This is a genomic window from Kitasatospora sp. NPDC001159 (assembly GCF_053598235.1).
This window is the reverse complement of the sequence record NZ_JBSFJV010000009.1, coordinates 60,400-115,768: the sequence shown is the minus strand read 5'-3', so window position 1 is coordinate 115,768 and position 55,369 is coordinate 60,400. Positions and strand designations below refer to the sequence as shown.

52 protein-coding genes and 1 tRNA gene are annotated in these 55,369 nt (G+C 72.2%); 30 read left to right on the top strand and 23 right to left on the bottom strand.

The window, feature by feature from the left end:
* Window positions 1-129: 129 nt before the first annotated feature.
* On the top strand, window positions 130-1,023 hold the full coding sequence (locus ACWC9T_RS07585; RefSeq protein ID WP_449820126.1) for a rhomboid family intramembrane serine protease: 894 nt from the start codon (window positions 130-132) through the stop codon (window positions 1,021-1,023).
* 352 nt (window positions 1,024-1,375) lie between these two features.
* Here the strand turns inward: ACWC9T_RS07585 and crgA are convergent, their stop codons facing one another.
* Window positions 1,376-1,624: a cell division protein CrgA gene (gene crgA / locus ACWC9T_RS07580; protein WP_270145659.1), complete on the bottom strand. Its 249-nt coding sequence runs from the start codon at window positions 1,622-1,624 to the stop codon at window positions 1,376-1,378.
* Between the two features lie 168 nt (window positions 1,625-1,792).
* Here crgA and ACWC9T_RS07575 point away from each other — a divergent pair, with 168 nt between their 5' ends.
* The 5 genes from ACWC9T_RS07575 (at window position 1,793) to ACWC9T_RS07555 (ending at window position 5,540) form a co-directional block, all read left to right on the top strand.
* A complete protein-coding gene (locus ACWC9T_RS07575; RefSeq protein WP_449820125.1) occupies window positions 1,793-2,554 on the top strand; it encodes a DUF881 domain-containing protein in 762 nt (253 codons plus the stop codon).
* An 80-nt stretch (window positions 2,555-2,634) separates the two neighbouring features.
* Window positions 2,635-2,814: a hypothetical protein gene (locus ACWC9T_RS07570; protein WP_355668934.1), complete on the top strand. Its 180-nt coding sequence runs from the start codon at window positions 2,635-2,637 to the stop codon at window positions 2,812-2,814.
* A gap of 55 nt (window positions 2,815-2,869) precedes the next feature.
* The gene (locus tag ACWC9T_RS07565; protein ID WP_449820124.1) at window positions 2,870-3,532 is read left to right on the top strand and encodes an aminodeoxychorismate/anthranilate synthase component II; all 663 of its coding nucleotides are present in this window, start codon (window positions 2,870-2,872) and stop codon (window positions 3,530-3,532) included.
* A gap of 5 nt (window positions 3,533-3,537) precedes the next feature.
* Window positions 3,538-4,623, top strand: a complete 1,086-nt coding sequence (locus ACWC9T_RS07560; RefSeq protein WP_449820123.1) for a class E sortase — start codon at window positions 3,538-3,540, stop codon at window positions 4,621-4,623.
* 35 nt (window positions 4,624-4,658) lie between these two features.
* Window positions 4,659-5,540: a class E sortase gene (locus ACWC9T_RS07555; RefSeq protein ID WP_449820122.1), complete on the top strand. Its 882-nt coding sequence runs from the start codon at window positions 4,659-4,661 to the stop codon at window positions 5,538-5,540.
* Between the two features lie 134 nt (window positions 5,541-5,674).
* On the opposite strand, the gene pknB is transcribed toward ACWC9T_RS07555, so the two are convergent.
* From pknB to ACWC9T_RS07525, 6 genes are all read right to left on the bottom strand, one after another.
* Window positions 5,675-7,765 carry a Stk1 family PASTA domain-containing Ser/Thr kinase gene (pknB, locus tag ACWC9T_RS07550; RefSeq protein ID WP_449820121.1) on the bottom strand — a complete coding sequence of 697 codons (2,091 nt, stop codon included), beginning with the start codon at window positions 7,763-7,765 and terminating at the stop codon, window positions 5,675-5,677.
* A 261-nt stretch (window positions 7,766-8,026) separates the two neighbouring features.
* Complete coding sequence (locus tag ACWC9T_RS07545) at window positions 8,027-9,484, bottom strand: peptidoglycan D,D-transpeptidase FtsI family protein (protein WP_449820120.1); 1,458 nt, start codon at window positions 9,482-9,484, stop codon at window positions 8,027-8,029.
* The gene (locus ACWC9T_RS07540) at window positions 9,481-10,899 is read right to left on the bottom strand and encodes an FtsW/RodA/SpoVE family cell cycle protein (RefSeq protein WP_449820145.1); all 1,419 of its coding nucleotides are present in this window, start codon (window positions 10,897-10,899) and stop codon (window positions 9,481-9,483) included. Before ACWC9T_RS07540 ends, ACWC9T_RS07545 begins: the two co-directional genes overlap by 4 nt.
* Window positions 10,900-11,020: 121 nt before the next feature.
* Window positions 11,021-12,688, bottom strand: a complete 1,668-nt coding sequence (locus ACWC9T_RS07535) for a PP2C family protein-serine/threonine phosphatase (RefSeq protein WP_449820119.1) — start codon at window positions 12,686-12,688, stop codon at window positions 11,021-11,023.
* A gap of 53 nt (window positions 12,689-12,741) precedes the next feature.
* The gene (locus ACWC9T_RS07530) at window positions 12,742-13,278 is read right to left on the bottom strand and encodes an FHA domain-containing protein FhaB/FipA (RefSeq protein ID WP_449820118.1); all 537 of its coding nucleotides are present in this window, start codon (window positions 13,276-13,278) and stop codon (window positions 12,742-12,744) included.
* A 46-nt stretch (window positions 13,279-13,324) separates the two neighbouring features.
* Entirely contained in the window at window positions 13,325-14,176 is an 852-nt protein-coding gene (locus ACWC9T_RS07525; RefSeq protein ID WP_449820117.1) for an FhaA domain-containing protein, read from the bottom strand.
* A gap of 435 nt (window positions 14,177-14,611) precedes the next feature.
* Here ACWC9T_RS07525 and ACWC9T_RS07520 point away from each other — a divergent pair.
* Window positions 14,612-14,695: transfer RNA gene (locus ACWC9T_RS07520), tRNA-Leu, on the top strand.
* Window positions 14,696-14,781: 86 nt separating this feature from the next.
* Here ACWC9T_RS07520 and ACWC9T_RS07515 read toward each other — a convergent pair.
* Entirely contained in the window at window positions 14,782-15,930 is a 1,149-nt protein-coding gene (locus tag ACWC9T_RS07515) for a sensor histidine kinase (RefSeq protein ID WP_449820116.1), read from the bottom strand.
* The gene (locus ACWC9T_RS07510; protein ID WP_449820144.1) at window positions 15,927-16,577 is read right to left on the bottom strand and encodes a response regulator; all 651 of its coding nucleotides are present in this window, start codon (window positions 16,575-16,577) and stop codon (window positions 15,927-15,929) included. Before ACWC9T_RS07510 ends, ACWC9T_RS07515 begins: the two co-directional genes overlap by 4 nt.
* 341 nt (window positions 16,578-16,918) lie before the next feature.
* Between ACWC9T_RS07510 and ACWC9T_RS07505 the strand changes: the two genes are divergently transcribed.
* Both ACWC9T_RS07505 and ACWC9T_RS07500 read left to right on the top strand, forming a co-directional pair.
* On the top strand, window positions 16,919-18,748 hold the full coding sequence (locus ACWC9T_RS07505; protein WP_449820115.1) for a phosphatidylglycerol lysyltransferase domain-containing protein: 1,830 nt from the start codon (window positions 16,919-16,921) through the stop codon (window positions 18,746-18,748).
* A gap of 256 nt (window positions 18,749-19,004) precedes the next feature.
* Window positions 19,005-19,718 (top strand): hypothetical protein, encoded by a 714-nt coding sequence (locus ACWC9T_RS07500; RefSeq protein WP_449820114.1) that lies wholly within the window; start codon window positions 19,005-19,007, stop codon window positions 19,716-19,718.
* Window positions 19,719-19,803: 85 nt separating this feature from the next.
* Here ACWC9T_RS07500 and ACWC9T_RS07495 read toward each other — a convergent pair whose 3' ends face one another.
* A complete protein-coding gene (locus tag ACWC9T_RS07495; protein WP_449820113.1) occupies window positions 19,804-22,557 on the bottom strand; it encodes a SpoIIE family protein phosphatase in 2,754 nt (917 codons plus the stop codon).
* Between the two features lie 279 nt (window positions 22,558-22,836).
* Here ACWC9T_RS07495 and ACWC9T_RS07490 point away from each other — a divergent pair, with 279 nt between their 5' ends.
* From ACWC9T_RS07490 to ACWC9T_RS07475, 4 genes are all read left to right on the top strand, one after another.
* A complete protein-coding gene (locus tag ACWC9T_RS07490; RefSeq protein WP_449820112.1) occupies window positions 22,837-24,024 on the top strand; it encodes a rhodanese-like domain-containing protein in 1,188 nt (395 codons plus the stop codon).
* A 94-nt stretch (window positions 24,025-24,118) separates the two neighbouring features.
* Window positions 24,119-24,775, top strand: coding sequence for a DUF5819 family protein (locus tag ACWC9T_RS07485; protein WP_449820111.1), 657 nt, complete (start codon window positions 24,119-24,121; stop codon window positions 24,773-24,775).
* Complete coding sequence (locus tag ACWC9T_RS07480; RefSeq protein WP_449820110.1) at window positions 24,772-26,055, top strand: HTTM domain-containing protein; 1,284 nt, start codon at window positions 24,772-24,774, stop codon at window positions 26,053-26,055. Before ACWC9T_RS07485 ends, ACWC9T_RS07480 begins: the two co-directional genes overlap by 4 nt.
* A 75-nt stretch (window positions 26,056-26,130) precedes the next feature.
* Complete coding sequence (locus ACWC9T_RS07475; protein WP_449820143.1) at window positions 26,131-26,883, top strand: TrmH family RNA methyltransferase; 753 nt, start codon at window positions 26,131-26,133, stop codon at window positions 26,881-26,883.
* 112 nt (window positions 26,884-26,995) lie between these two features.
* Here the strand turns inward: ACWC9T_RS07475 and ACWC9T_RS07470 are convergent, their stop codons facing one another.
* The 4 genes from ACWC9T_RS07470 to ACWC9T_RS07455 all read right to left on the bottom strand — a co-directional run bounded on the left by ACWC9T_RS07470 (window position 26,996) and on the right by ACWC9T_RS07455 (window position 32,141).
* Window positions 26,996-27,907 (bottom strand): pyridoxamine 5'-phosphate oxidase family protein, encoded by a 912-nt coding sequence (locus ACWC9T_RS07470; protein WP_449820109.1) that lies wholly within the window; start codon window positions 27,905-27,907, stop codon window positions 26,996-26,998.
* 84 nt (window positions 27,908-27,991) lie between these two features.
* Window positions 27,992-28,462 (bottom strand): VOC family protein, encoded by a 471-nt coding sequence (locus tag ACWC9T_RS07465; protein ID WP_449820108.1) that lies wholly within the window; start codon window positions 28,460-28,462, stop codon window positions 27,992-27,994.
* Between the two features lie 188 nt (window positions 28,463-28,650).
* The gene (locus ACWC9T_RS07460) at window positions 28,651-29,661 is read right to left on the bottom strand and encodes an XRE family transcriptional regulator (RefSeq protein WP_449820107.1); all 1,011 of its coding nucleotides are present in this window, start codon (window positions 29,659-29,661) and stop codon (window positions 28,651-28,653) included.
* 314 nt (window positions 29,662-29,975) lie between these two features.
* On the bottom strand, window positions 29,976-32,141 hold the full coding sequence (locus ACWC9T_RS07455) for a protease pro-enzyme activation domain-containing protein (RefSeq protein ID WP_449820106.1): 2,166 nt from the start codon (window positions 32,139-32,141) through the stop codon (window positions 29,976-29,978).
* A gap of 265 nt (window positions 32,142-32,406) precedes the next feature.
* On the opposite strand from ACWC9T_RS07455, the gene ACWC9T_RS07450 reads away from it, so the two are divergent.
* On the top strand, window positions 32,407-32,964 hold the full coding sequence (locus ACWC9T_RS07450) for a CGNR zinc finger domain-containing protein (RefSeq protein ID WP_449820105.1): 558 nt from the start codon (window positions 32,407-32,409) through the stop codon (window positions 32,962-32,964).
* A gap of 59 nt (window positions 32,965-33,023) precedes the next feature.
* Here ACWC9T_RS07450 and ACWC9T_RS07445 read toward each other — a convergent pair whose 3' ends face one another.
* From ACWC9T_RS07445 to ACWC9T_RS07435, 3 genes are all read right to left on the bottom strand, one after another.
* Complete coding sequence (locus ACWC9T_RS07445; RefSeq protein ID WP_449820104.1) at window positions 33,024-34,511, bottom strand: FAD-dependent monooxygenase; 1,488 nt, start codon at window positions 34,509-34,511, stop codon at window positions 33,024-33,026.
* A 147-nt stretch (window positions 34,512-34,658) separates the two neighbouring features.
* Window positions 34,659-36,359 (bottom strand): phenylacetic acid degradation protein PaaN, encoded by a 1,701-nt coding sequence (gene paaN, locus ACWC9T_RS07440; protein WP_449820103.1) that lies wholly within the window; start codon window positions 36,357-36,359, stop codon window positions 34,659-34,661.
* A 149-nt stretch (window positions 36,360-36,508) separates the two neighbouring features.
* Window positions 36,509-37,774: a hypothetical protein gene (locus ACWC9T_RS07435; protein WP_449820102.1), complete on the bottom strand. Its 1,266-nt coding sequence runs from the start codon at window positions 37,772-37,774 to the stop codon at window positions 36,509-36,511.
* A gap of 169 nt (window positions 37,775-37,943) precedes the next feature.
* Between ACWC9T_RS07435 and ACWC9T_RS07430 the strand changes: the two genes are divergently transcribed.
* On the top strand, window positions 37,944-38,528 hold the full coding sequence (locus ACWC9T_RS07430; protein WP_449820101.1) for a TetR/AcrR family transcriptional regulator: 585 nt from the start codon (window positions 37,944-37,946) through the stop codon (window positions 38,526-38,528).
* 35 nt (window positions 38,529-38,563) lie between these two features.
* Here ACWC9T_RS07430 and ACWC9T_RS07425 read toward each other — a convergent pair whose 3' ends face one another.
* A complete protein-coding gene (locus ACWC9T_RS07425) occupies window positions 38,564-39,025 on the bottom strand; it encodes an Lrp/AsnC family transcriptional regulator (RefSeq protein ID WP_449820100.1) in 462 nt (153 codons plus the stop codon).
* 149 nt (window positions 39,026-39,174) lie between these two features.
* On the opposite strand from ACWC9T_RS07425, the gene pdhA reads away from it, so the two are divergent.
* The 4 genes from pdhA (at window position 39,175) to ACWC9T_RS07405 (ending at window position 44,644) form a co-directional block, all read left to right on the top strand.
* Window positions 39,175-40,314 (top strand): pyruvate dehydrogenase (acetyl-transferring) E1 component subunit alpha, encoded by a 1,140-nt coding sequence (gene pdhA / locus ACWC9T_RS07420; protein ID WP_449820099.1) that lies wholly within the window; start codon window positions 39,175-39,177, stop codon window positions 40,312-40,314.
* Window positions 40,315-40,394: 80 nt separating this feature from the next.
* Window positions 40,395-41,357: an alpha-ketoacid dehydrogenase subunit beta gene (locus ACWC9T_RS07415; protein ID WP_449820142.1), complete on the top strand. Its 963-nt coding sequence runs from the start codon at window positions 40,395-40,397 to the stop codon at window positions 41,355-41,357.
* Between the two features lie 5 nt (window positions 41,358-41,362).
* Window positions 41,363-42,682 carry a dihydrolipoamide acetyltransferase family protein gene (locus tag ACWC9T_RS07410; RefSeq protein ID WP_449820141.1) on the top strand — a complete coding sequence of 440 codons (1,320 nt, stop codon included), beginning with the start codon at window positions 41,363-41,365 and terminating at the stop codon, window positions 42,680-42,682.
* A gap of 261 nt (window positions 42,683-42,943) precedes the next feature.
* Window positions 42,944-44,644 carry a globin domain-containing protein gene (locus tag ACWC9T_RS07405; protein WP_449820098.1) on the top strand — a complete coding sequence of 567 codons (1,701 nt, stop codon included), beginning with the start codon at window positions 42,944-42,946 and terminating at the stop codon, window positions 44,642-44,644.
* A 3-nt stretch (window positions 44,645-44,647) separates the two neighbouring features.
* Here ACWC9T_RS07405 and ACWC9T_RS07400 read toward each other — a convergent pair whose 3' ends face one another.
* A complete protein-coding gene (locus ACWC9T_RS07400) occupies window positions 44,648-45,187 on the bottom strand; it encodes an NUDIX domain-containing protein (RefSeq protein ID WP_449820097.1) in 540 nt (179 codons plus the stop codon).
* A gap of 264 nt (window positions 45,188-45,451) precedes the next feature.
* Between ACWC9T_RS07400 and ACWC9T_RS07395 the strand changes: the two genes are divergently transcribed.
* A complete protein-coding gene (locus tag ACWC9T_RS07395; protein WP_449820096.1) occupies window positions 45,452-45,877 on the top strand; it encodes an SsgA family sporulation/cell division regulator in 426 nt (141 codons plus the stop codon).
* Window positions 45,878-45,994: 117 nt separating this feature from the next.
* Here ACWC9T_RS07395 and ACWC9T_RS07390 read toward each other — a convergent pair whose 3' ends face one another.
* Window positions 45,995-46,375 (bottom strand): phage holin family protein, encoded by a 381-nt coding sequence (locus ACWC9T_RS07390; RefSeq protein WP_449820095.1) that lies wholly within the window; start codon window positions 46,373-46,375, stop codon window positions 45,995-45,997.
* A 108-nt stretch (window positions 46,376-46,483) separates the two neighbouring features.
* Between ACWC9T_RS07390 and ACWC9T_RS07385 the strand changes: the two genes are divergently transcribed.
* The 6 genes from ACWC9T_RS07385 to ACWC9T_RS07360 all read left to right on the top strand — a co-directional run bounded on the left by ACWC9T_RS07385 (window position 46,484) and on the right by ACWC9T_RS07360 (window position 51,027).
* Window positions 46,484-46,801: a cupin domain-containing protein gene (locus ACWC9T_RS07385; protein WP_449820140.1), complete on the top strand. Its 318-nt coding sequence runs from the start codon at window positions 46,484-46,486 to the stop codon at window positions 46,799-46,801.
* 24 nt (window positions 46,802-46,825) lie between these two features.
* Window positions 46,826-47,494, top strand: coding sequence for a thiaminase II (gene tenA, locus ACWC9T_RS07380; RefSeq protein ID WP_449820094.1), 669 nt, complete (start codon window positions 46,826-46,828; stop codon window positions 47,492-47,494).
* A gap of 191 nt (window positions 47,495-47,685) precedes the next feature.
* Window positions 47,686-47,886 carry a DUF5326 family protein gene (locus tag ACWC9T_RS07375; RefSeq protein WP_355668965.1) on the top strand — a complete coding sequence of 67 codons (201 nt, stop codon included), beginning with the start codon at window positions 47,686-47,688 and terminating at the stop codon, window positions 47,884-47,886.
* 328 nt (window positions 47,887-48,214) lie between these two features.
* The gene (gene thiC, locus ACWC9T_RS07370; RefSeq protein ID WP_449820093.1) at window positions 48,215-50,023 is read left to right on the top strand and encodes a phosphomethylpyrimidine synthase ThiC; all 1,809 of its coding nucleotides are present in this window, start codon (window positions 48,215-48,217) and stop codon (window positions 50,021-50,023) included.
* A 237-nt stretch (window positions 50,024-50,260) separates the two neighbouring features.
* On the top strand, window positions 50,261-50,839 hold the full coding sequence (locus ACWC9T_RS07365) for a hypothetical protein (RefSeq protein WP_449820092.1): 579 nt from the start codon (window positions 50,261-50,263) through the stop codon (window positions 50,837-50,839).
* Between the two features lie 38 nt (window positions 50,840-50,877).
* On the top strand, window positions 50,878-51,027 hold the full coding sequence (locus ACWC9T_RS07360) for a hypothetical protein (protein WP_449820091.1): 150 nt from the start codon (window positions 50,878-50,880) through the stop codon (window positions 51,025-51,027).
* Between the two features lie 59 nt (window positions 51,028-51,086).
* On the opposite strand, the gene ACWC9T_RS07355 is transcribed toward ACWC9T_RS07360, so the two are convergent.
* Together ACWC9T_RS07355 and ACWC9T_RS07350 are read right to left on the bottom strand one after the other, a co-directional pair.
* A complete protein-coding gene (locus tag ACWC9T_RS07355) occupies window positions 51,087-51,533 on the bottom strand; it encodes an SRPBCC family protein (protein WP_449820090.1) in 447 nt (148 codons plus the stop codon).
* Between the two features lie 16 nt (window positions 51,534-51,549).
* Entirely contained in the window at window positions 51,550-51,906 is a 357-nt protein-coding gene (locus ACWC9T_RS07350) for a VOC family protein (RefSeq protein WP_449820089.1), read from the bottom strand.
* 224 nt (window positions 51,907-52,130) lie between these two features.
* On the opposite strand from ACWC9T_RS07350, the gene ACWC9T_RS07345 reads away from it, so the two are divergent.
* Window positions 52,131-52,283, top strand: a complete 153-nt coding sequence (locus tag ACWC9T_RS07345; RefSeq protein ID WP_449820088.1) for a thiamine biosynthesis protein ThiC — start codon at window positions 52,131-52,133, stop codon at window positions 52,281-52,283.
* 230 nt (window positions 52,284-52,513) lie between these two features.
* On the opposite strand, the gene ACWC9T_RS07340 is transcribed toward ACWC9T_RS07345, so the two are convergent.
* Window positions 52,514-53,503 (bottom strand): LuxR C-terminal-related transcriptional regulator, encoded by a 990-nt coding sequence (locus ACWC9T_RS07340; protein WP_449820087.1) that lies wholly within the window; start codon window positions 53,501-53,503, stop codon window positions 52,514-52,516.
* Between the two features lie 156 nt (window positions 53,504-53,659).
* Between ACWC9T_RS07340 and ACWC9T_RS07335 the strand changes: the two genes are divergently transcribed.
* The 3 genes from ACWC9T_RS07335 to ACWC9T_RS07325 form a co-directional block, all read left to right on the top strand.
* Complete coding sequence (locus tag ACWC9T_RS07335) at window positions 53,660-53,998, top strand: hypothetical protein (RefSeq protein ID WP_449820086.1); 339 nt, start codon at window positions 53,660-53,662, stop codon at window positions 53,996-53,998.
* A gap of 177 nt (window positions 53,999-54,175) precedes the next feature.
* Window positions 54,176-54,352 (top strand): hypothetical protein, encoded by a 177-nt coding sequence (locus ACWC9T_RS07330; protein WP_449820085.1) that lies wholly within the window; start codon window positions 54,176-54,178, stop codon window positions 54,350-54,352.
* 333 nt (window positions 54,353-54,685) lie between these two features.
* Window positions 54,686-55,369: CHAP domain-containing protein (locus ACWC9T_RS07325; RefSeq protein WP_449820084.1), on the top strand; the 684-nt coding region annotated here is incomplete at its 3' end.

Sequence of the window (55,369 nt, the reverse complement as noted above, 5' to 3'; positions counted from 1 at the left end):
GGCACTCCGGGGTGGGCCGGGCGAGGGCATCGCCGGGGGCGGGGCCGTGCGTGGGAAGGCGCCGGGGGCGAGGGTCGCCGCAGTAGGCTGGCGGCTCCGGTGGTCGGGTACGGGAAGGGGAGAGCGCTGATGCTCCCGGACGAGCCGCGGCAGTCGACGGAGCGGTCCCCGGAAGGCGGGCTGCCCGGCTGCTACCGGCATCCGCAGACGGCCACCGGGATCTCCTGCACCCGCTGCGAGCGCCCGATCTGCCCGCAGTGCATGGTGGCCGCAGCGGTGGGCTTCCAGTGCCCGGAGTGCGTCGGCAACGGGCACGCCGGGGCGCGGCGGGCGACCACCCGATTCGGCGGAGCGCTGACCGTCGACGGCGGGCTGGTCACCCGGGTGCTGGTCGGGGTCAACCTGGTGGTCTGGCTGCTGGCCGCCTACGTGCTCAGGCCGCAGCTGGGCGAGGTCTGGTCGCTGGCCAGCGCCGGGCGGGACAGGCCCGGCGGTCCGTTCGGCGTCGCCGACGGCCCGGACCAGTGGTACCGGCTGCTGACCGCCACCTTCCTCCACCTGGAGTGGTGGCACATCGGGATGAACATGCTGGTGCTGCTCTGGCTCGGCCCGCCGCTGGAGGAGGCGCTCGGCCGACTGCGCTTCCTGGGCCTCTACCTGCTCGCCGGGCTGGGCGGCAGCACCTTCGCCTTCCTGGTGGCCGGCGACTGGATGAACTCGCTGGGGGCCTCCGGGGCGGTCTTCGGCCTGATCGGCGCCACCATCGTGATGCAGCTGCGGAACAAGGGTCCGCTCGCCCCGGCGATGGCCTTCCTGGTCTTCAACCTGGTGGTCACCTTCTCCCGCCCGGGCATCGACTGGCGCGCGCACCTCGGCGGTCTGGCCTTGGGCGCACTGACGGCCTTCGGCCTGATGTACGCCCCGCGCGAGCGCCGCGCCCTGGTCCAGGGGCTGACGGTGGCCGGGGCGGTGGCCGTGGAGGCGGCGATGCTGTGGATCGGGATGGCCCTCTACGGCGCGTGACGCCCAGGGCGTTTGTCCACAGCAGGTGCGGGGTTGTGCACAGGCCGTGTGCCGGTCCGCCTGTGGACTGCTGTTCTACGCGTGTCCTCCTGTGCGGTTTCCCGGTTTCCGCGGAGTTGTGCACAGCTGTGGACAGCCGCGACCGGAAGAGTTATCCACAGCCCCTGGGGACTTTTCCCCAGTGTGGATAACCATGTGGATAAGTGCGACTGTGTGATGGTGGGACCGTGCGATGGTGGGGCGGGCCGACCGGATTCCGGCCCGCGCCCGGGCACGCCGAACCGCCGCCCCGGGACCCGCGATCCGAAGCGGCGGAAACGGCTCGAATGCGAGCCTCAGGACGAGCGGAGCGCTACTTCCACTGAGTGGAGACGCCGAACCCCGCCGCGATGAAGCCGAAGCCGACCAGGATGTTCCAGTTCCGCCAGCTCTCGACCGGGTAGCTGCCGCTCGTCACGTAGTACGTGACGATCCACACCAGGCCGATCAGGAACAGTGCCAGCATCAGCGGCGCGACCCAACCGCGTCCCGAGCTGATCTTCACCGCGGCCGTGGTGGGCGGGGTGTAGTCGGACTTCTTGCGGAGTCGAGACTTCGGCACGAGGAGCTCTCCTGTCGATGCGCTGTGAGACCGCGCAGGGGGTGCAGCGGGTGAGACGCCGACGTCGGGTTGTGTAGAGCGCTCTGGGACCGCTCCCCGACCTGCCACCGGCGTCCGTTAGCGTAGTGGCTCGGCGGGTCTCAAGGAGATAAGGGTACGGTGACTAATTTGTCGATTCCCCCCGGGAAGGCCGGTACCCGCCGCTCCGGCATCCGAATTGTCGGACGTGCCCTGACCTGCGCGGTGTTCGCACTCGCCGGTCTGCTCTTCTACATCAGCGCGCAGACCGCCCGCGGCACCGACCTGCGGACCGACAACTCGCTGCTGAGCCTCGGCGACGTGATCCGCCAGCGCAGCTCGCAGAACCAGCAGGCGCAGGCCCAGCTGGCCGACCTCCAGGCCCGGGCGCAGCAGCTCACGGAGCAGCAGGGCCACGACCCCGCCGACGCGGCGCAGCTGGGCGGCCTGCGGCGCGGTGCGGCCCTGGAGCCGCTGCAGGGCGGCGGCCTGACCGTCACCCTCAACGACGCCCCGCCGAACGCCACCGCGCGCATCCCCGGCGTCCCCGAGCCCGGCGTCAACGACCTGGTCATCCACCAGCAGGACATCCAGGCCGTGGTCAACGCGCTGTGGCGGGGCGGCGCCGAGGGCGTGCAGGTGATGGACCAGCGGCTGATCTCCACCAGCGCGGTGCGCTGCGTGGGCAACACCCTGCTGCTCCAGGGTCGGGTCTACTCCCCTCCGTACGTCGTCAAGGCGGTGGGCAGGACCGACGCCCTGCGGGCGGCCGTCGACGCCGACCCGACGATCCGCAACTACCTGCAGTACGTCCAGGCGTACGGCCTGGGCTGGAAGGTCCAGGAGAGCGGCGACCTGGCCCTGCCCGGCTACTCCGGCACCACCGAACTCCGGTCGGCGGGCGGGCAGTAGCGGCTGAGTGGCGGACCGGCCTCACGGCTGTGGATCCCGGGTCTACTCTTGACCCCAGTCTGCTACCTCGAGGGAGCACCATGTACGGCTTCATCTGGCGTCACCTCCCGGGGAACACCCTGGTCAAGGCCGTCATTTCGCTGCTCCTGATCCTGGGGATCGTCTACCTTCTCTTCACCTACGTCTTCCCGTGGGCGGAACCGCTGCTCCCCTTCGGTGACGTCACAGTGGACGGCGGCGACGGAGCCGCGGCCGGCTGACCCTGCGGGCCCGGCAGTTCCCCAAAGCACCGCATCCCACGGAGACCACGCGCGAATGACCACCCAGCCGACCCCGCCCCGCATCCTGGTCGTGGACAACTACGACAGTTTCGTCTTCAACCTGGTCCAGTACCTGTACCAGCTCGGTGCCACCTGCGAGGTGGTGCGCAACGACGAGGTGACCGTCGAGCACGCCGTCCGCCGGGTGGGGGAGGAGGGCTTCGACGGGGTGCTGCTCTCCCCCGGGCCAGGGGCGCCCGAGGAGGCCGGGGTCTGCATCGAGATGGTGCACCACTGCGCCGGGATCGGGCTGCCGGTGTTCGGCGTCTGCCTGGGGCTGCAGTCGATCGCGGTCGCGTACGGTGCGGTGGTCGACCGGGCGCCGGAACTGCTGCACGGCAAGACCTCGCTGGTCGAGCACGAGGACGGCGGCGTGTTCGAGGGCCTGCCCTCGCCGCTGACCGCGACCCGCTACCACTCGCTGGCGGTCGAGCCGGCCACCGTGCCGGACGAGCTGGTGGTCACCGCGCGCACCGAGAGCGGCGTGATCATGGGCCTGCGGCACCGTGAACTGCCGGTCGAGGGCGTGCAGTTCCACCCCGAGTCGGTGCTGACCGAGGGCGGGCACCGGATGCTCGCCAACTGGCTGGCGGAGTGCGGCGATCCGCACGCCGTGGACCGGTCGGCCGGGCTCGCCCCGGTGATCGGCCGGGGCTGAGCGGCGTGACCGCGGTGCGCCCGGAGGGGCGTTACCAGCCCGAGGCCGGCCCCTACGGCGGCGCGCAGCAGTACGGCGGCGCGCCCTACGACGTGGGCCAGGCGAGCGTGCCGTACCCGCAGCAGCACCAGGCCCAGGGCGCGCCCGAGGACGCCTGGGGCGTGTACGAGCAGGCCGAGGAGCCCGCCGAGGGCGGGCCCGAGTACCCGTGGCTGCCGGACCAGACCCTCCAGCTGCGGCTGCCCGCCGACTCCGGCGAGCCGGCTGCCGAGCCCGCCCCGCCCACCGGCGGCCGGGCCGAGCGGCGTCGGGCTGCCCAGGGCCGGACCTCGGTCCGCTCGGGCAACGGGCGGCGCCGGGCGAAGGGCCGGGCGGCCGGACGGGCGCGCCCCAGGGAGTCCGCGGTCGTGGTGGGCGCCCGGTTGGCCGGCGAGCTGTGCATCACCCTCGGCGTGGTGATGCTGCTGTTCGTGGCGTACCAGCTCTGGTGGACCAACGTGCAGGCCGACGCGGCCGCCAGCAGCGCCCGCGACCAGCTGGAGCAGCAGTTCGACGCCCAGCCGCCGGCCCAGCCGGGCCAGCCGGCGCCGGACCCGAACAAGCCCGAGGCGTTCGCGCCCGGCAAGGGCTTCGCCATCATCTACCTGCCCAAGCTGGGCCTGAAGTTCCCGATCGCCGAGGGCACCGACAAGTCGGCGGTGCTCGACAAGGGCCTGGTCGGCCACTACACCAACACCGGGATGCCCGGCGACCAGGCGAGCAACTTCGCGCTGGCCGCGCACCGCAACACCCACGGCGAGCCGTTCCGGTACATCAACGAGCTGGGCAAGGGTGACAAGGTCGTGGTGGAGACCGCCACCGCGTACTACACGTACGAGATCACCGGCGGCATCCCGCAGACCTCCCCGAGCAACGTGAGCGTGATCAAGCCGGTGCCGAACGGCTCCGGGTACACCGGCCCCGGCCGCTACATCACGCTGACCACCTGTACGCCGGAGTTCACTTCCAAGTTCCGGCTCATCGTCTTTGGCAAGATGACCGAGGAACGGCCGCGCAGCCAAGGCAAGCCGGCCGCGATCACGGGCGGATAGCCGCCCGGTGGCCCGTTCGGAGGGGAACACCGCAGATGCAGGACGACGGGACCGCCCAGTCGGCAGAGCCGGCCCAGGAGGCCTTCCCCCCGCCCGGGGAGGGCCTCGCGCCGGGCGCCGGGTCCTCGCCCGGGGGCGGGGCGCGGGGCGCGCGGAGCCGGGCGCTGGCCGCGCTCGGCGTCTTCGGTGAGCTGCTGATCACCCTGGGCCTGGTGCTCGGCCTGTTCGTGGCCTACTCGCTGTGGTGGACCAACGTACAGGCGGACCGCTCCGCGGCGGCCGCCTCCGACAGGTTGCGCAGTTCCTGGGCCGCCGGCCCGACCGCCGGCCCCTCGGCCGCGCCCGGTGCCACCCCCGCGCCCGGCGGGGCCTCCGCGCCCGGCGAGGCCTCCGCGCCCGGCGGGGCCTTGGCGGCGCCGCCCGCGATCGGGGACGACGTCGGCTTCCTGCACGTCCCGGCGATGGGCCGGGACTTCCAGGTGCTGATCCGGATGGGCACCTCCACCGAGGTCCTGGACGAGGGCGTGGCGGGCGTCTACGAGCAGCCCTACAAGGCCGCGATGCCCTGGGACCAGGCGGGCAACTTCGCGCTGGCCGCCCACCGGGACGGCCACGGCGCCAAGTTCCACGACCTGGACGCCGTCCACAAGGGCGACGCGATCGTGGTCGAGACCAAGGACAAGTGGTACGTCTACAAGGTCGACGGCACCCTGCCGGAGACCTCCAAGTACGACACCGGCATCGTCGCGCCCGTCCCGGTCGGCTCCGGCTACTCCGGGCCCGGCCGCTACATCACCCTGACCACCTGCACGCCGGTGTACACCTCGCGGTACCGGATGGCCGTCTGGGGGAGTCTGGCGCGGGTGGACGACATGGACGCCAAGCGCACCCCGCCGCCCGAGCTGCGGCACTCCTGAGGGCCCTTCAGGGCCTCCTGGCGCCTCCTCAGGCTCAGTTCCCGGTAACGCCCGAGGGCCCGTCGCGATCACCGCGACGGGCCCTCGGGCGTCAGTTCGGGACGGTCAAGCCTCAGAACCAGGGGAACCAGGGCTTAGGGGTTGCCTTTGCCGGGGGGTGTGGGGAAGGGGTCGCCCCCTTTCGGCGGCTCGGCCGCCTTGGTGAACAGCTGGACCTGGGTGTTCGGGTCCAGCTGTTGGCCGGCTCCGGGGTTGCTCATCTGGACGATCGCGTTCGGGTCCTGCGGGCCGACCACGGTGTAGCCCAGGCCGTTCTTCTGCAGGGCGGCGATGGCGTCCGACAGCTTCTGGTTCTGCAGCGGCGGGACGGTGGCCTTGTCCGGCGCCTTGTAGACGGTCAGCGAGATCTTGCTGCCGGCCGGGGCCTTGGTGTTCGGCGGGACCGACTGCGCAAAGACCGTGTTGACCTTGGTCGGGTCGTTGGTCGGCGTGGTCTTCGAGGCGTCGACCTGGAAGCCTTGGCTCTGCAGCTGGTTCTGCGCGTCGTCCTTCTGCACGCCGACCACGTTCGGGACGTTCACCTTGGTCTTGCCCTGCGAGACCGTCAGCTTGATCGGGGTGCTCGGGTCGGCGCTGTTGTTCGCCGCCGGGTCCTGGGCGGTGACGGTCTCCTGCGGGGCGGTGTCGTCGTCCTTGTACTCGGTGGTGACGTTGGTGAAGCCGGCGTCGGCGAGCGCCTTGGTGGCCTGGTCCTTGCTCTTGCCGACCACGGGCGGCACCTGCGCCTTGGCCGGGCCGGAGGAGATCTGCACCGTGATGGCGGTGTTCTCGGCGACCTGGCCGCCGACCGCCGGGTTCTGGGTGCAGACCTGGTCCTTCTTCACGTTGGTGTCCGGGCAGGCGATCTTGTCGCCCTCGGTCACCTGGAGCTTGGTCCCGGCCGTGGTCTTGGCGTCGGCCAGGCTCTTGCCGACCAGGTTCGGCACGGCCACCTTCGGGGTGTCCTTGGTGCCCTTGTCGCTGAACATCGCCTGGGCCACGAAGAAGGTGCCGACCAGGACCAGCACGGCGGCCACCGCCAGCACGATCCAGGAGGTGTTGCCCTTCTTCGGCTGGTCCTCGCCGCGCCGGCCGCGGCGACCCTCGCCGTAGCCGTCCTCTCCGCCGCCCTGGCCGCCGGCGTAGGTCTGGCCGTAGCCGTCGTCCTGGTAGCCGGCCTGCGCGGAGGCCTGCGGCAGGAGGGTGGTCGGGCCGCCGCCGGGCTGCTGCGGCAGCACGTTGGTCTGGCCGTACGGGTCGTGCTGCTGCGGGTAGCCGTTCTGGTCGTAGCCGTACCCGGCGGCGCCCATGCCGTAGGCGGCGGCCTGCTGGGCGGCGGCGACCGGGAGGCCGTCGAGGAAGCGCTCGATGTCGTCGCGCATCTCGTCGGCGCTCTGGTAGCGGTAGTCACGGTCCTTGGCGAGCGCCTTCAGCACGATCGCGTCGACCTCGGGGCGCACCTCGGGGTCGAAGACGGACGGCGGCTGCGGCTCCTCCCGGACGTGCTGGTAGGCCACCGCGACCGGGGAGTCGCCGACGAACGGCGGGCGCACGGTCAGCAGCTCGTAGAGCAGGCAGCCGGTGGAGTACAGGTCGGACCGGGCGTCGACCTGCTCGCCCTTGGCCTGCTCCGGGGAGAGGTACTGGGCGGTGCCGATGACGGCCGAGGTCTGGGTCATGGTCATCCCGGCGTCGCCCATCGCGCGGGCGATACCGAAGTCCATCACCTTGACGTTGCCCTGCCGGGTCAGCATCACGTTGGCCGGCTTGATGTCGCGGTGCACGATGCCGGCCCGGTGCGAGTACTCCAGGGCCTGGAGGATGCCGATGGTCATCTCCAGCGCCCGCTCGGGCAGCAGACGGCGGCCGGAGTGCAGCAGCTCGCGCAGCGTCGACCCCTCGACGTACTCCATCACGATGTACGGGATGGAGATGCCGTCGATGTAGTCCTCGCCGGTGTCGTACACGGCGACGATCGCGGGATGGTTCAGGGATGCCGCCGACTGTGCCTCGCGGCGGAACCGGGCCTGGAACGACGGATCCCGGGCCATGTCGGCGCGGAGCGTCTTCACTGCGACGGAACGGCCGAGCCGGGTGTCATGGGCGAGGTACACCTCGGCCATGCCGCCGCGTCCGAGGACGCCGCCGAGCTCGTACCTGCCGCCGAGGCGACGAGGCTCTTCCATAGTTCCGACCCTCTCCCTCACCCGCCGGTGAGGTTGTGACGTAGGTGTCCCCGCACGCTCTGGGCGACGCCGCGCGCGCCGCGACCGGTTCTCCGGCCGGGCCGTGCGCCGCCTCGCGGGCGGCAACGGGCACACCCGCTGCTGGCGGATACGCTACCGGTCGCACCCCACCGGACCGGAGTCAGCCGTCGGCCGATATCAGACCGGTATCCGGGAGGGGGTGCCGATCGTGACATTCGCCTCACCCTCGACCGCGCTCCCCTACTTGCCGAGGGCGGCCTGCATCACCGCCTTGCCGATCGGGGCCGCGAGGCGGCCGCCGCTGATGCCGTCGCGGTTGTTGGAGCCGTCCTCGACCACGACCGCGACCGCGACCGACTGGCCGTCCGAGGTCTTGGCCCAGCAGGTGAACCAGGCGAACGGCAGGCCGGCGTTGTCCTCGCCGTGCTGCGCGGTGCCGGTCTTGCCGCCGACCTGCAGGCCGGGGATCTTGGCGTTGGTGCCGGTGCCGTTCTCGACCACCGAGACCATCAGGTCCTGCATCTTCTGCGCGGTGGCCGGGCTCATCGCCTGGGAGAACTGCTTCTCGGTGTGCTTGGAGATGGTGGTCAGCGAGGCCGAGCGCTCCTGATCGATCAGGTAGGGCTGCATCAGGCTGCCGTTGTTGGCGATCGCGGCGGAGACCATGGCCATCTGCAGCGGGGTGGCGCGGGTGTCGTGCTGGCCTATCGAGTCCTGGGCGGTGCCGTCCAGGCTGGGGCTGTCCGGGAAGATGCTCTTCTCGGAGCGGATCGGGGTGTCCACCGTGCTGTTGAAGCCGAACTTCTCGGCCTGCGCCCGCATCTTGTCCTTGCCGAGGTCCGCGCCCATCTTGGCGTAGACCGTGTTGCAGGACTGGTCCATCCCGGACTTGAGCGTGGCGTTCTCGCAGCGCTCGTTCGGGCTCTCGTTCTTCAGCACGGTCTGGGTGCCGGGCAGCGTGTACGGGTCCGGGGTCGACGTCGTGTCGTTGATGTTCTGGTACAGGCCGTTCTCGAACGCGGCGGTCGCGGTGACCAGCTTGAAGGTCGAGCCGGGCGGATAGGTCTCGCGCAGCGCCCGGTTGAGCATCGGCTTGTTCGGGTCCGCGTTGAGGTCCTGCCAGGCCTTGGTGTCGCCGCTGTCGCCGCCGGCGAAGGTGCTCGGGTCGTAGGACGGCGTCGAGACCAGCGCCAGGATCGCACCGGTCTTCGGGTCGAGCGCGACCACCGCGCCCTTCTTGTCGCCGAGGCCGTCGAAGGCGGCCTTCTGGACCTTGGCGTTGATGGTCGTGACGACGTCGCCGCCGCGCTTCTGCTCGCCGGTCATCATGTCCAGCGTGTTGCGGAAGAACAGCCGGTCGTCGGTGCCGGAGAGGATGCCGTCCTCCAGGTTCTCCAGCTGGCTGGAGCCGTAGGCCTGGGAGGAGTAGCCGGTCACCGGCGCGTACATCGGGCCGTCGACCCAGGAGCGCTTGTACTTGTAGCGCAGGCCGTTCACGAAGTCGGACTTCGTCACCGGCTGGCCGCTGACGATGATGTTGCCGCGCGGGTGGGCGTAGCGGTCGTACAGCTGGCGCTTGTTGTTCTTGTTGGACGCCAGGGACTCGGCCTGGACGCCCTGCACCCAGTTGGTGCGCACCATCAGGGCCAGGATCAGCACGAGGCAGAAGATCGAGACCCGTCGGATCGGCTTGTTCATCGGGCGGGTCCTCCCTGGCCCTCGGTGGCCGGGGCCGGTCCGGCCCCGGGTCGGCGGGCGCTGTCGCTGATCTTCAGCAGGATCGCGACCAGCGCCCAGTTGGCGACCACGGACGAACCGCCCTGAGCGAGGAACGGCATGGTCATACCGGTCAGCGGGATCAGCCCGGTGACCCCGCCGGCGACGACGAAGACCTGCAGCGCCATCGCCGAGGCGAGACCGACGGCGAACAGCTTGCCGAAGGGGTCGCGGGCGGCGAGGGCGGTGCGCAGGCCGCGCTGCACCAGCAGGGCGTACAGCAGGAAGATCGCCATCAGGCCGGTGAGTCCGAGCTCCTCGCCGAAGGAGCCCAGGATGAAGTCGCTCTTCGCGGCGAAGTTGATCAGCCAGGAGCGGCCCTGGCCCAGGCCCGAGCCGGTCACCCCGCCGGAGCCGAGCGCCATCAGCGACTGGCCGATCTGCTCGGTCGAGCCCTTGGGCGGGTTCGGCGAGAAGGCGGCCATCGGGTCGAGCCAGGCGTCGATGCGGACCTTGACGTGGCTGGTGGTCAGGGCGACCGCGACCGCGCCGCCGATCGACATCAGCAGGCCGAACAGGATCCAGCTGGTCCGCTCGGTGGCGACGTAGAGCATCACCACGAACAGGCCGAAGAACAGGAAGGACGTGCCGAGGTCGTTCTCGAAGACCAGGATCAGCAGGCTGAGCAGCCAGATCACGACGATCGGGCCGAGGTCGCGGCCGCGCGGCAGGTACAGGCCCATGAAGCGGCGGCTGGCCAGGGCCAGGGCGTCCCGCTTGACCATCAGGTAGCCGGCGAAGAACACGGTCAGGATGATCTTGGCGAACTCGCCGGGCTGGATGGAGAAGCTGCCCATCCGGATCCAGATCTTGGCGCCGAAGTCCTCCGCCCGGGCCGGGAAGAAGGCCGGCGCGGCGAGCAGGACCAGCGCCACCACCATCGAGATGTAGGTGTAGCGCTGGAGCACCCGGTGGTCCTTCAGCAGGACCATCACCCCGATGAACAGCGCGATCCCGAGGGCGGACCAGATCAGCTGGTTCCTCGCCGCCGGGAAGTTGCCGCTGAGCAGCTTGCCCGCCTTGTCCAGCCGCCAGATCATCACCACGCCCAGCCCGTTCAGCAGGGTGGCGATCGGCAGCATCAGCGGGTCCGCGTACGGCGCGAAGCGGCGTACCAGCAGGTGCGCGACCAGTGCCAGCGAGCCCATGCCGAGGCCGTAGCCGAGCATGCCGGCCGGCAGCTCGGAGTCCATCGCCAGCCCCACGTTGGCGTACGCCAGGATCGGCAGCAGGACCGCGAAGACCAGCAGCGCCAGCTCGGTGTTGCGCCGGTTCGGCGCGCCCTGGAGCGAGATGGTGGTGTTGCCCCGGCGCCGGGGCGCGGCACGCTCGGCCACCGCCCGGCGCCGACCGCCGGCGCGGCCGGTGTCACCGCTCAGGTTGTAGCTGCTCACGAGGTGACCGCTCCCTGACGGCCGGCAAGCCCGCTCCGGGCGGACCTATGTCGGATCACGGACGTCACGGCTTCGGGCAGGATTCGGCCCGATTGCGGTCGTCGTCGCTCAGCGGGGTCTGCTGGGGCTGCTGGGCCTGTTCGCTCGGGGCACCGGCCGTCGGCGGGGTGGCGTTCTGCGCCGGGGCGGAGGTGCTCGGGGCGGTCGGGGTCGGCGTGGCCGTCGGAGTGCCCGCGGCCGGGCTGCGAGGCTTGGTCTCCTTCTCGCCCGGGGTGGGCGGGGTGGCGGCCACGAACGAGGCCTTGCTGGCCTGGGTCGGCTGGGCGCCCTGCTGGGCCCCTCCGGCCGGGGCACCGGTGGAGGCACCGGCGACCTTCTGGCACAGCTGGGCCCATTCCCTGAGCCCTTGCACCGTCGTCTCGGCCTCCTTGCGGCTGCCGGCGGAGATGGTCTTGTTCACGTGGGTGCGCTGGTCCTGCGGCAGCCACTTCAGCGGGATGTCGCCGTACGAGGTGTCCATCGAGGACAGGCTCAGACCGGCCAGGTTCTGGTTGATGCCCTGGTAGACCGCGACGTGGTCGCCGTCCTCGCCGACGTAGTACTGGTCCTGGGTCCACTGGTAGCCGAAGTACCCGGCGCCGCCGAGCAGGCCGAGCGTGACCAGGACGGCCAGCGAGACGGTCAGGCCCCGGCGCTTGCGCTTGGGGGGCTGCTCCTCGTCGAAGTCCTCGGTGCCGTACACCGAGGGCTCGGCGGAGGGGTAGCCGTAGCCGGCCTCGCCCTCGTAGCCCTCGGCGGGGCCGAAGCCGCCCTGCGCGGCGCCGTAGCCGTCCTCGTAGCCCTCGGCCGGGCCGAAGGCGCCCTGGGGGCCGCGGCCCAGGCCGGCGGCGCGGCCGGCCGGGGTGTCCGCGATCGAGCGGTCGGCGGCGGCCGAGGACGGCGGGGTGTCGGCGACCGCGCCGACCACCACCGGGACGTCGTTGAACTGGCCGCTCATGGTGTCCGTGGCGCCGACGTCGATGACGTCCGCCACGATGCAGGTGATGTTGTCCGGACCGCCGCCGCGCAGTGCGAGCTGGATCAGCTCCTGCACGGTCTGCTCGGGCGAGTAGAAGCTGCCGAGGGTGTCCTGGAGGGTCTGGTGGCTGACCGGGCCGGAGAGGCCGTCGGAGCAGATCAGGTAGCGGTCGCCGGCCCGGACCTCGCGGATCGACAGGTCGGGCTCGACCTGGCCGCGGCCGTCCAGCGCCCGCATCAGCAGCGAGCGCTGCGGGTGGGTCTCGGCCTCCTCGGGCGTGATCCGGCCCTCGTCGACCAGGCGCTGCACCCAGGTGTGGTCCTGCGTGATCTGCACCAGCGCGCCGTCGCGCAGCAGGTAGGCGCGGGAGTCGCCGACGTGCACCAGGCCCATCCGCTGGCCGGTCCAGAGCATGGCGGTCAGGGTGCAGCCCATGCCCTCCAGCTGCGGGTCCTCCTCGACCATCTGCCGGAGCCGGTCGTTGGCGCCCTGGACGGCGTCGCCCAGTAGGGTCAGCAGGTCGGCGCCCGGCACGTCCTCGTCCAGTCGGACGATCGAGCCGAGCACCTCGGAGGACGCGACCTCGCCGGCCGCGGCGCCGCCCATGCCGTCGGCCACGGCCAGCAGCCGCGGCCCGGCGTAGCCGGAGTCCTCGTTCCCCTCCCGGATCAGTCCCTTGTGGGAGCCGGCGGCGAAGCGCAGCACCAGGGTCATGCGACCTGTGCCCCCCTCTGGGTCTTGGACGGGATGCTTGCCCTCATGCGCTACTACTTCCGCAGTTCGATGACGGTCCTGCCGATACGGATCGGCATGCCCGGCTGGAGCGGGGTGGGCGCGGTCAGGCGCTGCCGGTCCAGATAGGTGCCGTTGGTGGAGCCTAGATCCTCGACCGTCCACTGCCCAGTCTGATCCGGGTAGATCCTGGCATGCCGGGAGGACGCGTAGTCGTCGTCCAGCACGATGGTGGAGTCGTGGGCGCGGCCCAGGGTGATGGTCTGGCCCTGCAGCGCGACGGTGGTTCCGGCCAGCGAGCCCTGCACCACGACGAGCTGGGTCGGGCCGCCGCGGCGGCGGCCGCCCTGGGTCTGGCCCGCGGCGGACACGCCGGCGGCGGGCGCCGGACGTGCGGTGGCCGCGGCGGCCGGGGCACCGCCCGACGTGGCGTTGGCGCCGCGGCGGGAGGTGCGGGGGTTCACCTTGGTACCGAACAGGTCGCTGCGGATCACCTGGATCGCGACGATGACGAACAGCCACAGCACGGCGAGGAAACCCAGCCGCATGACCGTCAGGGTCAGTTCTGACATGGCCGTCCCGCCAGTCGGTGAGCGAGGCGCGCGAACAACTCGGACACTACCCTTCGACCTGCCGGTAGACGATGGTGGTGGAGCCCACGACGATTCGGGAGCCGTCGCGGAGCGTAGCGCGCTGGGTGTGCTGCCCGTCCACCACGATGCCGTTGGTGGACCCCAGGTCGAGCACCATCGAAGGGGTGCCGGGGCGGATCTCGGCGTGCTTGCGGGAGACCCCGGGGTCGTCGATCCGCACGTCCGCCTCCGTCGAGCGGCCGAGCACGCAGGCCGCGCCGGTGATCTGGTGGCGGGCGCCGTTCACCTCGACCCAGCGGCGGACCGAGGCGCCGTGGCCGGCGCCCGGGAAGGCGCGGACGTTGCCGCCGGCGGGCGGGGCCGGGGGCATCGCGGGGGGCGCGGCCGGCGGCGGGGGCGCGCTGTACTGCCCGGCGCCGCCCTGCTGCCACGGCGCGCCGGGGGCCGGGGCGGCCGGCTGGCGGTCGTAGCCGGGCTGCGGCGGGGCGTACTGCTGGGGCTCCTCGGCGGCCAGGGTGCGGCTGCGCACCCGGTACAGGCCGGTGTCCAGGTCGTCGGCCTTCTCCAGGTTCACCTGGAGCGGGCCCATGAAGCTGTACCGCTGGGCCTCGGCGTACTCGCGGACCATGCCGGCCAGTTCGGTGCCGAGCTGGCCGGAGTAGGGGCTGAGCCGCTCGAAGTCGTGGGGGCTGAGCTCGACGATGAAGTCGTTCGGCACGACGGTGCGGTCGCGGTTCCAGATGCTCGCGTTGTTGTCGCACTCGCGCTGCAGAGCGCCGGCGATCTCCACGGGTTGGACCTCGGACTTGAACACCTTGGCGAAGGTGCCGTTGACGAGACCCTCCAGCCGCTGCTCGAACTTCTTCAGCATTCCCATGGGGCACCCCCTTCCAGGGCTCGTTCGCCTGCCTGCCGACCGGGTCTCTCCGAGGAGCGGTCCTCCCGGGAGTCGGTCGTGCCTACTTGCGGTACTTCCGTACTGATCGTATCCACGCCGGGCCCTTCCGTACGGTTCCCGGACCGCGTGGTGCCCGGGGGTGGGCTCGGACACACAGGGTGACGCATTTCGGGTACGGCACGCCAGGTGTGCCGGTCGGAGCGGCCTCCCGCCCCTCGGTCACCCGTTCGTCGCGCATCCGTTCGGATGCGGTCAGTCTCCCCCGGATACGGATTCGGAGCTGCCCTCCAGGTCGTGCTACTGTTTTCCACGTCGGAAGGGCCGCCCCGGAAGGGAAGCCGGACCGAGGAAGCGCGAAGACCACATGGTACCGAGCGGTTCTGAGGGAAGGTCGGCAAAGAGGACAACACCCATGCGCGGGTGGCGGAATAGGCAGACGCGCTGGATTCAGGTTCCAGTGCCCGAAAGGGCGTGGGGGTTCAACTCCCCCCTCGCGCACAGCGAAGCCCCGCAGATCTTCGGATCTGCGGGGCTTTCTCGTCGTCCCGGAGCCCGCTCGGGCCCGTCGCGCCGGCTCGGGCGGATCAGGAGCGGGTGGCGGGCAGCTCGGCGCGGACCTCGAAGCCGCCGTCCTGGGTGGGGCCGGCGGTGAGGGTGCCGCCCAGCAGCTGGGCGCGCTCGCGCAGTCCGACCAGCCCGTGGCCGCCGCCCGGCAGGGTCTCGGCCGGGTGGACCGGCGGCGCCTCGTTGCGGACCTCGACCCGCAGTCGGCGGCCCTTCGCCCGCACCCTCACGTGTACCACCGCCTCCGGGGCGTACTTGGTGATGTTGGTGAGCGCCTCCTGGACGGTGCGGTACGCGGCCCGTTCGACCGCCTCCGGCCACGGGCGGTCGCCGGGGTTGAGCTCGGCGTCGGCGGTCAGACCGCTCTCCTCGATCAGCCGGGGCAGGTCGGCCAGCCGGGGCTGCGGGGCGAGCGGGGCGGCCGGGAGGGGGCCGCTGCTGCCGCGCAGCACCCCGACCATCTGGCGCAGCTCGTCCAGGGTCCGTACGGACAGTTCGCGGATGGTGCGGGCGACGGTCGCGGCGGCCGGGTCGCCGGTGCTCACCTGGAGCGCGCCGGCCTGGATGCTGATCAGGCTGACCTGGTGCGAGACCACGTCGTGCATCTCCCGGGCCAGCCGGCCGCGCTCGCTCATCAGCACCCGCTCGGCGAGCAGCCGGCTCTCCCGCTCCTGGCCGCGGGTCAGCTCGTCCAGCCGGGCGGCCAGCTCCCGCCGGGTGCGGGAGAGCAGGCCGGTGGCGGCCGGGCCGCCCGCCAGCATCACGGCCTGGATGGCGTCCAGGGCGGTGGCCCGGCTCAGGTCGAAGACGTTGTCGGGCAGCGGCCAGTGGAAGAAGGAGACCAGGGCGAACAGGGTCCCGCAGGGGATCAGGATCCTGGGGCCGGGGCGTTCGGCGGCCACCGTGTAGACGGCGGTGATCGGGGCCAGCCAGATCTCCTCGACCCAGCTGCCGGGCATGGTGAGCAGGAACACCGTCACCGGGAAGCGGCGGCGCCAGAACAGCGCGACGGCGGCCAGCGTGGACAGCGACAGCTGCCACCAGGTGGCGTCCCGGGCCACCAGCGCGGTGTCCATCAGGGAGTACAGGACGGGCAGCAGCAGCATCAGCCAGGGCGCGGTGCACCGGGCCGGCAGCCGGCGGGACGGCAGCGGGTCGGCGGCCGTCATGCCCCGTCGCCGGGCTTGGGCCGCACCAGGCCGGCCCGGTGGGCGAGCACGGCGGCCTGCACCCGGTTGGCGGCGCCGAGCTTGCCGAGGATGGCGCTGATGTGGTCCTTGACCGTCCCGGTGCCGAGGAACAGCCGGTCGGCGATCTCGGCGTTGGACAGGCCCTCACCGAGCAGCGCGAGCACGTCGAGTTCCCGGCCGGTGAGGGTGCGGGCCAGCGCGGTGGCCTCGGCGTCCGGGCCGCCGCCGTCCACGTAGCCGCCGATCACGGTGCGGGTGACGGTCGGGGAGAGGATGTTGCCGCCAGCCGCGAGCACCCGGACGGCGTGCACCAGCTGCTCGGGGGCGGTGTCCTTGAGCAGGAAGCCGGCCGCGCCGACCCGCAGCGCGGTGCCGATGTACTCGTCGGTGTCGAAGGTGGTGAGCATCGCCACGGCGGGTGGGTCGGGCAGGGCGCGCAGGCGACGCAGCACGGAGATGCCGTCGAGGTCCGGCATCCGGATGTCGAGCAGCACCACGTGCGGGCGCAGGCGCTGGACGTGGTCCTCGGCCTGCCCGCCGGAGCAGTCGCCGACCACCTCCAGGTCTGGGGCGGAGCCGACGATCAGGCCCAGGCCGGAGCGGACCAGGATCTCGTCGTCGACGATCAGCACGCGGGTGGTGGTGATGGTGCCTCCTCGGTTCGGGCGGCCGGGTTCGGGCGGTCCGCGGGGGTCGCTCTTGAGGGTAGGGGTAGCGACGGCAGGACGCCGAACGCACGGGGGGTGCCGACCCCCGCCGTTCGGCGGGGGCGGGAATCGGCTACCCGGTTCACGTAATTCTCAGGAACGGTGGGCAACCATGGAGTTGGCTGCCCTTTCCGGCCTGCCGCTCCGTGCGGGCGGCCGGTGGGCGGGGGGTGGCCGGTCAGTCCGTCGGGCCCGTGCGGGCGCCCGGCGCCGGGCCGTGTGCGGATGCGCCCCACTATCTGATCGTTTGGAATTGAGCTGTGTCGTCCACTGTGAAGCCGGAGCCGTCCGCCACGTCAGCCGGGCCCCGGCCCGCCGGGCTGCTCGACCGCTGGCGGCCGAGGGCCGCCGTGGCCTCCGTCTGGTACCTCCGGCTGCTGGCCCTGCTGAACGTCGCCACCGTACTGCTGGTGCCGTGGGGCAACCAGGTCTCCGAGCACAACGAGGGTGAGTACTTCACCCCGTACCTGATGACCTCGGGCCTGGGGGCCGCGGTGCTGTCGGTCTTCCTCGCGATCGCGATGCGGCGCCGCAAGCGGGCCGCGTGGATCTTCAACGCGGCGCTCGGCAGCGTGTTCGCGCTGCTGTACCTGGCGGTCATGGTGCTGCCCGGCGAGCGGTTCAGCAAGCACCCGCTCAACTACATCTCCACCGTCCTGACCTGCCTGTTCGTTCTGGCACTGCTGATCGGGCGCAAGGAGTTCACGTCCAAGGGCGACCGCTCCAACCCGAAGACCGCGGCGGCCACCTTCGTCGGCGGCCTGGTGTTCGGTGGCCTGGTCGGCGGGCTGCTGGTCTGGGCCACCAACGAGCTCAACGGCGCCGGCTTCTGGGACCTCTTCCGCTACTCGGTCGGCCGGATGATCACCATCACCCCGTCCGAGCACCTGCGCTCGGTGATCGCCGCACCGACCTGGGTGAACGCCGCGATCAACGCGATGGGCGCGGTGCTGTTCCTGCTGGTGCTGTACGTGGCCTTCCGCAGCCCGCGCGGCACGGAGCTGCTCAACCCCGAGGACGAGGCGAAGCTGCGCGGCCTGCTGGACAAGCAGGGCGAGCGGGACTCGCTGGGCTACTTCGCGCTGCGCCGCGACAAGGCGGTGATCTTCTCCCCCAGCGGCAAGGCGGCGGTGACCTACCGGGTGGTCGGCGGGGTCTCGCTCGCCTCGGGCGACCCGATCGGCGACCCGGAGGCCTGGCCGGGCGCGATCGACGCCTGGCTGTCCGAGGCCCGTGAGCACGCCTGGGCGCCGGCCGTGATGGGAGCCTCCGAGGAGGCCGGCGTGATCTACGCCCGGCACGGGCTGGACGCCCTGGAGCTGGGCGACGAGGCGATCGTCGAGCTGGACGAGTTCTCGCTGGACGGCCGCGCGATGCGGGTGGTCCGGCAGGCGTACAACCGGGTCAAGCGGGCCGGGTACACGGTGCGGATCCGCCGCCACGAGGACATCTCCGAGGCGGAGATGGCACGGCTGGTGGCCAAGGCCGACGAGTGGCGCGACGGCGCGACCGAGCGCGGCTTCTCGATGGCGCTCGGCCGGCTCGGCGACCCGGCCGACGGCCGCTGCGTGATGCTGGAGTGCCACGACGGGGACGGCGAGCTCGCGGCGCTGCTGAGCTTCGTCCCGTGGGGCCCGGACGGGCTCTCGCTGGACCTGATGCGCCGGGCCCGGGACACCGAGAACGGCCTGATGGAGTTCATGGTGATCGAGCTGCTGCAGCGCGCCGACGAGGTGGGGCTGAAGCGGGTCTCGCTGAACTTCGCGATGTTCCGCTCGGTCTTCGAGCGCGGTTCGCGGCTCGGCGCGGGGCCGGTGCTGCGGCTGTGGCGCTCCGTCCTCGGGTTCTTCTCGCGCTGGTGGCAGATCGAGTCGCTGTACCGCGCGAACGCCAAGTACCGGCCGATCTGGGAGCCGCGCTACCTGCTGTTCGAGAAGAGCAGCGAGATCCCGCGGATCGGCATCGCGAGCGCGCGGGCCGAGGGGTTCATCGTCGCGCCGAGCCTGCCCGTCCTGTTCCGGCGCCGGCACGCCGGGACCGCCGTGGTGGCTCCCCGGGTACCGGTGGCGGCACCGGACGGGAAGGGGTAGCCCCGTCGGGGGCGGAGGGGGCCCCTCGGTCGGATGGGGGACCCGGTGGGGGGATTGTTCTCCCCCCTGAGGATGACCTCAATCCCCATCCATGCCGATGTGGATTTGTTAACTGGCTTCTAATGTTGGAGTAGCTGAGTAGTTCGGGGATTCGGGAGAAACGGTTGTGATTCACAGGACCCACGCGGGGGGCGTGCGAAAGGGGCCGCTGGCGCTAGCCGGAACGGCCGCTGTCGCCGAGTGGGGAACGTTGTACGTGACGATCCGGGACGCGATGGTGCGAAAGAAGTTCGCCGCGTTCCCACTGGCCACGGTGGCGACGTTTCTGATCCTGCTGTTCAGTATCGTCCAGCACCTGCCGGGCGGCGAGCGTTTCGTCAACCACATCGGAGTGGTGCGGGCCTCGCTCCCGATGGGGGTCTCGCTGCTGCGGACCCCGCTGTCGTTGTACGTGCCGGCCCTGGACCTGCCGGTTTGGGGGGCGCTGGCCCAGGTGTTCGTGGTCTTCGCGATCGCCGAGGTCGTGCTCGGCCGGCGGATGACCCTGGTGGTCGCCTACGCCTGCACCCTGACCGGCACGCTGTTCGCCCGGGTCGGGGTGGCGATCGGGCCGGGCCACCTGTTCGGCTTCCCGAAGTGGGTCGCCTACGTGCGGGACACCGGGCCGTCGGCCGCGGTGGTGGCACTGGCGATCTGCGTCGCGTTCCGCTGCCGGGCCTGGCTCACCGCCGCCCTGGTGGCGGCCCTGATGGTCGGCGAGGCGGTCGTGCTGCCGAACCTGGCCGGTCTGGAGCACGTGGTCGCGGTGGTCACCGCGCTGCTGATCGCCGTCTCGGTCGAGGTCTTCGGGGACCTCTGGCCGCGGGTGCTGGCCGGGGTCGGCGCCGCGACGTCGGTGGCCGCGGTCGCCTCCCGGGAGGTCGCGGTGGAGGCCGGGCGGCGCCGTTCGGCGGGGGCCGTCATCCCCTGAGAGACCCAGCATCCGGAGACACCGCATCTGCAGTGTCGGCCGCGTACGCCAACCCACTGGTTCGCAGTGTGTCCGTACGCGGCCGTCACGCGTGCGGGAGGGGGAGTTCGAACCAGACGACCTTCCCCACGGCCTTGCGGGCGGTGCCCCAGCGTTCGGCGAGTTTGGTGACCAGGGTGAGGCCGCGGCCGGTCTCACCGAGCTGCTCGGCCGGCTCCAGCGAGGGCAGGTTGTGGTTGTCGTCGCTGACCTCGACCAGCAGCTTGTCCACTCGGATCAGCTGGAGCTGGACGGTGTCCCGGGCGACCCGGACGGCGTTCGTGACCAGCTCGCTGACCAGCAGCTCGGTGGTGTCGCTGAGCGCCTCCAGGTGCCAGGCGGACAGCTGCTCGCGGACCAGCGAGCGGGCCCGGCGGACCTCGCGGTGCTCCACGGTGAGGTCCCAGGTGGCCACCTCGGACGGGGCGACCCCGTCGAAGCGGGCCACCAACAGGGCGACGTCGTCCTTGCGGTCGTCCGAGTGCAGCCGCCGCAGCACCTCGTCGCAGGCCTGCTCGGGGCTCTGCTGCGGATCGATCAGGTTGCCGCACAGCGCCGCCAGACCGGCTCCTATGTCCCCGCCCCGCACCTCGACCAGGCCGTCGGTGCACAGCACCAGCATCGAGCCGTCCGAGACGTCGATGGTCTTGGCGACGAACGGCACCCCGCCGACGCCGATCGGCGCGCCGGCCGGGATCTCCAGCAGCTCGCCGGTGCCGTCCGGGTGCACCAGGACGGGCGGGACGTGCCCGGCGCTGGCCAGCTCGCAGGTCCGGTTGATCGGGTCGTAGACCGCGTACAGGCACGTCGCCAGGTGGTCGTCGCCGAGCTTGTGGGCCAGGTTGTCCAGGTGGCGCAGCAGCTGGCCGGGCGGCAGGTCCAGCGCGGCGAGGGTCTGCATCGCGGTGCGGAAGCGGCCCATCGCGGCGGCGGAGTGGATGCCGTGGCCCATCACGTCGCCGACCACCAGGGCGACCCGGCTGCCGGGCAGCTGGATCGCGTCGAACCAGTCGCCGCCGACCTCGGCCTTGGGATCGCCGGGCAGGTAGCGGTGGGCGATCTGCACGCCGGGGATCTGCGGCGGGCGGGTCGGGATCATCGAGCGCTGCAGGGTGGTGGCGACCCTGGCCTCGGCGCGGTGCAGTCGGGCGTTGTCCAGCGACAGCGCGGCCCGTACCGCCAGCTCCTTGAGGGTGGCGGCGTCGCTCTCGTCGAAGGGGGCGCGGTCGGGCAGCCGGAGCAGTTTGAGGATGCCCAGCACGGTGCCCCGGGCGGACAGCGGCACCACCAGCATCGAGCGGCCGGAGACCACCGGAGCCAGCCGGGCGCCGCCGAGTGCGATCGCGTAGTCGACCGCGACGTCCGCGCTGATCATCGGGACCAGCACCGGCTGGTTCAGCTGCAGGGCCATCCCGGGCGGGGTGCGGCGGGGCATGCTGACCAGCGAGCCCTCGGAGAGCACGTGGTCCCAGGCGCCGCCGGTCTCGTTGAACACCAGGGCGACCCGGCGCAGCATGGTGTCGTCGTCCGGGCGGGCGACCGGCAGCTCGGAGTCCGAGATCAGCCCGTCCACCAGGTCCACGCAGGCGAAGTCGGCGACCCGGGGGACCAGCACCTGGCACAGCTCGCGGGCCGTGAAGCCGAGGTCCAGGGTGGTACCGACCTTGCCGCCGACCTCGTTCAGCAGCGCCAGCTGCTCGCCGGCCTGCCCGTTGGTGAGGAACGGGCCGAGCCGTCCGCCGGGGGCGCCCTCGGCGCTGGCGGGGGCCGGGACGGCGCCGGACGGGGCATGGTCGGCGCGGCGGGGCGGGAGGCCGTTGGCGGACGACGCGACGGCGGTGGCCTGCTGCTCGATGGTGGCTCCTCCTCCGGTGGGTGGGGGGACCTCCGGGCCGGAGGCCGGGGGAGGGACGGACGGGGTGCCCGCCGCGCCCGCCGGCCCGCCGCCGACCGCGGCGGGCTGGGCGACGGGCCGGTCGGCCGCCTCGCACTGGGCGGGCAGCGGGCCGGTCGGACGGCGGCCGGGCGTGGACTGCTCGGGCTGCGGGCCGACCCGGGCGGCGCGTTGCTGGGGCGTCGGGTAGCGGCGGCCGAGGCCGGCGGCCGCGAGCGCGGCGCCGCTCTGCGGGTCGGAGGGCAGCACCGGCAGCACGGTGGCCGCGTCCAGCCGTAGGGCGGGCAGCCCGCCGCGCGCCACCGCCTCCAGCAAGGGCGCCCGGTGGGCGGCAGGCAGCAGCCGGGCCAGCGGCTCGGGCAGCGCGGCGGCGGCCGGGGTGAGCGTCGCGGTCAGCCCGTGGAAGCCGCCCCGGGCGGCGGGGGCGGCGGCGAACGGCAACAGCCGCTCGCCGAGCGCGAGCCGGGGCCCGGCGGTGCGCAGCGGGCGGGCGTCGGCGGCCAGGGCGAGCAGTCCGCCGGACGGGCCGGGCAGCGGGTAGGCCCACCAGAGCACGTCGCGCTGGTGCTCCTCGCGGTCGGTCACGGTCAGCCGGCCGGCCCAGGGGTGGCCGTCGGCGGTCAGCTCGGCCAGGGTGTCGAGGGCGTCGCGGCGTCGGCGTACGGCGCAGCGGCCGAGCAGCCGGGACTCCAGGGCGGGCAGCAGGCCGGAGGCGGGGCGGTCGGTGGCGGCCTCGGCGCGGTGCCCGAACAGCTCCTCGGCAGCCCGGCTCCACTGGGCGATCCGTCCGGTCCGGTCGATCTGGACGAGGGCGAGCCGAAGCAGGGCGGCCACCCCGCCCGAGTGGTCGCCCGGCGCGGTCTCGGCGCCCGCCGGACGCGGTGTGGAGTTGGACTCGGCCACCATGGATTGGGTCTGCTCCCGCCTGGCCGCCACGCCTGGAGGCGGCCGTCTCTCCGGAGGAAGGCACGCTGTGCGGATACCAGCGAAGCACGGACCGGGCCGGGCCCGACACCGAAACGGGGAGATTCCTCAGGATCGGTTGCGTGTCGCGTGCCGCGCGCCGGTTCGTACCCCCGCTTCACCCGGACGGCGCTTGCCTGCGCGACGGTAGGGTGGCAGGCCGGGCCGCCCCCCGCGGCGGTTCCGCAGGACCCTGCCGGCCGGACGAGACAGAGGCGAGAAGTGAGCGCGCAGAGCCCCGTTCGGTGGACGGACCCGGAGCAGCAGGAGCTGGAGGAGCAGGTCGCCGCGGCCGAACTCGCCTGGCTCAGCATGGACGTGGACGTGCAGACGCTGCGGGTCGAGATCGACAACTTCGCGCTGATCCACCATCAGCTGCTCGGCCCGCTCTACGCCCGGCTGGACGAGCTGGACGCGCTGGTCGCCGAGGCCGTCGCGGCCCGCACCGGACGGCCCGAGGACGTGCGCCGGGCCGCCGAGGCGCGGCAGCAGGTCGAGGAGCTGCCGGACCTGGACGCCCTGTTCGACTCGGTGCGGGAGAAGGCCGGGGAGGAGCACTCCGAGGCCGCCCCGCCACCCGCCGCGCCGGCCCGGGTGAAGCCCGGCAAGGAGGCCCAGCGGATCTACCGCGAGCTGGTCCGCCGCGCCCACCCCGACCTGAGCACCGACCCGGCCGAGCAGCAGCGCCGGGCGGCCTTCCTAGTGAGGGTCAACGAGGCCTACGCGTACGGGGACGCCGCCGCGCTGGAGGGCCTGGCCGCCGAGTGGTCCACCGCGCCGGAGGCCGCGCCCGCCCTCGACTCCCCCGACCGGCTGGGTTGGCTGCGCCGCCGGCTGGACTGGCTGACCGCCAAGATCGCCGAGACCGCCACCGAGCAGGTCAGGCTGGAGCGGACCCCGATGGGCCAGCTGCTCGCCCTTGCCCCGCAGGACCCGGACGGGCTACTGGAGCAGCTCGCCGAGGAACTGCTCGCCAAGGCCGCCGCGCAGCAGGCCGAGCTGGAGCGGTTGCTCGGTGCCCCCGGAACGGTGCCGGTGGGCGAGAATGACACGGACCCGACCTACTCCCAGGAGAGCCACACGATGTTCGCGCAGATCCCCACCACCGACGCCGCCTCCGTCCCGGCCGACGCCGCCCTGCTGGACGTGCGCGAGCAGGACGAGTGGGACGCCGGCCACGTGGAGGGCGCGCTGCACATCCCGATCGGCGAGGTGATCGCCCGGCTCGGCGAGCTGCCCGACGCGAAGCTGTACGTGCTCTGCCGGGTCGGCGGCCGCTCCGCGCAGGTCGTCCAGTACCTGGTCCAGCAGGGCCTGGACGCGGTGAACGTGGACGGCGGGATGTACGCCTGGGACGGTGCGGGCCGCCCGATGGTCAGCAGCAGCGGCCAGGCGGCCTTCGTCCTGTAGGCCCCGTTCGTCGGCCCCGTTCGTCGGTGGGGGAGGATGGGCGCACGCCGCGCCGGTACGGGCCGGCGGCACGCCGTTTCGGGCGGGGGAGGCCATGACGGAGACCACGGACCGGCCTGCCTCGGGGCGGGTCTGGTCGAAGCCCGCGCAGCTTGTCCTCGGCTTGGCCGGGGCGCTGCTGGCGGGTGGCACCGGGCTGTTCCTGGCCGCGGTGTTCCTGCACGTCGCGCCCGCCAACTCGCTGTCCCGGCAGTACCGGGACCAGATCGACGGCGTGATCTACCCGGAGTTCGAGCAGAACTGGAAGCTGTTCGCACCCAACCCGCTGCAGCAGAACGTCAGCGTGGACGCCCGGGTGCGCACCGTCGCCGACGGCGGCTCCACCCACACCCGTGACTGGATCGGGCTGACCGCGCAGGACCTCGCCGCGATCCGGGGCAACCCGGCGCCCAGCCACGTCGACCAGAACCTGCTGCGCCGCGCCTGGGACTTCTACGACGGCTCGCACGACCAGGACGAGAAGCAGACCGATCCGCGCGGGCGGCTCGCCGAGCAGTACCTCAAGCGGATCGCGCTGCAGCGGATCGGCCGGGAGGTGGACGGCGAGCGGGTGCTGGAGATCGAGTTCCGGGTGACCTCGGCGACCGTCCCGCCGCCCTCCTGGAGCGGTGAGGCCGCGGCGCCCGCGCCCAAGGTGCGGGAGCTGCCGTGGTGGGCGGTCGGGGACGAGGACTACCGGGGGCTCGGGTGAACGAGGTACGGGCTTCGCAGCCGGTGGAGCCCGTACGGCCGGGGCTGCTGGACGGCATCCCGCGGCAGGGCGGGCAGCCGCCCGTCCCCGCGGTGCCGCCCGGCGGGCCGGGGGCGGTGCTCGGGCGGGCGGCGGAAGCGTTCACCGGGCGGGTGCTCGGACGGCACCAGGCCGCGGTGGTGCGGATCGGCTTCGGGCTGGTCTGGCTCGCCTACCTGCTGCGCGAGTGGCCCAACCGGCGGGTGCTGTACGGCGACCGATCGCCCTGGTCGATGGAGCTCGCCCAGCGGATGCTGACTGACAACGGGGCGTTCACCGTGCTGCCCTGGTTCGGCGGGCGGCTCTGGTTCGAGCTGGTCTACCACCTGGCCGTGCTGGCCGCCCTGGCGGTACTGCTGGGCTGGCGGACCAGGGCGAGCACGGTGCTGTTCCTGGTCACCGTGCTGTCGCTGCAGAACCGCAGCGTCCTGCTCGGCGACGGCGGGGACAACGTCGTCCACCTGATGGCGGTCTACCTGGTCTTCACCCGCTGTGCCGAGGTCTGGTCGCTGGACGCCCGGCGCACCCGGGCCGGGTGGTCCGGGGTGGTGCTCTGGGCGCTGCTCGGCGCGGTGCTGGCGGTCTGCCAGTTCGGCGACTTCTCCGGCGACACCCTGACCTGGAGCGGCCCGACCTTCCCGTACCTCGGCTGGTCGCCGCTGTTCTGGGGGCTCTGGGCGGTGGCCGGGCTCTGGTGGGTGCTCGGGCGGCTGCGGCCCGGGGGCGAGCCGCGGGCGGTGCTCGACGCGCTGGCGAACATGGTGCACAACTGCGCGATGCTGGTGATCGCCGCCGAGGTGGTGCTGATCTACTCCACGGCCGGCTGGTACAAGGTGCAGGGCTCGCGCTGGCAGGACGGCACCGCGCTGTACTACCCGCTGCACCTGGACTACTTCACCCCCTGGCCGGGGCTGTCCATGCTGGTCGGCTCGGCGCTGCTGCCGGTGTTCCTGATCTCCTACGGCACGGTGATCCTGCAGGTCGCCTTCCCGTTCACGCTGTTCAACCGGCGGGTCAAGAACGTGCTGCTGGTGGTGATGATGGCCGAGCACCTGGGGATAGCGGTGGTGCTGGGGCTGCCGGTGTTCTCGTTCGCGATGGTCGCGGCGGACGCGGTGTTCCTGCCGACCGGCGCCCTGCTCTGGGTGGCGGCGCGGCTGGGGCGGATCGGGTTCAGAGGTGGTGCGGGCGGGGACCCGGCTGCTGGGGTCGCTCTGCGGGGGAGTTCGGAGGGGCGGTAGGCGGGAGCGAACCACCGGGAGGTGCGCGTTTCGCGAAGCGACTGCCGAGCGAAGCGAGGTGGGAGCATGAGCGGCATGGGAGACGACGAGCTGGTGCGGGCGTGGCGGACGGCCGAGCAGGAGCCGGGGGCGGTGCTGCTGGACGGGTTCCACGCGCTGAAGCACGCGCTGCGCTTCGGCGGTGACGTCCGTCGGGTGTTGACGGCCGATCGGGCGGCGCTGCTGGCGTTGGCCGCCGAGCTGGCCGAGGACGTCGTCCCGGCGGTGGACGCGCTCGCGGTGGAGCTGCCCGAGGCCCGGTTGCGGACGCTGGCGCCCCGGCTGCACCCGACCGGGGTGATCGCGCTGGCCGTCCGCCCGTCCGCCGAGGCCAACCGGGCGGTGCTGGCGCAGCGTCCGCGCAAGGCGCCGGTGGTGCTGCTGGAGAACCCGCGCAACCTGGGAAACGTCGGGGCGGTGATCCGGTTGGCGGCCGGGTTCGGCGCCACCGGGGTGGTGACCACCGGGGACCTGGACCCCTGGCACCCGACCGTGCTGCGCGGCAGCGCGGGACTGCACTTCGCCACCGCCGTCGAGCGGCTGAGCCTGCCGGAGCTGCCCGCCGGGCCGCTGTACGTGCTGGACCCGGAGGGCGAGGACATCCGCGACCTGCCGTTCCCGGACGACGCGCTGCTGGCCTTCGGCACCGAGCGGCACGGCGTCTCGGCGGAGCTCAAGGCCCGCGCCGACCAACTGGTCGCGGTGCCGATGCAGGCCGGGGTGTCCAGCTTCAACCTGGCGACCAGCGTCGCGATGGGCCTGTTCCACTGGATGTCCGGCAAGCGCTGAGGCGCGGCGGATCGGGCTGAGCGGGTGCGGACCATTCGAGCCACCCGGTGTGGTGCGGGCCGGGCGGAGCCGGTAGTGCCGGTACGGACCCGGTGCTGTTCCTGGAGGAGGATCAGCGCGGGTTGGCGGGCGAGTACTCGGGACCGGTCCAGGCCAGCGGGGTGGCGTCGGCGAGTTCCAGCACGCCGGTGACGGTCAGTTCGACCATCCGCTCGGCGCCCGGGGCGGCCTCCCGGGCCTCCTCGGACCAGTCGGCGCGGGCCTCGCCGGTGACCAGCAGCGCCCCGCCGGTCTCCCAGTCGGGCAGCAGGAGGCCGGCCCGCGGGTCCAACTCCAGGTTTCCGAGCGTCATGAACATGCTGTTGCCCCGGTATTCGGGCCAGCGCACCCGGTCCGGCCCGATCGCCTCCAGGAAGCCCGGGAAGCCGCCGCGGTGCGAGGCGTCCACACTGCCGTCCGGGCCGGCGGTGGCGATGAAGAAGGTGTCGGCGGTGGCCACGGCCAGCTGCTGCGCCGTCGACAGCACCGGGCCGGACGCGACCGTACGGGGCGCGCCGGCGCCCGGGCGGTCCAGCGGGGTGCGGCGCTGGATGTACTTCGGGCAGTTGGAGACCACCTCCTCGGCGTGGACCGTCAGCCCGCCCCGGCCGTCCGGCGCCGAGCGGCCGTTGAGCCGCATCCGGCGGCGACCGGCCGGGTCCAGGGCGATGGTGCCGACCCTGGCCGGGCGGTCCAGCGCCTCGGCCAGCGGGTCGGCCCCGGCCGGGCGGGCGGCGACCGTCATCGTCCGCTCGTCCGCGGCCTGCAGGAAGCCGGCCGGGCCGGCCAGCTGGGTGGCCCAGATCCGGCCGTCGAGGTCGGCGGCGCCGACCACCAGCATCCGCCGCTCGGTGAGGAAGCGGGCGGCCACCGCCGGGACGGTGCTGCGGATCGACCGGCCGGCGTGGTCGGCCCGTTCGGTCAGGCCGGCCCGGGCCTGGGCGGCCCGCTCTCCGGCGTGGTACGGCGTGCTGACGGTCGTCATGGTGTGCTCCCTCCTCGGCACGGTCGGTGTACTCCCCCGTGGCCCACCGGTCGTGCCGGCCCGGAATCGGTCGGATCCTTCGGCTTAGAAGAAGCCGCAGGTCGGGGCGCCGGTGGTGGGCGCCTCGGCGTCGGTGTGGTCCACTCCGGTGCGGGTGTAGATCTCCAGCCGGATGCCGTCCGGGTCGGAGAAGAAGATACCGCCGGAGGCCGAGCCCTCGCCGTGCGGGACGACGCCGTCGTAGGCGAACTCGGCGCCCAGCTCGCGCAGCAGCTGCTCGGTGGCGCGGACCTCGTCCAGGCTCTCCACCTCGAAGGAGAGGTGGTGCAGGCCGGGGGTCGCGGTGGAGAAGGCGCCGGTGCTCTGCTGCCAGAGGGTGACCACCAGGCGGCCGTCGCGGCCGAGCAGCGCGTAGCGGCGCTCGGGGTCGGTGCTCTCGTGGGCGACCTGGAGGCCGAGGACGGCGCGGTAGAAGTCGACCGAGCGGGCCAGGTCGGTGACGTTCAGGCCCACGTGGCCGGTCTGCAGGGTGCGGAGCAGGGTGGTGCTGGACATGCCTGGTCACTCCCGGAGGCTGGGGCGGTCCGGCGAGGCTCCTGCCTAACCGGTACTCATCAGATTAGGAGTTAGATGATGGAGCGTCAACCACTACTAGCTTTCATAGGGGTTAGATTTTCCGGAGTGGGAACGCGAAAGCCCCGCCGGACCGACGACGGTCCGACGGGGCCTCTGGGCGGGAGGGGCTAGGCCCACTCCCAGCGGATGCCGATGTGGCCCGGCTGCTGGTCCGGGGCCAGGACGTGGGCGCTCGCCGAGGCGCCGATCCACAGCTGCTCGCGGCGGTGGTCGACGTCGGCGCCCGGCTCGCGGTCGTAGCGCTCGCAGTGCACCGGGACCGCAGCCGGGTCGAAGTGGACCTGGAGCACGTACTCGCGCACCTGGGTGGCGAAGCGGCGGCTGTACTCCATGGTCGGGCCGCCGGGCGGGATCTCCACCTCGTACTCGAAGACCGTGCTGTCGCCGAGCCCGAGCGGGCGGTCCAGCATCAGCTCGGCGACGGTCAGCCCGACCTCAGGGCGGCGGCGGACCCGGCCGAGCCGGCCGTGCCGCACCGAGGTGATCTCCGGGCAGCCGGTGGCCTCCTCGTCGGCCTTGTGCACCACCAGGCAGCGACCGACGCCGCCGACCGTGGCGCGCACCACCTGGCGCATCCGGAGCAGGTTGGCGCGCCGCTCGGCGTCCACGTAGTACGAGTCGTGGATGCTGAGCCGCTCCAGCTCGCCGGCCGGCGGGGCGTCCAGCTCGGAGAAGATCGCGGCGATCTCCTGCTCGCCCGGCCAGACGTCCTCCAGCCCCAGGTGGCTGGTGGTGGCGGCGGCGGCCCAGCGGCCGCGCGGGCGCGGCGGGCCGAGCAGCGAGGAGAGTGAGCTGTGCGGCAGGCCGAGCAGCTCCTCCAGTAGGTGGACGGCGCGCAGCGAGCTGGCCCGCTCGGGCTGGCTGCGGCCACGGCGCCAGTAACTGAGGGTAGTCACACTGACCCTGACGCCGCGTTGGGCGAGCGCCGCGCGGATCCGGTCCAGGCTGAGGCCGCTGGCCTCGATGGCCAGGTGCAGGGCGTCCGCGAAGCCGCCGGCCGGGGCGGGGCGTCCGGCGGACGGCGCGGGCGCCGGGGCGGGCGCGGGCGGGTCGGTACGCTCCGTACGCGATCCGACCAGCCGCAGCCGCGCGGCGTCCTGAGGTTGCTGTGCGGCCATGCAGTGACCCTCCCCACCAGGTGAGTTCGGTGGCACCGGGCTGGCGCCGGGGCGCGCCGCCAGCGGCTTCACCGAGCTTTGGGGAACCCTATGCACGGTCGAGAGGCTACGTCATCAGTCGCGCGTATGACAGTGGTCACGACAGGTGAACCGGATGGTTAGCGATCTTGAAACAGTCCGGAAACACAGCCGGAACGTCGGACGCGGGAAGGCGCCAACCGTGACGGAAACGGACACCGCCGGGGCGGGCCCTCTCGGCGCCGCCCCGGCGGGGGTCTCGGTGGTGCTGCTCTTGTGGAGCTACCGGCCGGTGATCACTTGACGTTCAGCGCGACGTCGTCGACCACGAAGCTGGTCTGGTTGGAGCCGTCCTCGGTGCCGGTGAACTTGATGGTCACGGTCTGGCCGGCGAAGGAGGTCAGGTCCACCGTCTGCTGGACGTAGCCGGAGGCCGCGTCCGCGTTGGACCAGGTCTTCAGCGTGGTGTTGTTGCCCTGCAGGGTCAGGGTGTCGTACGCGGTGCTGCCGGTCTCCGCGGTGTCGATGTGCAGCCAGAAGGTGAGGGTCGCGGAGGCGCAGCCGGTCGGGACCGAGACGGTCTGCGACAGGGTGTCGGTGTGGGTGGTGCCGTAGCCGTCCAGCCAGGCCTTCCAGCTGCCCGAGTGGGCCGGCTGCGAGCTGCTGTTGTCGACGACGCCCGAGGAGGTGGTCCACGGGGCGGCGGTGCCGGTCTCGAAGCCGCCGTTGCCGATCAGCTGGGCGGCGGTGCAGCCGCCGGTGGGCGGCGGGGTGGTGCTGCCGCCGCCGAGCAGGGCGGTGGTCAGGGCGTCGGCGACCGGGGAGCCCCAGCCGGTGACCTGGTCATAGCCGGCCTTGGCGGAGAAGTCCTGGTTGGCGCCGGTGGTCACGTCGTGGAAGGTGCTGCCGTAGCTGCTGCTGTTCGCGACCGCGTACAGCCGCGGGCTCGCCTCGCCGAGGGCCGGCTGCCCGGCGGCCTTGGCCTTCTGGTTGAACTGGGCGGCGTAGCCGGACCACAGCGGCGCGGCCGCGCTGGTGCCGCCGTAGACCTGCCAGGCGCCGGCCGTGTAGATCGAGAAGCCGCTCTGCGGGTCGGCGTTGGAGGCGACGTCCGGCACGGTGCGCATGGTTCCGTTGACGCCGGTGCCGGTCTGCCAGCTCGGCTTGCTGAACACGGTGGAGACGCCGCCGCCGGCGGTGCTCCAAGCGCTCTCCGAGGAGTAGGTGTTACTGCTGGTGACCTTGAGGTTGGTGCCGCCGACACCGGTCTGGTGCGGGCTGGACGCCGGGAAGTCGACGGCCTTGACGGTCGAGCCGCTGGTGGAGCGGGTGCAGTCGCGCGAGCCGTCGTCGCCGGAGGCGGAGAAGATCGAGATGCCCTGGGCGGCGGCCTGCTTGAAGGCGTTGTCGACCGCGGTCATCGAGGCGGCGGTGGTGTCCGGCTCGCAGGAGCCCCAGGAGATCGAGATGACCGAGGCCTTGTTGTCGGCCACGATCTTGTTGGCCATGTCGATCTCGCCCTGGTCGTTGTTGGGCGCCTCGTAGATCAGCTGGGTGGCCTTGGGGGCCGCGCCGCGGACGATCTCGCTGTCCAGCTCGACCTCGCCCTCGCCCTGGCCGGGCGCCGAGTCGTAGTTGGCGCCGTCCACCGAGACGGTGGAGACGGCCGGGCCGGTCAGGCCGAACTGCGAGTCGTAGGTGGTCAGGTCCGAGGACTTGTAGCCGTCGAACTCCCAGAGGGCGACCGTCGTGCCGGTGCCGTCGGCGCCGGTCTTGTTCAGGTTGTAGGCGCCGGTGTACTGGGCCGGGCTCATGCCGCTCGGGGTGGCGGAGGCTGCGCTCGGGGTGACCGCGTTCGGCTTGGCGAGGTGGGTCTTGCGCACCGCGTGGTTGTCCAGGCCGCTCACGCCCTGGACCACGGAGGCCAGGTCGGCGGGGATCGAGGCGGCGGCGTCGTTGGCGAAGAACGCCCGCTGCAGCTGCGGGTCCACGTAGGAGCTCTCGTGGGTGCCGAAGGCCTGCGAGATCTGCGCGTTGGTGCCGTGGGCGGTGACCACCTGGCGGTTGGCGCTCACGTCGCCGACGGTCAGGCCCTGCGCGGCCAGGTACGCCTTGACCCGGTCGACGTCCTGCTGGGTCGGGCCGAACTGCGCGGTGAACTGCTCCGGCGTCAGGTACTTGCCGAACTCGGGTGCGCCGGGCGTGGCGACCGCGGTGAGGAAGCGGTCCAGGGCGTCGGCGTTGCGCAGCTTGAGGCTGACGGCCACCGAGATCTGCTGCTCGGCCGGGACGTCACCCTTCTTCTCCGAGTGGGCCACCGCCGGGTTCACGGTGTTCGGCAGGGCGACGCGCGGGGTGGCGTGCGGGGTGGGGGCGGCCTGCGCGGTGGAGACGCCGAGCGAGACGGCGGTCAGCGGCAGGACGGCTATCGCCGCAGCGAGTGCGAGGGTGCGGGGGCGCAACAGATCCTCCTCGGGCCGGCTGTGGGGGGCCGGCAAGGGGCCAGGCGTTCCGGGGTGAGAACGCTGGCTCGAACATGTCAGAACAGATGCGCGAGATGTCCCATGTCCAAGCAATTCGTTGCTAAAAAACAGTCAACTGTGGAGCCCCGGAAGGCCGGTGATTCCATACAGTGAATGGCCGGAATTCCAGCACTGGTCCATACCAATTCACGGTGCGGGGCGCGGACGTAGAATCGGGCGGAGCCGAGGGAGAGGGACGACTGACGTGACGGCAGACCCGAGGGACCCCCGACCGCTGACCGGCGAGCCGCTCGCGCTCGACCTGCTCAACACGCGCTGGGCCGGAACGCCCGTCAACGATCTGCTCACTGGCGTCGAGGAGTACCGGATCTGGCTCTCCTCCAACGGGTTGAGCGGGCGCTGCACGGCCGACGAGGCCGGGCTGACGGCGATCCGGGAGGCTCGTGAGGCGATCGGACTGGCCGCCCAGGAGGCCCGTGAGCGAGGCGAGTTGAGCGTACGGTCGCGCGACGGGTTGGACGCGGTGCTGGCGCACGGGCGCATCCGGCGGACGGCCGGAGCGGGCGGGGCCGCGGACCTGGTGGAGGCCGACCGGCCGGAATGGCTGGCGCCCTGGCTGGCCGTGGACGACTTCCTCACCCTGCTCGGGCAGGGGGCGCACCGGGTGAAGCAGTGCGCACACGAGGCGTGCATTCTGCATTTCTTCGACGCCTCGCAGAACGGCCGCCGGCGCTGGTGCCGGATGGCCGTCTGCGGGAACCGGGCGAAGGCGGCGCGGCACTACGTGAAGGCGCGGGGTTAACGGACGACCGAACAAATGGTCGGCGGGTGCGGTGAGGTGCCGCACCCGCCGACTGCTTGTCAGGCGGCGCCCAGCCAGCTGGTCAGGGCCTCGGCGAGCTCGCCCTGGCCGGGGTCGACGGCGGCCCAGGCGACGTAGCCGTCCGGGCGGATCAGCAGGACGGTGTCGGCCAGCTTGCCGTGCGGGTCGGCCGGGGCGGCGGAGACCATCCGGTCCGCCCAGGGCTCGGCGGCGGTCAGTTCGTCATTGCTGACCAGCACGAACCGCCCGGCACGCAGCGCCTCGTAGAGCCGCTCGGGGCCGGCCGGGGCGCCCTCCTCGGGCTTGCTCAGCGCGGTCAGCCGCAGGTCCGGGACGCGCTTGCCGACCTGCGGGTGGGCGCCCTTGGGGGCCTGGTACGAGATCTCGATGCCGGCGACCATCCGGGCCCCGCGCTCGCTGAGCAGGTCGAGATGGCTGCCGAGCGCGGTGATTGCGCCGCGAAGGGCGCGGGTGGGGGTGGACTCGGCGAGCGCGATCCGGATCAGCGCGCCGGAGGTGCGCAGCACCGTCCTGCCGACCGGGTGCCGCTCGGTCTGGTACGTGTCCAGCAGCGCGTCGGTGGCCCGGCCCCGGAGGGTGGCGGCGAGCTTCCAGGAGAGGTTGGCGGCGTCCTGGAGGCCGGTGTTCATGCCCTGGCCGCCGGCCGGGGAGTGGCAGTGGGCGGCGTCGCCGGCCAGGAAGACGCGGCCGGAGCGGTAGTTGGGGGCCTGGCGCTCGTCGCTGTGGAAGGTGGAGCTCCACCGCACGTCGTGCAGGCCGTAGTCCTCGCCCTGGGTGGCCAGCACGATCGCGGTGAGCTGCTCGGGTGTGGGGGTGGTGCCGTTGGCCTGGTGCTCGTTGCGGTCCCAGGCGATGACCCGGTACCAGCCGTCGCCGAACGGGACGATGAAGGAGAAGCCGCTCTTGTTGGCGCCGACGGCGATCGCGTCGGCGGGCTCGCGCTCCAGCCGGACGTCGGCGAGCAGCACGGAGTCGACCACGGCCTCGCCGGGGAAGGGGATGCCGAGCAGGTCGCGGACGGCGGAGCGGGCGCCGTCGGTGCCGACCGCGTACCGGGCGCGGTGGGTCTGCCCGTCGCGGGTCTCCAGGGTGACGCCCTCGGCGTCCTGGCGCAGGCCGGTGACCTCGGCGCCGCGCACGATCACGGCGCCGGCCTTCCCGGCACGCTCCTGGAGCAGCCGTTCGACGTTGTACTGCGGGGTGATCAGCACGAACGGGAACCGGGTGGGCAGCCCGCTGAGGTCGATCACGGCGCGGTTGAACATCCTCAGCGAGCCGAGCGGGCGGCCGGTGGCGATGAGTTCGTCGGCCAGGCCCCGGGCGTCCAGCAGCTCCAGGCTGCGGGCGTGCACGGCGAAGGCCCGGGTGAGGTTGGACTCGGCGGTGCGCTTCTCCAGGACGGTGACGCCGACTCCGGCGGCGGCGAGGTCGCCGGCCAGCAGCAGTCCGGTCGGTCCGGCGCCGACGATGATGACGTCGGTTTCGGTCGTCGGCTTCACGGCCATGTATCAGCTCCCGTTGTTCGGAGGGCGGTTGGACGCCGTTCCAGGCGTTCTCCCAGCCTCCATCATCGCGGGCCGCACGGGAGCTGTGAACCGCCGGTCCCCCGGCGGCCGATGACCACCGGGGGACCGGGACGCGCGGCGGGCGCCTCAGCTGTGCCGGCGGATCTCCACCGTGCGGAACCGGTTGGCGACGAAGGCGCCGTCGCAGTAGGCCGAGTTGGCGGCCGGGTTGGCGCCGGTGCCGTGCAGGTCGGAGAAGGCGGCGGTCTGGTTGGGGTAGACGCCGCCGGTGAGGTTGAGCGAGAGCGAGACGCCGGAGTCCAGCGCCGCCTCGACCAGCAGGGCCTCCACCTCGGGCGAGGTGGTGTAGCCGGAGGCCGTCATCGCGCCCTTCTCCCGGACGGTGGTGCGCAGCAGCTCCACGGCGGCGGGGGTGGACTCGACGGCGACGGCGAAGGAGACCGGGCCGAAGCACTCGCTGCGGAACACTGAGCGGTCGTCCGGCTTGTCGGCGTTGAGCTTGACCAGCGCCGGGGTGCGCACGGCCGCGCCGGGGAAGTCGGGCGAGGTCACGGCGCGCGGGGCGAGGGCGAGTTCGCCGTACTCGCCGCCGGCCGCGGCGGCCGAGCGCTGCAGCACGCCCGGGTTGACCATGGCGCCGAGGATGGCGGCGGCGCGCGCGTCGTCGGAGAGCAGGCCCTCGATGGCGGCGGCGAGGTCGGCGACCACCTGGTCGAAGGACTTGTCGCCCTGGTCGGTGCTGATGCCGCCGCGCGGGATCAGCAGGTTCTGCGGGGTGGTGCACATCTGGCCGCTGTAGAGCGAGAGCGCGAAGGCCAGGTTGCCGAGCATGCCCTTGTAGTCGTCGGTGGAGTCGATCACCACCGCGTTGACGCCGGCCTTCTCGGTGTAGACCTGCGCCTGCTTGGCGTGCTCCTCCAGCCAGTCGCCGAAGGTGGTCGAGCCGGTGTAGTCGATCATCTTGATCTCGGGCCGCACGGCGAGGATCTGGGCGACGGTGCCGCCCTCGTGCTCGGCGGCCAGGCAGACCAGGTTGGGGTCGAAGCCGGCCTCGGCGAGCACCTCGCGGGCGATCGCGACGGTCAGCGCGAGTGGCAGCACGGCCCGCGGGTGCGGCTTGACCAGCACCGGGTTGCCGGTGGCCAGCGAGGCGAACAGGCCCGGGTATCCGTTCCAGGTGGGGAAGGTGTTGCAGCCGATCAGCAGCGCGAGGCCGCGCGGGACGACGGTGAACTCCTTGGTCATCACCAGCGGCTCGCGCTTGCCCTGCGGCTTGGTCCAGCCGGCCTGCTGGGGCAGCCGGGTCTGCTCGGCGTACGCGTAGGCGACGGCCTCCAGGCCGCGGTCCTGGGCGTGCGGGCCGCCGGCCTGGAAGGCCATGCCGTAGGCCTGGCCGGTGGTGTGCATGACGGCCTGGGCGAACTCGTGGGAGCGGGCGTTGATCCGGTGCAGGATCTCCAGGCAGACGGCGGCGCGCTCCAGCGGGGAGGCGGCGGCCCAGCCGGGCCGGGCGGTGCTCATCGCGGCGATCAGCGCGTCCGGGTCGGCGTGCGGGTAGGTGATGCCCAGCTCGATGCCGTACGGGGAGGCCTCGCCGCCGACCTGGTCGCCGTCGGTGGGGTGGCCGTCGAGGGTGAACGGCTTGCCGAGCAGGGCGTCGAAGGCTGCCTTGCCGTCGGCCGGGCCGCTCTCGCCGTAGGCCTTCGGGAACTCGGGGTACGGGGACCAGTAGTCGCGCTTCGCGGCGGCGGCGAGCGCGGCGTCCAGGGTGGCCTGGTGGCGCTCGACCAGCTCGCTGACGAGGGGGTGGGTGACCGCTGCGGACATCTGTGCGCTCCTCAGAGGGGAGGACGGGACACGTCACAGAGTAACCGAACGATCGGTCGGCTCAAGGGGATGCGGGGATCGGATTGCGGCAAAAGACACGGGGGCGCGTCCAAGGCGGACGCGCCCCCGTGGGGTTTCGAAGCCCGGGGTTACGGCACGCCCAGTTCAAAGATCACGTACCCGGCGTACCAGCCCGAGGCGACCGCGCCGGTGCCCAGCACCGCGGCCAGCACCGGCCAGCTGAGCTTGCGCATCCCCACCGCGAGCGCGATGAACAGCGGGAACGCCGGCAGCAGGTAGCGCGAGACGTTGCCGAAGATGCCCAGGCTCCCGAGCACCGACACGATCGTGGCCAGCGTGTAGGCGGTCAGCACCAGCGGCGGGCGCAGCCGGACCAGCAGCACGATCAGCACCGGCAGGCTGAACACGATCAGGGTGGCCAGCAGGTCCGGCACCGGGAAGGCGAAGGGGTAGTCGTTGCGGCCCAGCAGCACCCCGCGGATCGAGTGCCAGGTGCCCTGGCCCCAGTCGAAGTAGTGCAGCCAGGCGTCGTGCTGCAGCCGGAAGTAGCCGCCCCACTCGCCGGTCCGCCAGCCCACCCAGGCCACGTATCCGAGCAGGCCGACCGGGGCCAGCACCATCGCCGCCAGCGGGCGCAGCACGCCGCTCTCCCGCCGGTACAGCTCCACCAGCGCGGCCAGGCCGACCGCGCCGATCAGCGCCGCCGAGGTCGGCCGGTTGAGCCCGGCGATCAGGGTGATCGCCCCGGCCGCGACCCACCGCTTGGTCATCGTGAAGTAGCAGGCCCAGGCGGCCAGCGCGACGAACAGGGAGTCCGAGTAGATCGCCCACTCGGCGCCCGAGCCCGGGGCGATCGCCCAGATCCCGGCCGCGATCACGCCCGCCCGGGGGCCGGACATCTTCTCCACCACCGCGTAGATCCCGGCGGCGGCGAACAGTGAGGCCACCACCGAGACCAGCATCCCGGCGCCGTACAGGCCGAGCCCGGTGACGTCCGAGGTCAACCGCATCAGGCCGGGGTAGAGCGGGAAGAAGGCGGCGGAGTTCTGCTCGATGGTGAAGCCGGGCTGTCCGCCCGGGACCGGGATCAGCGCCGGGTGGTAGCCGAACTGCGCGACCTGCTGGTACCACCAGCCGTCCCAGCTGGCCAGCACGTCCCAGGTGTTGGCGCCGCCGCCGAACCGGGCCGGTTTCTTGGCGTAGTCGCCGGCGAAGGAGAGCAGCTTCATGAACACGGTGAAGCCGATCAGCTTCAGCACCGCGTAGCACCACACGGCCGGGCCGAACCGGACCACCAGCGCGCGGCCGCGGTCCTGCCAGGTGCTCGGGACGCCTTCGGGCTTCTCGCTGCGCTGTTCGGGCACGTCGGGGGAGACTGCCGGTATTGCGTTCATCAGCGGTGGACCCCAGCCTGCTGGACGTGGACGATCGTCCGCCGAATTCTAGGCGGTTCGCGAACTCCCGCCCGCATGGCGACGCCGGGCCCGGCACGGACCGGGCGGCCCGGTACGGACCGGCCGACCCGACCGCGTGCGGCCCGGGGCGGCCGGGGATACTCGGAGGATGGCCGATCACACCACGCGCACCGCCTACACCGTCGAGTCACTGCTCGCGGTGACCGTCGACGTGTTCAACGAGCGCGGCTACGACGGCACCTCGATGGAGGACCTGTCCCGGGCGGCCGGGATCTCCAAGTCCTCCATCTACCACCACGTCCGCGGCAAGGAGGAGCTGCTGCGGCTGGCCGTCGGGCGGGCGCTGGACGGGCTGTTCGCGATCCTGGCCGAGCCGGCCGCGGTCGAGGGCCCGGCGGTGGAGCGGCTGGAGCACGTGGTGCGGCGCACCGCCGAGGTGCTGCTGGAGGAGCTGCCGTACGTGACGCTGCTGCTGCGGGTGCGTGGCAACACGGCCACCGAGCAGTGGGCGCTGGAGCGCCGGCGGGACTTCGACCACCAGGTCGCCGAGCTGCTGCGGGCGGCCGTCGCGGACGGCTCGCTGCGCGCGGACGTGGAGCCCCGGCTGGCCACCCGGCTGCTGTTCGGGATGATCAACTCGATCGTGGAGTGGTACCGGCCGGGGCTGAAGGCCGCCGACGGGGTCGCGGACGCGGTGGTGCACCTGGCCTTCGACGGGCTGCGGGCGAGCTGACTCCGTGATCCGCGGTTCCTTGATCCGCTGATTCCCTAATCCGGGGGGACCTGGTCGGTCTCCTCGAACACCAGCATGGTTCGCGTGCCAAGCACCTGCGGGATGGACTGGATCCGGTTGAGCACCAGCTCCCGCAGGGCGTGGTTGTCCGCGGTGTGCACCAGCAGCAGGACGTCGAAGTCCCCGCCGACCAGCGCGATGTGGGCGACCCCGGGCAGCTCCAGCAGCTGCTCGCGCACGGTGCGCCAGGAATTCTGGACGATCTTCAGGGTGACGTACGCGGACGCGCCCTGACCGGCCCGTTCGTGGTCGACCCTGGCGGTGAAGCCGCGAATGACGCCGTCCTCGACCATCCTGGAGATCCGGGCGTACGCATTGGCCCGGGACACGTGGACCCGCTCGGCCACCGAGCGGATCGAGGCGCGACCGTCCTGCTGCAGCAGCCGCAGGATCGACCGGTCGACCCGGTCGAGTCTGGACATCTGTTCAGCCGACATGACCCCCCACCCTCACCGATTGGACGCACTGCCACCAGTCGACCGCTGTACAGGCCGAATGTCCACCACCTTGTCACGCTTCTGGTCAAGATGAACAGACGACCGAACAATCGGTAGGGAGCCCCCGCCACCCATGGAGGTGCCCCGAGATGACCGTTCTCGACCACAGACACCACACGGCGGTGCCCGGCTGGCTGCCCGGGGCCACCGCCCCCCGCACCGATCCGGCCCCCCTTCTCCCGGACGTCTCCCCCGTCCGGGTGCTCGGCACCCCCGCGCTGGAGAAGTACGACCCGGCGCTGCTGCGCGAGCTCTACCGCCGCCTGGTGGTCGGCCGCCGCTACAACCAGCAGGCCACCACCCTCACCAAGCAGGGCCGACTCGCCGTCTACCCCGCCTCCACCGGCCAGGAGGCCTGCCAGGTCGCCGCCGCGCTGGTGCTCGGCGAACGCGACTGGCTCTTCCCCAGCTACCGCGACACCCTCGCCGTGGTCTCCCGGGGCGTCGACCCGCTGGAGGCGCTGACCCTGCTGCGCGGCAACGCCCACACCGGCTACGACCCGCGCGCCAGCCGCACCGCCCCGCTCTGCACCCCGCTCGGCACCCAGGCCCCGCACGCGGTCGGACTGGCGCACGCCGCCCGGCTGCGCGGCGAGCCGGTGGTCGCGATGGCCATGCTCGGCGACGGCGGCACCAGCGAGGGCGACTTCCACGAGGCGCTGAACTTCGCGGCCGTGCTCCGGGCCCCGGTGGTCTTCCTGGTGCAGAACAACGGCTACGCCATCTCCGTCCCGCTCAGCGCGCAGTCCGCCGCGCCCAGCCTGGCCCACAAGGCCGTCGGCTACGGCATGCCGGGCCGGCTGGTGGACGGCAACGACGCGCCCGCGCTGCACTCCGTGCTCACCGAGGCGGTCGAGCGGGCCCGCGGCGGCGAGGGCCCTACCCTGATCGAGGCGCTGACCTACCGGATCGAGGCCCACACCAACGCCGACGACGCCACCCGCTACCGCACCGAGCCCGAGGTGGACGCCTGGCGGGAGCACGACCCGATCCTGCTGATGGAGCGCGCGCTGCGCGAACTCGACGTGCTGGACGACCGGTTGGTGCAGGAGGCGGCGGACGAGGCGGAGGCGCTGGCGGCCCGGATGCGGGCCGAGTTCCACGCCGACCCGGAGCTCGACCCGATGGCGCTGTTCGCCCACGTCTACGCCGAGCCGACCCCGCAACTGCGGGAGCAGGCCGCCCAGTTGTCCGCCGAGCTGGCCGCCGAGGCCGAGGTGCAGCAGTAATGTCCCAGGCGTCACCCACCCCCACCCTTGGCGGAGCCGCTTCGCGGCACACCTCCAGTGTTCCCGCGCGCACGGCCAGCATGGCCCAGGCGCTCAACTCCGCGCTGCGGGACGCCATGCGCGAGGACCCGACGGTGCACGTGCTCGGCGAGGACGTCGGCCAGCTCGGCGGCGTCTTCCGGATCACCGACGGGCTGACCACCGAGTTCGGTCCCGAGCGCTGCCTGGACACCCCGCTGGCCGAGGCCGGCATCCTCGGCACCGCGATCGGCATGGCGATGTACGGGCTGCGCCCGGTGGTCGAGATGCAGTTCGATGCCTTCGCCTACCCGGCGCTGGAACAGCTGTTCTCGCACGTCGCCAAGATGCGCAACCGCACGGCGGGCAAGCTGCCGCTGCCGATCACCGTGCGCATCCCGTACGGCGGCGGCATCGGCGGCGTCGAGCACCACAGCGACGCCTCCGAGGCGTACTACACCAGCACCCCGGGCCTGCACGTGGTCACCCCGGGGACGGTGGCGGACGCCTACGGGCTGCTGCGCGCCTCGATCGCCTCCGACGACCCGGTGGTCTTCCTGGAGCCCAAGCGGCTCTACTGGGGCAAGGCCGAGTTCGACCCGACCGCGCCGGTCGAGCCGATCGGCCGGGCCGTGCTGCGACGCACCGGCACCTCCGCCGTGCTGGTCACCTACGGCCCCTCGCTGCCGGTCTGCCTGGAGGCGGCCGAGGCGGCGAAGGCCGAGGGCTGGGACCTCGCGGTGCTGGACCTGCGCACCCTGGTGCCCTTCGACGACGAGACGGTCACCCGGGTGGTGCGCTCGATCGGCCGGGCCGTGGTGGTGCACGAGGCGAGCGGCTTCGGCGGCACCGGCGCGGAGATCGCCGCACGGGTCACCGAGCGCTGCTTCCACCACCTGGCCGCGCCCGTGCTGCGGGTCACCGGCTTCGACATCCCGTACCCGCCGCCGATGCTGGAGCACCACCACCTCCCCGGGGTGGACCGGATCCTGGACGCGGTCGCCCGGCTGCAGTGGGAGGACTGAGGATGATGCCCGTCGTACGGGAGTTCCGGCTGCCCGACCTCGGTGAGGGACTCACCGGGGCCGAGGTGGTGCGCTGGATGGTCGAGGTCGGCGAGGTGATCGCCGTCGACCAGCCGGTGGTGGAGGTGGAGACGGCCAAGGCCGTGGTGGAGGTGCCCTGCCCGTACGGCGGGGTGGTCACCGCGCGGTACGGCGAGGTCGGCGAGGAGATCGCCGTGGGCGCTCCGCTGGTGACGGTCGCGGTGGCGACCGCGGAGGGGGCTGTTCCCGAGGCTCCGGCCGCCGCTCCCGCCGCTGCTCACGCCGCTGAGGTCGAGCGGCCGTTGGTGGGGTACGGGGTCGTCGAGAGCAAGGGCGGGCGGCGGCGTCGGGTGGGGGTGGCTTCGGCTGCGGCCGCTCCGATCGTTCCTGCTGCCCCGACGGCGCCCGCCGCTCCGGCCGCTCTCGCCGCTCCGGTCGTGGTGTCGGTGATCTCGCCGCTGGTGCGGCGGCTGGCCCGGGAGCAGGGGGTCGATCTGGCCGCGCTCACCGGGAGCGGCCCGGACGGGCTGATCATGCGCGCGGATGTCGAACGGGCGGTCGCGGCCAAGGTGGCCGCTCCGGCGCCTGCCGTACCCGCTGCCGCGGCCGCGGTTCAGGAGGGTGTCGTCCCGCTGCGCGGGCTGCGCAAGGCGGTGGCCGAGAAGCTCAGCCGCAGCCACCGGGAGATCCCCGCCGCGACCTGCTGGGTGGACGTCGACGCCACCGAACTGATGGCACTGAGACGGCAGTTGAACGCCACCCCGGGGCCGAAGGTGAGCGTGCTGGCGCTGCTGGCCCGGATCTGCACGGTAGCGCTGGCGCGCTTCCCCGAGCTCAACTCCAGTGTGACGGAGGACGGTTCTGGCATCATCCGGCACTCGGCGGTGCACCTGGGCTTCGCCGCGCAGGGCGAACGCGGCCTGGTGGTGCCGGTGGTGCGCGACGCGCACATCCGCAGCACCGAGCAACTCGGGGAAGAGCTGGGACGGTTGACCGATTCGGCGCGCAAGGGCTCGCTGACCCCGGCCGAACTGACCGGCAGCACCTTCACGTTGAACAACTACGGGGTGTTCGGTGTGGACGGCTCCACCCCGATTCTCAACCACCCCGAGGCGGCGATGCTCGGGGTCGGCCGGATCGTGGCCAAACCCTGGGTGTTCGGCGGGGAGTTGGCGGTCCGCGAGGTGACGCAACTGTCGTTCACCTTCGACCATCGGGTCTGCGACGGGGGGACGGCGGGCGGTTTCCTGCGCTTCGTCGCGGACTGCGTCGAGCGGCCGGGGATGCTGCTGCGGCAGCTGTGAGCGGGCAACTGTGAGTGGGCGGCCGTGGGCAGGCCGGTCTGAGCAGGGCGTGGTCGCCCTGGGTGTGCTGCTCGGCACTCAGGGCGACCGCAGATCGAGCGAGAGTAGCGCGTCCCGGGGCCGGGTGTCCGGGCTTCGCGTGATTTGTCGGATGAGCAGTTCGGGCGTGCCACGCTGCCTAGGCGTCAGCAGAGACAAGCCAGGTGGTGGCGCAGGCCGGCCGGAGGCGAAACGATTCTCTTGGGTACTCGAAACGTAGCGGTGAAGTCCCGCAGAACACTCCTGATCCGCACCGGGCACGGCTCGGCGGGGGCCGCCTCCGTCCCGGGCCTGTCCGAGCTGTCGCCCGGACCGGTGGTGGCGGAGGCCCCGGTCGAGGCGCAGCCCGTCCGACCGCCGATGCCGCTGGACCCGCCGGACCTCCCGCCGCTGGTGGCGGCGGACGCGCCGACGGCCGTCCTGCCGCCGGTGCTGGACGACGCCTCCCGGCCGGGCCCCGCGCCCGTCGTCAGCCCCGTGCCCGGCCCCCTGGTGATCCCTGACCCGCCGGCCCAGCCTCCGGCCGTCCCCGCACCGAGCTACCCCGAGCCGCCCTCGACCACCGGCACCGCCCCCGCCTTCCAGCCTCTCTTCGCCGACGCTCCCAGCCTCAACTGGGCAGGATCCGGCGACAGTTGGAGCGAAGCCTGGGCCGCCCAGCCGCCCGCCCGACACCTCCCGGCCGAGCTGCCCGCCGCCGTGCAGCGCAGCGCAGCGCAGTTCGGTGCCGAGCTGCCCGCCGCCGTGCAGATCAGCGCCGTGCAGATCAGTGCCGCAGCCGAACTCCCGCTGACCGCAAGGGACATCGAGCTGATCCGGGCCAGCCTCGCCCTGGTCGAGCCGGTCGCCGACCGGGCCACCGCACACTTCTACGCGCTGCTCTTCCTGCACCACCCCGAGGTCCGCTCGCTCTTCCCGGCCGCCATGGACGTCCAGCGTGACCGGCTGTTCCGCGCCCTGCTGTCCGCCGCCCGTGGCGCCGAGGACCCGGTGGCGCTGCGCGTCCGGCTGAGCGCGCTCGGCCGCGGCCACCGCCGCTACGGCACCCTGACCGGCCACTACGCCCCGGTGGGGGAGTGCCTGGTGCAGGCGCTGGCCAAGTACGCGGGCAACCGCTGGGGCGCCGAGACCGAGCTGGCCTGGCGCCGGGCCTACCGGCTGATCTCCACCGTCATGATCGAGGCCGCCGAGGAGGCCGCCCGCACCTCGCCGCCCTGGTGGCAGGGCGAGGTGGTCCGGCACGAGCGCCGCACCCGGGACGTCGCGGTGATCACCGTCCGCCCCGACCAGGCCTACCCGTTCCGAGCCGGCCAGTACTGCAGCCTGGAGACGCCCTGGTGGCCGCGGGTCTGGCGGCACTACTCCTTCGCCGCCGCGCCCCGCCCGGACGGGCTGCTGACCTTCCACGTCAAGGCCGTTCAGGCGGGCTGGGTGAGCAACGCGCTGGTGCACCGGGCCGCCCCCGGGGACGTGCTGCGGTTGGGCCCGGCGTCCGGTGCGATGACCGTCGACCACGCCGCCGGCACCGACCTGCTCTGCCTCGGCGGCGGCACCGGCATCGCGCCGGTCCGCGCCCTGGTCGAGGAGGCGGCCGAGTACGGCCTGCCCGGTCGCAGCGTCGAGGTGTTCTACGGGGCCCGCCGCGCCGCCGAGTTGTACGAGCTGGACGGGCTGCGCGAGCTGGCCGCGCGCCACCCCTGGCTGACCGTGCGGCCGGTGCTGTCCGGTACCGGTCCGGTCGAGGGCATGCTGACCGGTGAACTGCCGGAGGTGGTAGGCCGGTTCGGCCCCTGGGCCGGCCGGGACGCGGTGCTCAGCGGCCCGCCGGCGATGGTCCGCCGCGGCGTCGAGGCGCTGCTGCGCGCGGGCGCGCCGGCCGACCGGATCCGGCACGACCTGGTGGGCGACCTGGCGGCGGGCTGAAGGTCAGCCGAGGTCGGGAGCGAGGAGCGCGCGGATGCCCTCGATGTTGGCCGCCAGGTACGCCCGCAGCTTGGGCGGGACGACGTTCACCGAGGTCACGCCCTCGCGGGTGAACGGCAGTCGGACCACCTCGTACTCGCCGTTCGGGTCCGACACCTCGGGCCCGTGCCGCCGGCTGAGGTCCATCGAGGCCAGCCGGCAGGCGAAGAAGTGCTGCACCTTGACCCCGTGCGGGTGCAGCAGGGTGCCGTCGTCGTGGTGCGTGTGGCTGATGGTGTCGACGAAGGCGGGCACCACGTCCACGACCTTGCCGCCGAGCTCCTCGTCCACCTCGCGGTGCAGCGCCTCGACCACCGTGCGGTCCTCGCGTTCGACCCCGCCGCCGGGGGTGATCCAGTACGGATGTGGCGCCCCTGGCCGGACCCGCCGGATCAGCACGATCGAGGCCGGGCCGTGCGGATCGTCCGGGTCCAGCTCCAGCAGGATCGCCCGGGCCGTGCGCTTGACGACCGGGCGTGGCGGGGTTCGGTTGTCGGGGCCCATGGCGACCTCCGGGGCTGGAGCGTTGTGCGGGAGTCTCCCGCACCGGGAGGGGGTCGAAACGCCGACCCGGTCGGGTGTGTCCGTTCGGGGTTCCACCGCGCTCCAATGGTCAGCAATCGGGTGAATCGGAGCTTTCCCTCCATGTGTCCATTCTGGGCATGAACCGGACACGGACCTGTGCGAGGGACTCCGGCTCCGGGGCTGGGCGCGCCATCGATCACGTGGATTGCTCGCACAAAACCGTCGAAAGCAGGTACTGGCGCCATGCAGCACAGCACAGTCCAGGGCCACCTGGTGATGAACCTCGTGGTCTCGCACGAGCTGTCCTTCAGCATCGTGGCGGACCTGGCGTACGAGCCCGGCGATCCGTACGCGGTCCGGTTCACCTTCCACCCGCCCGGCGACGCGCCGGTCACCTGGGTCTTCGCACGCGAGCTGCTGCTCGACGGCCTCGGCAAACCGTCCGGCGAGGGTGACGTGCACATCCACCCGGTCGGTGGGGAACTCGCCGAGGTCCGCATCGCGCTGCACTCCCCGGGCGGGGAGGCTGTGCTGCACGCCTCGGCGGCGCCGCTGATGGCCTTCCTGGCGCGCACCGACCGGCTGGTCCCGATGGGGCAGGAGCTCATCGGGCGGGAGCTGGAGGCCCAGCTCGCGGACATCCTCAGAGGGTGTGAGAACGCGGGGTGAGCGGCCCACGGGCTGCCGCCCGAGGACCGGAGGAACCGGAAGAAGGGGAGACGAAGGGGCCCGTACCGGGTGCAGCACCCGGGCACGGGCCCCTTTCGCGTCCGCGCACGGCCCCGGTCAGTCGTCGTCCAGGGCCAGGTGCAGGCCCCACGCGACCAGGCTGATGATCAGCGAACCGACCAGTGCGGAGCCGAAGTTGACCACGTGGAAGTCCAACGACAGCTTGGTGGACGCCCAGGAGGTCAGCATCAGCATCAGGGCGTTGATCACGAAGGTGATCAGGCCGAGCGTGAGGACGAACAGCGGAAGCGAGAACAGCTTCACCACCGGCTTGATCAGCCAGTTGATGACACCGAAGACCACGGCGACGGCGAGCACCGTCAGGGCCTTGTGCTGCCAGTCGGCCTTGCCCTCACCGAGCTGGATGCCGCTGACGATCCAGGCGGCGACCCAGATGGCCGCCGCGTTGATCAGTGTTTTGATGACGAAACCCTTCATGCCGCCCAAGCCTGGCAGGCGCCCAGCCCGGGGGGAAGGTCCCGCCCGAGGAGTTGGTGTTGAATGCAGCTGGTCCACGCGGTGTACGGACGAGGGAGGACGTCAGCGGTGAAGCTGTTCCGGCTGGACGAACTGGACGCCGAGCGGGCGGCCAACGACGGCGCGTACCTGCGGTTCCTGCGCGAACCGCGGATGTCCGCCGGGCTGTACGCGCTCTCCCCCGGCGACACCGACCCGCAGACCGCGCACGACCAGGACGAGATCTACCAGGTGATCAGCGGCCGCGCCGAGTTGACCGTCGGCGCCGAGACCGCGACCGTCGCACGCGGCACCGTGGTGTACGTCCCGGCCGGCACCCCGCACGCGTTCCACCACATCACCGAGGAGCTGCGGGTACTGGTGGTGCTCTCCCCGCCGGAAGGCTGACGCCGGGCGGCTAGGGTCGTTCGTATGACCCGTAGTCTCACCGACGAGCTCTGGGCGTCGATCGAGCCGATCTACGCCGGGATCCTCGCCCACCCCTTCATCGGCGGCCTCACCGACGGCACCCTGCCGCGCGGGGCCTTCCGCCACTTCGTCGTCCAGGACTCGCACTACCTGCGCGACTACGCCCGCGCTCTCGCCGTCTGCGCCGCCAGGGCGCCCGGCGAGGAGGACGTCCGGGCCTTCGCCGACGACGCGGTCGGCGCGCTGGCCGCCGAGCAGGGCATGCACGCCGAGTTCCTCACCGCCTTCGGCGGCACCGCCGAGGAGGCCGCCGCCGAACCGGTGCTGCCCACCACCCGGGCCTACACCAGCTACCTGCTGGCCACCGTCTACGGCGGGTCCTTCGCGGAGGCGCTCGGCGCGGTGCTGCCCTGCTACTGGATCTACGCCCGGGTCGGCGGGGCGCTGCTCGCCCAGGGCTCCCCCGACCCGCTGTACGCCAAGTGGATCGCCACCTACGGCGACGAGGCGTTCCAGTCCGTGGTGCGGCGGGTGCTGGCGCTCACCGACCGGATCGGCGAGGAGCTCTCCCCCGTCGAACGCCGCAAGGTGGTGGAGCACTTCGTCACCACGTCGCGCTACGAGTGGATGTTCTGGGACGCCGCCTGGCGCGGCGAGCGCTGGCCGGTCTGAGCCCCGTCCGGGGTGCCCGACCCCGACCTCTCGGGGGTTGTCCCGGGGGTCGGGGTCGGGGTGATCTAGGGGTTCTCTCCGGGCCGTTGGGCCTCGTTCCGGCGCTGCGGCCACCGTACGATCGAAGCATCGAAAGCAAGCGGGATGCGGCACCGGACGGCAGCCGGCCCGAGGGGAGAAGAGGAACCGACATGGCTGAGCTCTGGAAGTCGCTGCCCTCCTGGGTGCGCAACATCGTCATCCCGGTGCTGGTCCTGGTGCTGGCCTGGAACATCATCGCCTTCGTCTTCGGCGTGGTGGGCGCCCTGCTGAGCATCCTGATCAAGCTGCTGGTCGTGGTGGGCATCGCGGCCGCCGTGGTGATCCTGGTGAAGAAGGCCGCGAAGCACTGAACCCGCGCCGCCGCCCCGTCCGGGGAGCACGGCGGAGCACCTTCGGAGGCCCGGCACCCCGTCCGCGGGGGCCGGGCCTCGGCCTTTTCCCCCCGCCGCCGGGCCACGCCGGCCGCGGGGCCGGATTTCCGTTCGGGGGCCGTCTGGACCTGCGGCGATCGGCTCGCTACCGTGTTGGGCGTCATGTGCAGGCAACACCGCCTGCGACGCGGGAGCTCGGAGCACCGGGCTGAGAGGGCGCTGACCGGGACGTCGACGGACGGACCGACGGCTGCGTCGACCGCAGGAACCTGGACCGGGTAATGCCGGCGTAGGGAGTAGAGGTCAGATGACCACGTTCGAAGCACAGCCGCAGTCTGCCCAGGGCGCCCCCAGCAGCGAGCGCACCGGCTACCCCACCCCGGCCTGGCGCAAGGCCTACCGGGACGGGTCCCGCCCGGACCTGCGGGTGCCGTACCGCGAGGTGCAGCTCACCAACGGCAGGACCGTGCCGCTGTACGACACCTCCGGCCCGTACACCGACCCGTCGTACGAGCCCGACGTGCGGCGCGGTCTGCCCGCCCTGCGCGACTCCTGGATCCGCCAGCGCGGCGACGTCGAGGAGTACGACGGCCGCGAGGCGCGCCCCGAGGACGACGGGATCAAGCACACCTCGCCGCGCGGCGGAAACCTGCGCAACCTGGATGCGGTCTTCCCCGGCCGCCCGCGCCGCCCGCTGCGCGGTCGCGGTGGCGTCGCCGTCACCCAACTCGCCTACGCCAAGCGGGGTGTGGTGACGCCGGAGATGGAGTTCGTGGCGCTGCGCGAGGGCCTGGAGCCCGAGTTCGTGCGCGACGAGGTGGCCCGCGGCCGTGCCGTCATCCCGGTCAACGTGAACCACCCCGAGGTGGAGCCGGCCATCATCGGCACCAACTTCCTGGTGAAGATCAACGCCAACATCGGCAACTCCGCCGTCACCTCCTCGATCGAGGAGGAGGTGGAGAAGATGACCTGGGCCACCCGCTGGGGTGCCGACACCGTCATGGACCTCTCCACCGGCCGCAACATCCACACCACCCGCGAGTGGATCCTGCGCAACTCCCCTGTGCCGATCGGCACCGTGCCGCTCTACCAGGCCCTGGAGAAGGTCGACGGCAAGGCCGAGGACCTGAGCTGGGAGGTCTACCGGGACACCATCATCGAGCAGTGCGAGCAGGGCGTCGACTACATGACCGTCCACGCCGGCGTGCTGCTGCGGTACGTCCCGCTCACCGCGCGCCGCAAGACCGGCATCGTCTCGCGCGGCGGCTCGATCATGGCCGCGTGGTGCCTGGCGCACCACAAGGAGAACTTCCTCTACACCAACTTCGAGGAACTCTGCGACATCCTGGCCTCCTACGACGTCACCTTCTCGCTCGGTGACGGCCTGCGCCCCGGCTCGATCGCGGACGCCAACGACGAGGCGCAGTTCGCTGAGCTGCAGACCCTCGGCGAGCTGGGCCGGATCGCCCGCGAGCGCGACGTCCAGGTGATGATCGAGGGCCCGGGCCACGTCCCGATGAACAAGATCAAGGAGAACATGGATCTCCAGAAGGAGATCTGCGACGAGGCGCCGTTCTACACCCTCGGCCCCCTCACCACCGACGTCGCCCCCGGCTACGACCACATCACCTCGGGCATCGGCGCCGCGATGATCGCCTGGTGGGGCACCGCGATGCTCTGCTACGTCACGCCCAAGGAGCACCTGGGCCTGCCCAACCGGGACGACGTCAAGACCGGCGTGATCACCTACAAGATCGCCGCCCACGCCGCCGACCTCGCCAAGGGCCACCCCGGCGCCCAGGCCTGGGACGACGCCCTCTCCGACGCCCGCTTCGAGTTCCGCTGGGAGGACCAGTTCAACCTGGCCCTCGACCCGGAGACCGCTCGCGACTTCCACGACGAGACCCTCCCCGCCGAACCCGCCAAGACGGCCCACTTCTGCTCGATGTGCGGCCCGAAGTTCTGCTCGATGAAGATCAGCAAAACCATCAATGAGAAGTTCGGCGCCGGTGAGGCCCCGCCGGAGTACGACGAGGCGGCCGTTGAGGGCATGAAGGCCATGTCCGAGGAGTTCAAGGCCCACGGCAACAAGGTCTACCTCCCGATGGCAGACTGACGCTCGGCCGCACGTGACGCTGCCCCGGGGAGCCGGATGGTTGTCCCGAGGCAGCGCCACGCCTTCGGCTGGAACGGTGGTCGGACTGGTGTTCTCGGTCCTCGCGGGTGGGCTGATCGGCCTGACCCGATACTGTCCATCGGGGGCAGCAGGGAGAACGTGACGGTGGGCTCGACTGGCGTATGGGTTGTTGGCGCTGTGCCCGATCAGGAGGCAGCGGCGCTGCCGGGGAGGTTCGTGCACCTCGTCACGGCCGATGACTTCCGCAAGCCCGACGGCTACGCGGAGACTCTCGCCTGGTGGCGCCGGGACTGCGACGGTGAGCCCCTCCTCGCGCCCGATGCGCGGGGCCCCGCAGTCCTCCTGCCGACCGCGGAAGGCATTCGGTTCGCGGACTTCGTCCATGGAGCCAATCCGGAGACCGCCACGACGGAGGCGATGCGGGACGCGAGCCTGGCTCTGATGGCCGGCAGCGGTTCCGATGGGACGTGCACGGTGGTGGCGCGCAAGGCCAGTCCGGTGGCCGCTCTCTTCTACGCGCTCGGAGCTGACTCGGCCGCACTCCTGCCTGGCTGGTGCGGTGACTTCCTGCTGACCGCCGACGGCGTGCGCGCTGCACTTCCGGACGCCGAGCGGGCTCTGCGGCTCGATGGCGAGCGGCGCGCCAGCGTCCTCGATCGGATCGCCGAGTGGATGACCGGCATGGGCGACGACCCTGAGTTCGCGGCCGGAGACCTACTGGACGGCCCACTCCGCGTGCTGCAGCACGCAGCGAAGGCTGGCCTCGGCGTTGCTGCGTTCACGCGTTGGTACTGAGCTTGCCAAGTGCTGGTTTCGGGCTGAAGTTGTCGTCGATGAAGATCAGCAAAAGCATCACAGAGCTGTACGGCGACAAGGCGGTCGTGACCAGCGACGTTGACGCCGAAGCGCTCGAAGGCATGAAGATGAAGTCCGAGGAGTTCAAGGCCCAGGGCAACCGGGTCTATCTCCCGCTCGCCGACTGACATGCGCTGAGCGCCGTCCCGAGGGCGTTTTGATCCCGGGGCGGCGCTCAGCCGTCATGTCATCGAGCCGAGGCCGAGGCAGGTGCCGACCCGGGTCGGGCCGATGAGGCGGCCTCCAGCGTTCGGCGGATCACCGCCGAACCGTACTCGACGAACTCGGCGATCGGTGCGGCCAGAGCGTCGGGCAGGACGTCGGTGTGCCACACGAATCTCATCCGGCCGCCGGCCTCCGGAAGGGCCTGCATGGACGCGTGGTGGTGGGACGGGTGGAGGCTGCCGCCGATGATCGTGTAGGCGACCCGCATCGCCTCGTGGTCGAGGTCAACGAGCCGTTCGAGGACGATCGTGCCGTCGGCGAAGGTGACAGTGCGGGTGTCCGAGCTCAGGCGGGTGTCGGTGACGAACCCGGGCGCCAGCCGCTCGTGCACCGCGCCGTAGTCGCTGAGTATCGCCCACACCGCTTCGGGGCGGGCGTCGATGACGAGTTCCTTGTGGATCGAGGCCATGGTGATCGACTCCTAGTCAGGCCGAAGCGATGCAGAACAGGTGGCCCTCGGGGTCGGCGAGAACGGTCCACTCGCCTTCGCCGGGCTGAAATTCGGGCTTGGTTGCTCCCGCTGAGAGGAGTTCCTTGACCGCGACCTCCAGGTCGGCGACCTTGAAGTCGAGGTGGGCGTGCTTGGCAGTGTCGGGCCAACTCGGTCCCTGATATCCGGCGACCCGCTGGAAGGCCAGCTGGATCGGTCCCTTGCCCAGGTAGGCGAAGTCGTCGTCGGCCTGCGCGATGTCCCACCCGGTGACCTTCCGGTAGAACTCGGCGAGTGCCCGGGGATCGGTACTGTCGATGGTGATCGCGGTGATCTCCGCGTGGACGGCCATGTGATGGCTCCCTTCGTGTCATCAGGTGCAGAGCATGCTGTCTGCCACCACCCTCGCCGCCCGGCCCGAGTTCACCGTGGCAGTGGTGGGTTGCCGCTCACCCGCACCATCCGTGAGCACGTGGGATACACCCCCACCGCGTTGCGCCGACTGCTTGCCCCGGCGCGCGTACGTCATGAGCCGAGGGGGCTGAATATGCTGCCTTCAGACTGAAGTTGTCGTCGATGAAGATCTCCCAGAAGATCCGCGACGAGCACGGCGACGGTTCGACTGCCGTCTCCAGCGAGTTCGACGCCGACGCCGAGGCCGGCATGCAGGCCATGTCCGAGGAGTTCAAGGCCCAGGGCAGCCGGGTCTACCTGCCGCTCGCCGACTGACATCGCACCAACGCGGGTGCTGCTCCGGGGACTTCCTAGGGCAGCGCTCCGGCGTCGGTTGCCCGGGGAACTCCTGAGGTCCTGCCGATCGTCTGGCGCGCCGGACTGCCCGGGGCAATATGTGTGACGGCCGAGCGCTGTCGCCGCGCTGGCGTGGCCGCGGGCTCAGCGCGCGCCCGCGGTTGTTGCTGGTCGTGGGATGGCCTGCGGGTTGTCGGTGTGTCCCTGGTTCAGGATCCGAGCCAGCCCGCTTTGGCAGCCAGCGCTCCGGCCTGGAAGCGGCTGCGGGCGTTGAGGCGTTCCATGAGGTCGGTGGCGATGCGGCGGGCGGTACGGGGTGATACGCCGAGGCGTTTGGCGATGGCGTCGTCGGTGTGGCCGTCGGCGAGCAGGTTGAGGGTGGTCTGCTCTTGGGCGGTGAGCCCGTGTTCGTCGAGCTGGGCTGCGGTGCCGAGCGGTTGGGCACCGGCCCAGACGGTCTCAAACAGGGCGCACAGCGCCGTCAGTGTGCCGTGCCCGGTGAGGACGACGGCGCCGGCGGCGCTGTCGTCGCTGCGGGTGGGGATGACGGCGGTGGTCCGGTCGACCACGATCATCCGGGTCGGCAGCGCGGGAACGGTGCGGACCCGGCCACCGTGGGAGGCGAGCCAGTTGACGTACTCGACGGTGTGCGGGCTGTTGCGAACGCTGTCCAGGTAGACGGTTCGCATGCGGATGCCGCGTTCCAGCAGGTCGAGGTCGAGGGGCTTGGCAGCCTCGATGTTCTCGGGCTTCTGCGCGCCGTCGGGCGCGAAGGTCATGACCTCGTCGCGCACCTCGCGGGTGAGCGTGGCGAGCCGGTCCCGGATCTGGTCGAGGCCCACGAGTTGCTCGACGCCGGGGTGATGGACAGCGGGCCGAAGGTCGGCGTAGTCGGCGATGAGCTGGGCGGCCGCTGCCCGGGAGGCCTCGACGCGCATCTGCTGGGCGGCGAGTTCGGCCTGCTGGCGAGCCATCAGGAGCTCCATCCCGATCTCGGGGGAGACGGCCCGCAGCGCGCCCTCGCGGTCGGCGGACGGGCGGATCAGGGCCAGCTCGCTGAGGGTGTCCAGGGCCTGCCTGACCTGTTGGTCGGTCAGCGAGAGCCGTGTCCCGAGGGCTGCGACGCCGTCCTGCGGGTGGGCGAGCATCGCCCGGTAGACCGCCTCCGAGCTACTGTCCAGCCCCAGTGCCGCCAGCATTCCCACCCCCGTGATGAACCGATGTTCGAACCGTGCGCGATCTTTTCACATCGGGAGGAGCCCGGCCACGGGGTCGTGTGGACGGTTCCGGTCACCACCTGAACCGTCCACGTTCGCCCTCTACACGCGGATTGCCCGCTTCGGCACGATCGCTCCATGTACCTCGTTCATGCCGCGTTGCGGCCCGTTTCGCCTGGCCGCTCGCTGCCCCTCGACGCCCGCGAGCTCCTGCTGGCCGCCGTCCGGCCCGAGGACCGGGTCGAACACATCGTCGTCCACCCGGACGCGGTCCCAGGCCCGGTGCTTGGTGTCTACCTCGTCGCCGACTCCCTCGCCGAGGCGGAGGGCCGGACCGCCGCGTTCTGCCGGCGTGTCCTGGCAGCCGTACCCCAGCTCACGGGCTGGAAGGCGGCAGGGGCCGCCGCACCGCTCGTCGTGCCGTTCTACGAGCGTCTGCTGTCCACCCCAGGTCGGTCCTGGTCGGAATGGTCCTGACCGGAACGGTCCAGGGACGCTTCCGTCCATCTGATAACCCTTCCACCCGCCCTGACCGGCGGCGAAGCTAGTGATCGCCGGAAGGGAACACCGCCCGAACGGCAACCGGAGAAAGCGTCACCGCGGGACGCCCACACCGGATTCCCACACTCCGTCGCATCCGAAGGGGACACCACCATGTTCCGCACCGTCACCACCAAGGCCGCCGCGGTCGCCGCCCTCGCCCTCGCCGCCCTGGTCCCCGCCGTCGCCGCCCAGGCCGCCACCGCTCAGCCGGCCACCACCGTTCAGGCCGCCACCGCTCAGCCGGCCACCACTGTCCAGGCCCAGCCCGACAACATGATCTGGGGCTGACCTCCCGCCAGGGCCACAGCATTCCGTCGACCGGCTGCTCCTGCAGGGCAGCCGCCCGGCCCTCCTGGCCGGCCCAGCACACACCGCACATGTGGCAGCTTCCGCCGAGCTCCTCCACTCTCCGGTTCGCCCGGCCCGTGACTAGCTCCGAGCCGCGCCGTACAGCCGCCTCGCGCGCCGCCGGCCGCGCGGGAACCGGAGGGCCGGCGGGTTCAGCGGCCGGGCCCTCCGAACGAGCCGCGCGCGCAGCGCGCATACCGAAAGCTTCTCGCCGGTGCACCGCCGGTACGCCATCACCTGATCGTCCTACGCAGAGACTTCTGGAGACATGTCATGTCCAAGACAAGCTTTCGTCGTGGTGCGGCGCTGACCGCCGCTGCCGCCTTCCTTCCGCTCAGCCTCTCCCTGGGAGCCTCGCCCGCTTCCGCCAGCGTCGGCAGCTCTATCGCTGCCACCGCGCAGGCCAACCTCGGCGACAAGGCCTGCTCGACCAACAGCGCGGGCGGGACGGGGTACTACAGCAGCTGCACCGGGGGTCCCGAGCCCTGGTGCGCGGACTTCGCCAAGTGGGTGTGGGCCCAGAACGGTGTCGACGTGAACGGCCTCACCCCGGGCGCCGGCAGCTTCGGCCGCTACAACGGCGGTCTCCACAGCACTCCGCACGTCGGCGACGCGATCCTCTTCAACTACAACGGCTACGACTACGCCGACCACGTCGCCGTCGTGACGGCCGTCGGCGACGGCACCGTCACCACCATCGGCGGCAACGAGCACGGCGTCTCCGGCAACTGGTCCGCCACCTCCAGCGTCCGCCAGTCCACTCACAGCTCCGCGATCGGCTACAGCTGGGGCGGCCAGCGCATCAGCGGCTACGTCTCGCCGATCGGCGGCAACGACGCCGGCAGCGGCGGCACCCCGGCCCCGGCTCCGGCCTCGCCTAACCACGTGTACGACAACATCCGCTTCGCGAACGGGACGTGGCAGGGCGCACAGCTGGCGGACGGCGGCGCCGACGTC

Bases quoted from the DNA above. Each gene is read 5' to 3' on its own strand.
- ACWC9T_RS07400 (WP_449820097.1), bottom strand. From the start codon at position 45,187: ATGGGCCCCGACAACCGAACCCCGCCACGCCCGGTCGTCAAGCGCACG.
- ACWC9T_RS07585 (WP_449820126.1), top strand. From the start codon at position 130: ATGCTCCCGGACGAGCCGCGGCAGTCGACGGAGCGGTCCCCGGAAGGC.
- ACWC9T_RS07555 (WP_449820122.1), top strand. From the start codon at position 4,659: ATGCAGGACGACGGGACCGCCCAGTCGGCAGAGCCGGCCCAGGAGGCC.
- ACWC9T_RS07335 (WP_449820086.1), top strand. From the start codon at position 53,660: ATGTACCTCGTTCATGCCGCGTTGCGGCCCGTTTCGCCTGGCCGCTCG.
- pknB (WP_449820121.1), bottom strand. From the start codon at position 7,765: ATGGAAGAGCCTCGTCGCCTCGGCGGCAGGTACGAGCTCGGCGGCGTC.
- ACWC9T_RS07395 (WP_449820096.1), top strand. From the start codon at position 45,452: ATGCAGCACAGCACAGTCCAGGGCCACCTGGTGATGAACCTCGTGGTC.
- ACWC9T_RS07485 (WP_449820111.1), top strand. From the start codon at position 24,119: ATGACGGAGACCACGGACCGGCCTGCCTCGGGGCGGGTCTGGTCGAAG.
- ACWC9T_RS07470 (WP_449820109.1), bottom strand. From the start codon at position 27,907: ATGACGACCGTCAGCACGCCGTACCACGCCGGAGAGCGGGCCGCCCAG.
- ACWC9T_RS07430 (WP_449820101.1), top strand. From the start codon at position 37,944: ATGGCCGATCACACCACGCGCACCGCCTACACCGTCGAGTCACTGCTC.
- ACWC9T_RS07415 (WP_449820142.1), top strand. From the start codon at position 40,395: ATGGCCCAGGCGCTCAACTCCGCGCTGCGGGACGCCATGCGCGAGGAC.
- ACWC9T_RS07330 (WP_449820085.1), top strand. From the start codon at position 54,176: ATGTTCCGCACCGTCACCACCAAGGCCGCCGCGGTCGCCGCCCTCGCC.
- paaN (WP_449820103.1), bottom strand. From the start codon at position 36,359: ATGTCCGCAGCGGTCACCCACCCCCTCGTCAGCGAGCTGGTCGAGCGC.
- ACWC9T_RS07545 (WP_449820120.1), bottom strand. From the start codon at position 9,484: ATGAACAAGCCGATCCGACGGGTCTCGATCTTCTGCCTCGTGCTGATC.
- ACWC9T_RS07530 (WP_449820118.1), bottom strand. From the start codon at position 13,278: ATGTCAGAACTGACCCTGACGGTCATGCGGCTGGGTTTCCTCGCCGTG.
- ACWC9T_RS07360 (WP_449820091.1), top strand. From the start codon at position 50,878: ATGAAGATCAGCAAAAGCATCACAGAGCTGTACGGCGACAAGGCGGTC.
- ACWC9T_RS07390 (WP_449820095.1), bottom strand. From the start codon at position 46,375: ATGAAGGGTTTCGTCATCAAAACACTGATCAACGCGGCGGCCATCTGG.
- ACWC9T_RS07340 (WP_449820087.1), bottom strand. From the start codon at position 53,503: ATGCTGGCGGCACTGGGGCTGGACAGTAGCTCGGAGGCGGTCTACCGG.
- ACWC9T_RS07345 (WP_449820088.1), top strand. From the start codon at position 52,131: ATGAAGATCTCCCAGAAGATCCGCGACGAGCACGGCGACGGTTCGACT.
- ACWC9T_RS07445 (WP_449820104.1), bottom strand. From the start codon at position 34,511: ATGGCCGTGAAGCCGACGACCGAAACCGACGTCATCATCGTCGGCGCC.
- ACWC9T_RS07410 (WP_449820141.1), top strand. From the start codon at position 41,363: ATGCCCGTCGTACGGGAGTTCCGGCTGCCCGACCTCGGTGAGGGACTC.
- ACWC9T_RS07460 (WP_449820107.1), bottom strand. From the start codon at position 29,661: ATGGCCGCACAGCAACCTCAGGACGCCGCGCGGCTGCGGCTGGTCGGA.
- ACWC9T_RS07535 (WP_449820119.1), bottom strand. From the start codon at position 12,688: ATGACCCTGGTGCTGCGCTTCGCCGCCGGCTCCCACAAGGGACTGATC.
- thiC (WP_449820093.1), top strand. From the start codon at position 48,215: ATGACCACGTTCGAAGCACAGCCGCAGTCTGCCCAGGGCGCCCCCAGC.
- ACWC9T_RS07350 (WP_449820089.1), bottom strand. From the start codon at position 51,906: ATGGCCGTCCACGCGGAGATCACCGCGATCACCATCGACAGTACCGAT.
- ACWC9T_RS07495 (WP_449820113.1), bottom strand. From the start codon at position 22,557: ATGGTGGCCGAGTCCAACTCCACACCGCGTCCGGCGGGCGCCGAGACC.
- ACWC9T_RS07565 (WP_449820124.1), top strand. From the start codon at position 2,870: ATGACCACCCAGCCGACCCCGCCCCGCATCCTGGTCGTGGACAACTAC.
- pdhA (WP_449820099.1), top strand. From the start codon at position 39,175: ATGACCGTTCTCGACCACAGACACCACACGGCGGTGCCCGGCTGGCTG.
- ACWC9T_RS07465 (WP_449820108.1), bottom strand. From the start codon at position 28,462: ATGTCCAGCACCACCCTGCTCCGCACCCTGCAGACCGGCCACGTGGGC.
- ACWC9T_RS07375 (WP_355668965.1), top strand. From the start codon at position 47,686: ATGGCTGAGCTCTGGAAGTCGCTGCCCTCCTGGGTGCGCAACATCGTC.
- ACWC9T_RS07475 (WP_449820143.1), top strand. From the start codon at position 26,131: ATGGGAGACGACGAGCTGGTGCGGGCGTGGCGGACGGCCGAGCAGGAG.
- ACWC9T_RS07515 (WP_449820116.1), bottom strand. From the start codon at position 15,930: ATGACGGCCGCCGACCCGCTGCCGTCCCGCCGGCTGCCGGCCCGGTGC.
- ACWC9T_RS07435 (WP_449820102.1), bottom strand. From the start codon at position 37,774: ATGAACGCAATACCGGCAGTCTCCCCCGACGTGCCCGAACAGCGCAGC.
- ACWC9T_RS07425 (WP_449820100.1), bottom strand. From the start codon at position 39,025: ATGTCGGCTGAACAGATGTCCAGACTCGACCGGGTCGACCGGTCGATC.
- ACWC9T_RS07355 (WP_449820090.1), bottom strand. From the start codon at position 51,533: ATGGCCTCGATCCACAAGGAACTCGTCATCGACGCCCGCCCCGAAGCG.
- ACWC9T_RS07525 (WP_449820117.1), bottom strand. From the start codon at position 14,176: ATGGGAATGCTGAAGAAGTTCGAGCAGCGGCTGGAGGGTCTCGTCAAC.
- ACWC9T_RS07570 (WP_355668934.1), top strand. From the start codon at position 2,635: ATGTACGGCTTCATCTGGCGTCACCTCCCGGGGAACACCCTGGTCAAG.
- tenA (WP_449820094.1), top strand. From the start codon at position 46,826: ATGACCCGTAGTCTCACCGACGAGCTCTGGGCGTCGATCGAGCCGATC.